The organism is Acetobacterium sp. MES1 (assembly GCF_002237635.1).
In the GTDB taxonomy this organism is placed as follows: domain Bacteria; phylum Bacillota; class Clostridia; order Eubacteriales; family Eubacteriaceae; genus Acetobacterium; species Acetobacterium wieringae.
In genome coordinates this window covers 115344-173014 of sequence record NZ_MJUY01000054.1, presented here as the reverse complement: position 1 = coordinate 173014, position 57671 = coordinate 115344, and the positions used below count along the sequence as shown (strand labels likewise).

Here is a 57671-nt window from a genome sequence, read left to right as displayed (position 1 = left end):
CCTATGTGATGAGAGAATTTAGACAAGTGTTACAACTGGGGTTAATGTTTCAGATACAGTTGTGGAAACTTCAGCTTTGAAGCCACCGAAAGCTGCATCATAGGTTAATGCTGTACCATCATAGGTTACTGCATAAAGTTCTGGTGTGGTAGTGTCAAGAGTTACCAGGACAATTTTCATACCAGGTGTTAATGAGGTGTAGAAAGCTGTTGTTGCAGAAGGCATAACTGGTGCTTCTTTTTTAGTAACAACAGGTGTTAATGTTTCAGATACAGTTGTAGAGATTTCGGCTTTGAATCCACCGAAAGCTGCATCGTAAGTTAAGGCAATGCCATCATAGCTAACTTCATAGTTTTCTGGTGTGGTGGTGTCAAGGGTTACCAGGACAATTTTCATACCAGGTGTTAATGAAGTATAGAAAGATGTTGTTGCTTTTGGCAGGTCACCGCTTGGTCCTAATAATTCTAAAGCAGCATTGATTTTAGCTGTTTCAGCCTGGATCACTGTGACATTGCTGTCGCCAGATAATGCAAGGTTGCATTTTGCGATGGCAGCCAGGAATAATTTGTAATCATCAGCATCATAGGTTGCTTTGTTGCCAAATGCAGTGTTTACATCTTCAACAGCTGCAATGTAACCATTAGTAATCAGTGTATCAAAGTTGAATGGCAGTTTTTTCTGTCCGCCGTTTTTGATCACTTCATTGTCTGCACTTTCCAGGAAGTTGGAAATAGTTACAACAGTTGTGTTGGCATCAGTTAAGGTACCGTTTGGTAATACGATGGTTACAGAATCAACAACGGTATCTTTATCGTCGTAGTTTAAGATATTAGCAACGATTTGAGTTCCGGTTGGTAATAATGAACCATTTAAGGTATAGTTAGCTGTTTTTAATACATTGGCCTGATCGCCAGTTACTTTTACAGGTTTAGTAAACTTAACGTATACAGCATCCTGAGTAGTGGTGTCACGAGCGGTTTGTAATACAGTGAAGCCATCGCTGTAGTTGGTATCAGCAACTGCAAATGCTACTTTGTATTCCAGTTCGACTGGAACATCACCTTGTACGGTAAAGTCTTTAGTAGCAGAAGCGGCTGTGTTTCCAACATCATCAGAGATTGAACGAACAACCAATGTCCATTCGCCAGCTGTTAAAGCTTTGCTTGGTGTTACAACAACTTTGGTGTCAAATTCGTTACCAACGGCAACAACAGTGTTAGCTGGAATGGTTTCGCTGTTATCTTTTTTGATAAATTCAGCAGTTGGTTGTGGAACAGAAGTTTGTGTCTGAGCAAGAGTTGGTAGTCCATCTCCGCCTACAGGCATTTTGATTGGTTCAGACATGGTTACAGTGTAAACCTGTACTGCAGGATCTGCCTGAGTAATTTCGTTGATAACCGGGCTGGTTACGTCAGGAGCTGTGATTGCGCCGTTCAGTGCTAACTGAATGGTAGCATTTTTCAGTCCGTTGGCAACATTGGTTACAGAATCTTTAGCAATGTACAGACGGTAGCTGTCATTGTAGAAGTTTTTGTTTGTTCCGGATGTGTTATAGAACTGTGTCCAGTCCTGAGTTGTTTCAACCTTGAAGGTTGGCAGATCGCCAGCAATTTGTGAAACCTGAACGGTCATGTTGCCAACGCCAGCACCTACTGGTACATTAACCCAAGTAGCGGTTGTTGCGTCATATTTCTGAAGAACCAAAAGATTCTGCAGGTCAGCAGCAGATTCACTGATCTGTCGATCGAAAGAAACGATGTATTGTTCAGGAGACTGAACAGCTACGGTTGCTGTCGGTACATTTTCATCAACTGGGATGTCGAAATCCAATGTTTGGGTATTCATAACGTTGTTACCAACGTCAGTAGAGTTAGCCCAATCACCGATGTTTGCACCCTGAATTGAGTGTGTACCGGATTTGAAGTAGATTTGTTTGCCATCAGCATCTTTTCCAAGAGTAATGGTTACAATATTACGGGTGTCTTCACCTGTTTTAGGTACGAAAGCACCAACAGTTGCTGTTGCAGCTTGAGCTGCGCCATAGTTAATGCTATCCAGTCTGAAACCATCGATTACCCAGTTAGCCAGGTCAGTTGCTGAATCAGCTTCGTTGGTATTTTTGATTGGTTCAGAGAAAGTGATCTTAAGTGTTTTTAATCCTTCTGTTGCTACAGAAAGCATGGCTGGACGACGAGCGTCAGTCAGTTTTGTCATTTTTGTTGATTTGGTTACGGCTGTGCCAGTTAAGTCACTGAAGTCAACTGCAACATTTGCATTGTCAGTTAAGACATCCGCTGTGTCGATGATTGCAAACAGTGCTTTGCTGTTACCTGGTACGGCTTCAAAACCAACAACGTTAACTGCTTTACCACCAGTTGTATCGTTGTTTGCTTCTTCACGAACTACCAGAGTCGCTTTAGCAGGATCTACGTTACCCAATGCATCTGTATATTTGCTGACAGATACATCTTTATTGAAGTATAAAACAACACGATCAGCTTGACCAGCAACAACATCTGTTAAAGTTGCACCAACTTTATCATCTGGAGTAACGTCAATAACTGGTGTCATGGTAACATTTCCAGTTGCTGTTAAGTTGATCAACGCTTTTTGGTTGGATTCAACTACAGTTGCGCGAACCAGTGCAGATTTTTCTGAAGTTAATGATTCAGAAATCAGCATTGCAGTAGCAACACCATTTTGCAGGGTTACACGATCTTCAGCAAAACTACCGAAGGTAGTTGTGAAAGCTACTTCAACATCATCAGCATTTTCAACAACAACGCCATCAGCATCAGTTAAAGTAAAGGTTACTAAACAGCTGTCTGATCCATCTGATTTAAGCACAGAATGACCACCACTGAAGGTGAAGTTGATTGCTGTGTTATACAGTGACTCAGCGTTTGGCATTTTGAAGTTGGCAGTTACAGCATCCTGTAATTGTCCGTCAACCAGTAAGCCAGTTGCTGTTAAGACATAATCTTTACCCAGTTCAGCGCCAGCAACCTGAAGAACAACTTCTGTTTCGTTGTCCTGTAAAGTTGCAGCTGCAACTGTCATGCCTGGAATAGCAAAGTTTTTAGCTTCTGCTGCGTCAATTGCAGCTGAGAAAGTGACTCGCAGTTTTTCAGCGTTAACGGCATTGACAGATACCACTTTAAGAACTGGTACCAGTTCGCCCTGAGCTGCTACGATTGCTGCAGTGGCAGCATCAACTTCAGTCTGGGTGTTATCTTCAGTTACTACATTTGCAGCAACAACTGTCTGATACAGTTCCCAGGAAGCGCTGGTGTAATCAGCTTCTTTAACAGCCGCTAAAGCAGCGTTGTAAGCTGTCAGATCAGCTTTAACAGCGACGATCTTAATTTCGATTCCTTCAAGACGTAAGCCTTTTCCTTCAGAACCGGACATTTCGCCATCAGCGACCCAGCCTTGCGCCCAACCTTCATTTTCAATATGTGTACGATATTGAACTGAGTAGTTGGCAGCTTGTTCGCCGGTCAGTTTGATTTCGATTCCTTCAAGACGTAAGCCTTTTCCTTCAGAACCAGACATTTGTCCGTCTGATACCCAACCTTGTGCCCATCCTTCATTCTGGATGTGGGTACGGTAGGTAATGCCCATTCCTTCAGGCAGTGCGGTACCATCAAGTTTGATCTCGATGCCTTCAAGACGTAAGCCTTTTCCTTCGGAACCTGACATTTCTCCGTCAGATACCCAACCTTGCGCCCATCCTTCATTCTGGATGTGGGTGCGATAGGTTACACCATCAACTTGCGTATCTTCAGCTGTTGTTGCGGCTTTGTTTGCGAATAATCCAACAAATGCTTCCCAGGCTGATTGTTCTTTTTCAGCTGCGAAAACACTTGAGGAAAATACGACTGAAAGCATCAACACAGCTGTAAGAATACGAGCTACATTTTTTTTCATCATAAATCCTCCACATAAATTTTTTGGGGTCTCCCGGAAAGCCAAGCAATTTTCATTCGCCTTGAGTTTCCAGGTATTAATCATGCTCTAATTCTGCCACCCGCCTGAATAACACCTCTCCTTTCTTTTTTATATCCGGGCACTGTAGTTTTAATCATCCGGTCTTTAGAGCCTTCTGTCAACCGATGATCCTGAGACGGCAAAATGAGTAAGAGCGGTCTCATTAGGGATTTTACACCTTCTTAAGGGTATTTGCAATAAATATTGTTGTTTTTTTAGAGAATCTGAAACATCCATGTCACAATTGGTTGATTTTTGGACGTACATTACAGTAACGTTTGAGCGGGGTGTTTTATTGCATGGTTTTATAATTTTTTTATTTTTATTTTAGCGGGCCCCGACATTTGCTACTATCCGTCCGGTCATCAATCAATCAACGCTTCATTCGTAATTGGCACCGGAGTGTCCTGGTCTTTCTTGATCGTCTTAATTACTTGTGGTGTTTCACTGACAACCTCAGTCTGATTATGATCGGTATCTTCTGTCAGGCTGTCTTCTTTTTCTTCGCCAACTGGTGGTGTGATGTTACCACTACTATCCGGTGGCACCATGGTTTCACTTCCTGCTGGTGGTGTAACAATCCCATTGCTGTCGGTATCCGGCTTTTGCTGATCGGTCGGTTCAGTAACCGGGGTCTGTTCCTGATTCTCAGCGTTTTCCTTGGTTGGATTCTCGCTGACCGGTACATCTGGCGTTTTCACCGGGTCTTCGGTAACATTTCCTGATGGTGCCGGGATAACCTCATCATTAGTAACTTCTGAACTCGGGTTGTTGTTTTTATTATCTTTATTTTCGATCTGGGTATCTTTTTGATCTGATTCAATAATGCCCGTCAGATCAATCGATTTTTCTTCGGAGACCTGAATCAGTTGCGCCACTGTCATTGTTGCCAGAACATCCATCGTCAGGGTTTCGTCTGCAGAAGCGATCTCTTTCATAATCTGGATTTTTCCCGTTGAAACATTGTATTGCTCAGCCAGGGTCATCGATTCGGAATCGGAAACCGCTGAGCGCAACACGGTTGGCGTCACATTCTGATTGGAAGCACTGTCTTTGATGACCTGATCCAGTGAACTGGCCAGATCACTGGCACTGCCAATGCTCTGATTCTTAACGGAAACCAGAATGACACCCTGTTTATCATCCAGGTATCCGTTGGCAATCATCGCTGTCACAATGGTATTGACGGATTCTTCCAGGTTATTCTCATTGAAATCCTGCTGATCCAATAAATATTGCGTTTCTTTGTCAAATGCTTTCACTGATAAAATCTGCTTTTGCTTATTGGTGACAATTTGAACACTCTGGTCGGCATCCAGGGCAATGATGCTGTCCGGCGTTTTAAACTGGATAAACCATGTGCCGATACATGCCAGGATAACCATGCACCCGGCAAAGGCCGCCGATAGCTGTCGAAAATACCGGGGCATTTTCAGTGACCTGCTTTTGGGTACTTCTACCTGGCGGGTGATGTAATCATCTTCGCTCATTGGAATGACGGGCATTGCCGCCAGTTTTTTAAAATCCAGTGCTGGCGCCTGATTGATGCTGCGACAGAGGGACTGTTCTATTTCAAATTTATTCATTTTATTCACCTCCTGTCTGTAATGAATTTTTTTAGTTTCTTCAATCCGCGATGATATTTGGATAAAACAGTGGAAAGGGGTATTCCCAGGTTCTCGGCAATTTCACGATGTGCAAAGCCCGATAAGGCGTGCAAAAGGATAATCTCGGTTTCTTCACTGCTGAGTATTTTGAGTGCTGCCTGAAGCATCAGTCGATCTTCACTGTCGCTGACATAGGAAAAATTGAGATCATTTTCCAGGTCACCCACTTCGATGCTGTCATTCTTCTGCCTGAAACGAAGTTTGCTGATCGACAAATTTCTGGCAATGGTAAAGACCCAGGCCATTGGTTTGCCCATCGGTTTGTAGAGATGCGCCGCCGCCCTTATTTTAAGGTAGGTATCCTGAACCACATCCAGGGCATCGTCATGATTTTTGACCGTTGCCAGAACAAAGGCGTAAACGGTTCGCTCGGTAAGCCGGTAAAACGTTTCAAAAGCGGCCATATCATTTGCTGCGATGCGGACGAAAATACTTTCATCAATATTCAGTTTTTTCTGCTTTTCACAGTCAGTGTTTTCCGGTACGACCATACTTAAGAATAAGTTCATCAGGTATAACCCCCAACATTTTATTAACGCTTGAATAACACGTTTTATTGCACATAATTTTAATATTTCGAACACTTTTGATAAAAAACGACACCGATCCGCTTTTTAGATCCTTTACTGCTGATTTTTTATACTTTTTAATAATGCATCTAATCAATTATCATTGATTTCGGATCCTTTGGCAAGATGTGGCACTCTGTGTGCCAGCATTTTTTTATTAACTAACGCTTCTATTAATATATATATAGCATATATAGCACGATATAACAAATGATAAGGCCCGTTTTCCATAAAAACATCATTTATTAACGTTTGTGACGATTGTCGCTTTTAATTGTCAGATTAATTATTATAACATAGTTTATGGGTTTTTTTTGTGAGAATTAACTTTTTTTGTTATTTTATTTGCTTCGGTTCTCCTGCCAGTACTTTTTCGGTTTTAATTTTTTATCATTTGTGATTCTTGTTTTTGCATAATATCATAGATGGTTACTTTTAACCATCTATGATACTTGTTGCATTATTTATCATAAACGATTATACTGTCTTTGAGGTGATAGTATAAATGATCAAACAAATTCAATTATTAAAAATCAAGTCCGGACTAACCGCTGCTCAGTTATCTCAAAAATCGGGGGTGCCGCTCGCTACCGTTCATAAACTCCTGTCAGGTGAAACCACCAACCCCAAATTGGAAACCTTGAATGCTGTTCTTTCTGCCCTTTCCTACCAGCTTGAGATCAGGCCCCTGGATGATAGCAATAATGAGTGCCTATCCGAGCTGGAATGGCAGCTTATTACACTCTATCGGCAATTATCCGGTTCGGCGCAGAACCTTTTTAACGGGTTGCTGCTACAGTTTATGCATTATGAAAAAAAATCGGGTTTTACCCCTGATAACACCCCTCCCCTTGATTAACGCCTTAACTGTATATACGCCACCGCATTAACTGTCAAATTTTATCTATCCGCAGCCAAGGTTTATAGGTGACTTTTTTATAATGACATGATAGAATGTATCTATTATGGGAATATAAGTATTAATACATTTTCTTATGTACACGATATCAGTTTTGCACAAATGATGTCTTAGGGATAATTTTTTATGAAGGAGTTTTAAAATGGAGAAGAAATTAAGCTACACTGTCGATGAGCTCATTGATTTGCACGTTTTGCAGCAGTTTCAGGATAGTTTTGCCAAGGCTTTGGGGATGGCCAGTATTTCTGTTGATAATGTCAAGGGGTCGATTACCGAGCCCAGTAACTTTACCGATTTTTGCATGAAATACACCCGGGGCTCGGCCGAAGGCAACAAACGCTGTATTTCCTGTGATGTCAATGGTGGTAAAAAAGCGGGTACCACTGGTAAACCGGCGGTTTACTCCTGTCATGCCGGTCTGGTGGATTTTGCGGCGCCAATTGTCGTAGATGGGGTGCAGATCGGGGCAATTCTTGGTGGACAGGTGCTTGATGCCCCACCTGATGAGGACAAGTTTCGAAAGATCGCCCGGGAAATCGGGGTCGATGAGGATGAATATATTGCCGCCCTAAGAAAAATAACCATCGTGCCCCGGGATAAGATCAATGCCGCAGCGGATATGCTTTATGTTTTTGCCAACTCCATTTCTAAAATGGGCCATCACAACCGCCTGCTGGTGCATGAAACCGAAAACTTCCAGCATATTTCGGAAAATATGTTTGAAAATATCCGGGCGGTTACCGACGTGGTCAATAACTTCTCGGTTCAGATTGAAGCCTTGATTAAAGCCTCTGACGAACTGCTGGAATCTTCCACCATTTCCAAGAACAAGGTTAAAGAAACCGACTCGATTCTTAAGTTTATCCGGGATGTGGCCACCCAGACCAACCTGTTAGGGCTTAATGCGGCCATTGAAGCCACCCGGGCCGGGGAATTTGGCCGGGGCTTTAATGTGGTGGCCGATGAGGTAAGAAAACTGGCGGTTATGAGTGTGGATTCGGCCAAGAAGATCGAGAGCATTCTCGACAGCATTGTGGTCAGCATGAATTCGGTGGAATCGCAGGCGGCCAAATCGTATAAAATCATCGGCGAGCATCAGGCCGCCATGAGTGAGATCAATGAAAAACTGTCGATGCTCAATGAGATCTCCGACAAACTCAAGGTTGAGATTAATAACTTAAAGAACAGCCTGTACTAAAGCAAAAGACCACTCGTGCGAGTGGTCTTTTTTGTGACTTGGGGACATTTTATTTGCTGCGTGGCTCGGGCATGACAAGGGGACATTTGTTTGTTATCGCTACGGGGGGGGCTCGGGCGTGACAAGGGGACATTTCGCCTTTCATCCCGCTGGGCTGACAGGCGTAACGTCCCCTTTTCACACCCTATCTCGTCCCCTTTTCACGCCCAATCAGTTGATCAGGTTGAGGCCGAAATGGGTGCGCAGATCAGCAATGGCCCGGCGGTGGAGTTTGACCAGGCTGTTGGCACTGACCCCCAGGGCGGCGGCAATTTCCCGGAAGCTGCGGTTTTTGCCATAGTGTTCTTCAATAATCCAACGCTGCCGTTCCCTTAGGCAGGGCAGATACTGCCGTAAGGCCAAGAGGTCTTGTGCCCGGACATAATCGCCTTCAATGTCGGCGGGATCGGGCAGAACCTCCAGCAGCGAAAGACTTTCTTCATCGCCGGGGGAAAAATCCAAAGAGGTGCAATTTTTATGGCTTTTGGCCACATTGACAAAATAATAGAACAACTCCTTCTTTAAATAGCCGGCAAAGGGCACGCCCCGGTCTTCATTATAGGTTTCTACGGCATTGAGCAGAACGATGGCGGCTTCGCTGAGGTAATCGTCAACGGCGTCCGCTTCGTACACATAACGCCTGATCATTGAGAGCATCAAGGGTTTAAAGCTCTCAATTAAAGCCAACTGGCACTGGGCATCCCGCTGCCGGGCACCCTTAACCAAACGAATCATTTCATTATTTTTCATCTTGTCACCTCTTTCAATTATCTGAACATCAGTTCTTTTTTATTATACATGAATCGGTTTGTTATTTCAATGGTTTTGCGAACGAATGTTTTTTATGGGTATGACATGGGGACGTTTCGTTTGTCATCGTTGGGGTATGACATGGGGACGTTTTGTTTGTCATCGTTGCTGCGTGGCTCGGGCAACATGACGGATGCCCGGGCAAGACATGGGGACATTTCGTATTTTACATTTACAGCGGCTCCCGGATATGACAATGGGACATTTCGCCTTTCATCCCGCTGGGCTGACAGACGTAACGTCCCCTTTTCATATCCTATCAATCTCAGGCGGGGTTTCCCCCGCCTTTGGCTATACGGTCATTTCAAAGTCCTGGGTGGTGGTGGAAATCAGTTTACCGCTGACCTTCTTTACCAGGGCAATATTATCCGGGGCAAACACATTTCGGGTCAGGATCTGATCCATTGCTGCATTGATTTCAGCAGGCGTTACCGCTGGATCGGCATCTGATACGGAAATGGTGGCGTTTTTGCCATCGGCACGGGCAAAAACCATGGTTGCTTTAATATCGGCCATATTTTACCTCCTTTCGCTATACTTTTTGTTAGACAATTGCGATAGCACGAACAATCGGTGCTTTGGGTTCAGTTTGCACAAACAATTGTGTTATGTAACAATTGTTTCGTGCAAAACTGGAGTCAAAGCTCATGGCACTTTCGCAACTACCTATATTTTTGGGGGTTACACCCCGGGAATCAGTAGGGTGGTTTCGACTTTGAGTACTTCTTCCATGGTGGGAACCTGCAAACTGGCAAGGGCCTCAGCCACAGCGTAAATATCTTCATCAACGGCGGTTTCTTTGAGGTTGGAATAAGTTTTGGACTTAATCACTTCTTTCCCGTCGACCACCCCGTGGTTCGAACGAACCTGGAGCTTATTGCTGATAAAATCAGTTGTTACTGGCATTTTGTGTACCTCCTTTCATCGGTTATACTTATAAATGGAATGAACTGGAAAAAGGTGCCATCTTTTTTTAAGTATTTGGATAAGAGACATTTTGTTTGTCATCGCTACAGCGTGGCTCGGGCATGACATGGGGACATTTCGCCTTTCATCCCGCTGGGCTGACAGGCGTAACGTCCCCAAGTCATACCCTATCTTTACGGTGGTTAGATTTCCAGATGGCAAAAACCCTCATCTTCGTAAATGATGACACCCAGCCCGGCGGCGATGGCAGCGGCGGCCAAAGCATGAACTGAGAGCCCCGGAGCATAGCAGTCGGCGGCAGCGCCGAAGAGATGCCGGGAATGGGAAATCCCCCCGACTTCTTCATTGCGAACCGGGCAGCGGACCCCGGAGGTGATGATAATCGGGTTATCCAGCATCATCCGGACGGCTTCCAACCGACCTACCAGTTCGCCATTCATCTCCGCCGGGAAGCCATTACAATAACGGCCTTCACAGCAGCATTTAAACTCCTGACGGTTAAAATGGGGGGTTAATTGTTCGTTGTTGATACACATAAATATTCTCCTCTTCGTTTTAATTTTTTTGAGACATGGTGACGTTTTACTTGTCACATTTACAGAGTAGCCCGGGTATGACATGGGGACATTTCGTACGTCATCCCTATCGGGCTGACATCCGTAACGTCCCCATTTCATGCCCTATCACAGGCGTAATGTCCCCTTTTCTCATCCTACCAGTCCCTTGCTCATTCTTCCTCGGACAACTGGGCCAGAACTTTTTTGAGACTGGCGGGAATGGGAAAACCCAGGGCGGCCAGGTTTTCAGTAATGCTGATGCCCTCATTGGCCAGATAGAAAAAAATCATGGCTGTGCGGAGGGTCGCACCGCCGCCCATTAGATTCTGATCTAACAGGTGACCCATGGCCACAATGACAAAGATCAGCATTTTTTTCATAATTCCGTTAAAACCAATTTGGCTGGATACCTGCCGTCGGGCTGCTGCCAGGGCCAGACCGGTGAGATAGTCAATCAGGATAAAGCCCATCAGGGTATACAGATACCCGTCGAAGCCACCTAAAAGAAAACCCAACACCGAACCAATCACCCCACATACCGTGGGCAGGGATTCTAGAATTGTTTTCATTTCATCGCTTGTCCTCCTTTCTTTAAATAGTGGCCACTTGCAAAACTACCGTGAGCTTTGCGCCCAGTTTCGCACGAAACAATTTCTACACTGTACGGCGAACAGGCTATCGCCTGTTCGTCTACACGTTACGAAATTGTTTGTGGAAACTGCTCCCAAAGCAATCATCGTTCGACTTTTTCATTTAGTAATTACCTAAATAGTGGTACACTCCTTAAATGGCAGTTCCCGGGAAAAAATGACATAAAAAAAACCATCCGGAGAAGGATGGTTCGGCATGGGGACGCTTTACTTGTCACATTTACAGCGTGGCCTGGGCATGACATGGGGACATTTCGCCTTTCATCCCGATGGGCTGACAGGCGTAACGTCCCCAAGTCATGCCCTATCACAGACGTAACGTTTTCAAGTCATGTCCTAGCGCTGTTTGAGGTCGGCGGCGATCTGGTTTAGTTTTTTGAGGCGGTGATAGACCCCGGACTTGCCGACGGGGGGGTCCAGGCGTTCACCCAGCTCTTTGATGCTGGCATCGGGGTAGTTAAGCCGCAGTTCGGCAATGTCGTAGAGATTTTTGGGCAGGTTTTTTAAACCAAACTGCTCTTTGATCAGCATAATATCGGCGACCTGATCGTAGGCGGCGGCAATGGTTTTATTGAGATTGGCGGTTTCACAGTTGACCTGACGGTTCACGTCATTGCGCATTTCCTTGACAATCCGGATGTTTTCCATTTCCAGCAGGCCCCGATGGGCCCCGATGACGCTGAGAAAATCGGCCACGCTGCTCCCTTCTTTCAGGTAGAGTACCCAATGGGCTTTGCGATGGATCAGGTTGGACTTGATCTCGTAACCATCAAGAATCGTTTTGATGCTTTGCAGATAGGCGCATTGCTCACTGGCAACCGCTGGACTGCGGTCGGCTTTTTTTGTGATGGTGGTTTTTTTACCCACCAATTCCAGATGATAGGTTTTTTCCGGGTTGGATACGGACCCGCAGCCTAAAAAGACCCCCCGGATATAGGCCTTTGTCTGATTTTGCTGCTTGATAAAGGGCTCCGGTACCTGATTGGCAAAAAAGGCCTGGCCATTGGCATTGTAACTTAAAATCTGACAGTCTTCCAAGATTATTTTTGCCGTCCATGGTTGTTCAACCACCACCCGGTAGGCCCGGTGTTCTTTGAATTTACGGGTTTTTTCAATCTTGATTTTTGGTTTAATCTGATACAGGGATTTAATCAACTGATAGCAGCGGGCCGCCACGGCGGGGTTTTCGGTTTTGATACTGATGGTCATGGCCCCGGATTGCTCGATGTGGATGGTTCCCACGGCGCCAATCATGCCGGACAGTTCGGCCCGCTGACAGGCTTTGGAGCCGTAGGGAAGCTTGGAAAGATCTTTTTTTAAAATGGCTGAAAATGTCATGGCGGCTCCTTTCTTTCGGTGCGAGTTGCGGGCGATCACGGATCGCCCCTACGAGTTGACAAGCGCACAGTGTGACAAGGGGACGTTTCGTTTGTCATTGTGTGACAAGGGGACGTTTCGTTTGTCATTGCAGGCTTCGGCCCGGGCATGACATGGGGACGGAACGTCTTTATGAACGACAACACTGCTCGGATGAGACAATGGGACATTTCGCCTTTCATCCCGATGGGCTGACAGGCGTAACGTCCCCTTTTCTCATCCTACCAGTCCCCATGTCATACCCTATCACAGCTGTACTGTCCCCTTTTCACATCCTACTTCATTTTATATAGGTTTCGAAGATGCGCCGGGCCAGGAGGTCGGCATCGTGGCGGACAAAGCCGTTTTCCATGATGACATAGTCGTCCAGAATATAGGCGTACTGTTCCAGAGGGGAGATGATTTTCACCACCTCGGCGGCGCATTTTTGGTATTTTTCTTCAATGCTTTTGGGCAGACTGCCGGTGTTGGCGACCACATAGTCGAACAGGCGGCCTTCGGTCTGATCGAGGTGGGCTTCAATGGCCCGGATGTGGTCTTCCTGGGTATAACCGTCGGTTTCGCCGGGCTGGGTCATAATGTTACAGATGTAGAAACGTTTGGCCCGACTATCAAATATCGCCCGGGCTACATCTCTTATCAGCAGATTGGGAATAACGCTGGTATAGAGACTGCCAGGTCCAATTACAATCATATCGGCATTTCTGATGGCTTCAATGGTTTCGGGCAGGGGTCTGGTGTCTTCCTGTTTTAAAAAGATCTGGGTGATCGGGCTTTTTTGTTCCAGTGCCGCCCCGGGTATGGCTGATTCCCCTTCAATGACCTGGCCATTTTTCAGGGTTGCCATCAGCACCATCTGGGAGAGGGTAACTGGCAGTACCGCCCCTTTAATCTGCAACACATCGGAGGTCCGCCGGACAGCATCGTAAAAATCGTGGCTGATGCCGTTCATCGCTGCCAGAAACAGATTTCCAAAGCTTTGTCCGGCCATGGGGCCACCGGGAAAACGATAATTAAAGAGTTCCTGCATGACGTTTTCGTCGTCGGCCAAAGCCAGAATGCAGCTGCGGATGTCGCCAGGGGGAAGAATGCCCAGTTCTTCCCGGAGTTTTCCGGAGCCGCCACCATCATCGCCAACCGTGACAATGGCGGTGAGATTATCGGTATATTTTTTTAAACCCCGGAGGATCACCGATAAACCGGTGCCACCACCGATGGCCACAACTTTTGGGTTTCTTACTTTGACAATATCTTTCAAGGTAAACTCCCTTATATATTCTTTCATATCCATGAAATCACATCCTTTTTTGTTTGTCTTTACATCGTTGCTCAGGTATGCGGGCGATCACGGATCGCCCCTACGAGATGGTGCAACTGACATCCGATTCTTCGTCATCGTCCGATTCCCGGATTTGACAATGGGACATTTCTGTCATCCCTTGTGACAAGGGGACGTTTCGTCTGTCATTGCAGGCTTCGGCCCGGGCATGACATGGGGACATTTCGCCTGTCATCCCGCTGGGCTGACAGGCGTAACGTCCCCAAGTCACGCCCTTACATCCGTAACGTCCCCTTTTCTCATCCTACCAGTCCCCAAGTCATGCCCTAACCTAGTGGTCCAGGCGGTTTCTTTTGATGTCCCGGTGTTTGAGGGTCGTTTCATAGCCTTTTTCTTTGAGGGCTTTGTTGAGTAGACAGGCAAAGGTGACCGAGCGATGCTGGCCGCCGGTACAGCCGATGGCAATCTCCACCGTATTTTTGGAAACCTTGGCAAATTGGGGAATGACGAATTCAATCAGATCCCACAATTTCTGATAAAAGACCTCGGCTTCGCGAAAAGACATGACATAGTCTCTGACGGCCTGATCTTCGCCGGTTAGATTTCTAAGTTCCTGTTTATAGAAGGGATTGGGCAGAAAACGGACATCAAAAACAAAATCGGCCCCCATGGGACTGGCATATTTAAAACCGAAGGAATAAATTTTCACCTTTGGTTTGGACTGATCCCGATCAAGTTCAACCAGCTTTATCAGTTGTTCTTTAAGCTCTCTGACCTTAATGTCTGAAGTATCGATAACTTCGTCGGCAATTTCTCTAAAATGCTCCAGGCTTTTTCGTTCCGCCTGAATCGCTTCGATGAGGTTACTGGCAAAATGGGTCAGGGGATGATTACGCCGGGTTTCCTGATACCGGGATACCAGTACCTCGTCCCGGGCATCTAAAAAGATCAGGGTCAGATCCTCCCGGGTGGCCTTGTATTCAGCCAGGGGAGTGTCTTTTCCCTCCAGGAAAACATCTCCCCGGACATCGGTGACCAGGGCGATCTTTTCAATTTCGGTGGCCGATTGCTGACAGAGATTGATGAAAGTCACAATCAGCTGCGGGGGAATGTTATCAACACAGAAATAACCCAGATCCTCGAGGATTTGGATAGCCTGGGATTTTCCGGCGCCAGACATACCGGTGATGATGATGGTTTTCATGGGTTACTCCTTTTTTTGAATTACTGTGACTCCCGGCCATGACATGGGGACATTTCGCCTTTGCAAACTACAGCACTGCCCGGATGTGAAAAGGGGACATTTCGCCTGTCATCCCGCTGGGCTGACAGGTGTAACGTCCCCTTTTCACATCCTACCTAGTCGGTGATGTTGACGATGCGGGTAATGGGGATGCCGGCGGCTTTGACAACCTCCGGGGCGGCCCGCATATCACCCAGCGCAGCGATACTATGGGCGTCGCTATTGATGGCAAAGCTGACTGGGTATTTCATGGCGATTTTTATTTCTTCGGCGTTTAAATGATTATGTCTGGGGTTAATTTCCAGGATCACACCGTGTTCGGCGGCGGCTTTGGCAACCGCTTCGATGTTGATAGGCATTTTATCGCCGGGATGGGTAATCAGCTTGATGTCATAGCGTTCCATCATTTTGATATAGGTTCGGGTGTTCATCTCCACCACCGCTTTTCTTAAAAAAGGCAGCACCCGGGCCGCATAGTTGGGAAGGGCAAAAACAAAGATATCTTTGATACTGGCCGGGAAATAGCCGTAGTGGTAGCCAGCTGAGATCCAGTCGCAATATTTTTTTTCTTCCTCTTTAATATCTATGTCGCCGTTGGCGCCGATGATGTTGGATTCCACCGAAAGGTAGATGTCAATATCGTCGTATTTTTGATTAAGAGCATCGATCTCGGCCCGCATTTTGGCAAAATTCTTTTTTCGCACCCCAAAAACAGGATGGCTGCGGCCATGGTCGGAAATGGTGATGGCCGTAAGGCCAATTTTGCGGGCTTGAGCCACCATTTCGGCAATGGTATTTTTACCATGGCTATAGGTTGTATGGGTGTGCATATCATGGGTTATTTTCATGAGATTTCCTTACATATTATTGAGATAGGTTAATTGCAAAACTGCCGTGAGCTATTCTATTTGTCATCACTACAACGTGGCTCGGTCATGACATGGGGACATTTCGCCTTTCATCCTGCTGGGCTGACAGGCGTAACGTCCCCAAGTCATACCCTATCACAGGCGTCACGTCTCCTTTTCTCATCCTAGCCTAGTCGTTTCCGATGACGATGACTTCGGTCTTCAGGTCGACGTCAAATTTTTCTTTAACGGCTGACTGAATCGTACCGATGAGGTTTAGAATATCAGCAGCAGTGGCACCGCCTTTATTGATAACAAAGCCGCTATGTTTTTCGGAGACCTGGGCCCCGCCGATGGCATAGCCTTTAAAACCGGCATCCTGCACCAGTTTACCGGCATAATAGCCTTCCGGTCGGCGGAAGGTGCTGCCGGCGCTGGGGTATTCCAGCGGTTGCTTGGTCTGTCTTTGGGTGTTTAAGTTAAGCATTTTTGCTTCGATGGCCTGGCAGTCGCCGTGTTTTAGACCCAGCTCGACACGAATCAGAATCCAGCCGTGCTGTTGCAGGATACTGGATCGGTAACCAAACTGGCACTGTTCGGCAGGAATGGTTTTTTCGGTACCATCTTCTTTAATCACCGTAATGCTTTTAATCACTGCCTTCATTTCGCCGTCATAGGCACCGGCATTCATGGTGACGGCACCGCCCAGACTGCCGGGAATGCCGGAAGCAAATTCCAGACCGGTGAGGTTTTCTTTCAGCGCAATATTGGCCAGATCTTTGAGGCTGATCCCCGGTTCGGCAATCAGGGTTGTTCCTATTATTTCAACCTGATTAAGGGCTTTGGTATTGATGATAATGCCACGATAGCCTTTATCCCGGACGATCAGGTTGCTGCCGTTACCCATAATATAGAGGGGTTTTTCGGCTTCTTTGCAGATTTCCAGTACCTGTTGCAGTTCTTTTCGGGTCTGGGGCATTAAAAAAAGGTCTGCCGGACCCCCAACCTTAAAGGAGGTATGGTCTTTCATCGGTTCATTTTCTTTTATATTTTCGATCGCCATGACGGCTTGCAGTTTTTTGATGGTATTCTTCATATAATTATTCCTACCTCTTGATGCTTCGATTTTATCGCACAGGAGGACGGTTCTTTTGTGCACTTTTTATCAAGTAATTAGGAAAGCACAAGAAAAACCGTCCCCCAGTGCTTATCCTACTTTTTTGCTTCTATTAATCCATCATACCATTATTTACGTGGCTTCGCCACAAAAAAAGGCCCTTTGCGGGTCTTTTTAAGAATCTTTTATCTGGGCTACTCGGCAACGGCGCAAAGGGTTGCGATATAAACCTGGGCGGCACCAGCTTCCAGAAGGGTGGCACTGGTTTCTGCCAGGGTCGCCCCGGTCGTGAGGACATCATCCACCAGCAGGATGGTTTTATTCTGGATGGTGTTAATCTGTTCGACAGTGAATGCCCCGGTCAGATTGTGGAGCCGCTCTTCCCGGCCCTGGCCAAGCTGATGAGGCGTATCCCGGCTGCGGATCAGGACTTCCGGGGCCAATTCCGGAGCATTTGAATTTTTTTTAGCTAAACCGTCATAAATACCCCGGGCAATCTTTTCACTCTGGTTATAGCCCCGCTCGGTCAAGCGGTTGGGATGCAGGGGCACCGGAATAATCAGATCCACACGGTTAACCCATTGGGATTGGGCAATAGCAGCCCCCATGTGGGTGCCCATCCAGATACCCAAATGGGGCCGGTCTTTAAATTTAATGGCCTGCACCAATCTTTTAGCGGAGTCCTCATAACTTAGATGGGCATAACCACCGGCAAAAGGCAGATTGAGTTTGGCACAGGGGCTGCACTCCTTTCGCTGGTGACGAAAAATTGGCCGACCACACTGACTGCAGGTCGGATTGCTGATGACCGGAAGATCATCCTCACATTGATGGCACAAAAACCGGTCGGTAATAAAAAGTACCCGGCCGCAGATGGGGCAGGTGCCATTTTTGAGAAAAAGGTTGTTCTCAAGAAAGGTCAGGAGGGTTTGTTTCAGGTTCATGGTTACCTCTTTTCGCATTCATGGGGGTACTTTGCCTTTGATTCTGATTAACAGACTGCCCGGCCCGGGCATGACATGGGGACATTTCGTCTTTCATCCCGATGGGCTGACAGGCGTAACGTCCCCAGGTCACGCCCTATCTCATCGGGTGTCTGATATAGGTGATGATGCGATCCCGGAGGGCAGTCTGGCGATCCTGGGATTCGCCGGATTTGATCATTTGCCGGAAAACGTACTGGTTGCCCATCAAAATCAACAGCTTTTTGGCCCGGGTGACGGCCGTATAGAGCAGTTTGCGATTTAAAAAGAGGGGCGGCCCGCCGACGATCGGCATGACCACCACCGGGAACTCACTGCCCTGACTTTTATGGACGGTCATGGCGTAGGCGTGGGTGATTTCGTCCATCTGGTCAAAGTCATAGGTGACCCGCTTGCCGTCATTAAACAGAATGGCAAAGGATTTTTCCCGGTTACTGATGCTTTCTAAAATCCCGATATCACCATTATAAATCCCTTCGCCCTGTTCCAGCGACAGGGTGTCTTCCCACTTGATCCGGTAGTTGTTCTTGATCTGCATGACCTTATCCCCTTCCCGGTAAATCACCATTCCGAATTCCCGCTGCACCCGGTTCTCCCGGGGTGGATTGAGCACCGCCTGGAGTTCCCGGTTTAAATTGATGACCCCGACCTTACCGTTTTTCATCGGTGAGATCACCTGGATGTCACTGATGCTGTCAAAGCCTTTGGCCATTGGCAATCGATTGGTAACCAGCTCAAGAATATCCCGGAGCAGTTTGTCACTGTCGTTTTTGTTAAGAAATAAAAAATCCGAATCATTGTTGACATCTGGAATCCGGCCATGGTTAATCTCGTAGGCATTGACCGAGATCATACTTTCTTCCGACTGGCGGTAGATCCGGTCAAGGCTTAATACCTTGACCGCCCCGCTTTCAATGATATCTTTTAAAACATTTCCCGGCCCCACCGAGGGCAGCTGGTCGGCATCGCCAACCATGATCAGCCGGGTGCCCGGCTGGATGGCCATCAGCAAACTGTCCATCAGGAGAATATCAATCATCGAGGATTCATCAACGATAATGGCATCGACATCAAGGGGGTTACTTTCATCCTTGCTGAAACTGGGAAAGTCATCATCCTGACTGTATTCATATTCCAGCAGGCGGTGGATGGTTTTGGCTTCGTTACCGGTGGTTTCGGTAATCCGCTTGGCCGCCCGGCCGGTGGGGGCGGCCAGCACGGTTTTAAGACCCAGATCCTTAAAAATCCGGACAATCCCGTTGATAATGGTTGTTTTACCGGTACCAGGTCCGCCAGTAATGACAATAACCCCATTATCCATGGCGGCAGCAATGGCTTCCCGCTGCTTATCATCCAGAGTGATCGACATATCCTGCTCGTAGTTTCTGATTTTGGCCGTAATGTTGACATTCGCTATTTTATAGGTCATCTGACTGATTCTGGCCATGGCCAGGGCTGCATTGTCCTCAGCTTCAAATAGATTCCGGGGATAATAAACCCGCTGGTCGGCGATCTCCTCCTGAATGATGCGCCCCATCAGCACCAGTTCACCTAATTGAGCGTTAATCTCGTCTTCAGCGACACCAAGGATTCGAGAACTGGTCTCTATCAGCTCGGTTTCAGTCATATAGGTGTTGCCCCGGTTGTAGCATTCCCCCAGTGAATAGTTGATGCCGGCCAGAATCCGACCGGGGCTGTTGGCTTCAAAACCGAGGTGGTTGGCAATCTGGTCGGCAATTTTAAAACCAATCCCCCGAATATCATCGATCATCTGGTAGGGGTTATCAAGCAGCACCGAGATGGTGTCAAATTTGTAGGTTTTATAAAGCTTCATCGCCCAGTTGGCCGAGATGCCGTAGTCCTGAATTTGAATCATAATCTGCCGGACTTCCCGTTGTTCGTGGTAGACTTCTTTGATGGCAGCCAGAGTTTTCTTGCCAATGCCTTTTATTTCGGACAACCGCTGGGGATCATTGTCCAAGATCTCCAGGGTTTCTTCACCAAATCGGGCAACAATCGCTTTGGCGGTTTTTTCGCCAATGCCGGGCAGAATACCCGACGACAGATAGCGGGTAATGCCTTCGGTGGAGGTGGGAATTTCCATGGTATAGGTTTCCATAGTAAACTGATCACCGTAATTTTTATGTTCAGTCCAGTAACCAGTGAGTTTTAAGTATTCGCCATGATTCAGTTCGTCAAAATTCCCGACAACGGTGACCAGATCGCCTTCGATATCAAAATGGGCGACGGTATAACCGTTGCTGCTGTTTCTAAAAACGATGTGCTCCACCGTACCCTTAATGCTTTCCATGCTTTGCTCCTGTTTTGTTTTTCCGCACAGGGGGACGGTTCTTTTGTGTCCGATTGTTCTTAATCGAATTGTTGACACAAGAAAAACCGTCCCCCTGTGCTTACTTTTGTTCGATACTCTATTGGTTTATTATAACACAAAAAAAGACCCATTATTGGGCCTTTTTTTCGTTTAAGGAGTTTTTCGTTTATCGAACTGCAATTAAACCAATTTTGGTTTAGCTGAGTATTTTGTATGTAAAATATGGTGCGCTTTGTGGCTGTTTGGCTCTTCCAGGTATTCTTCGTACAGTCGGATGACAGAAGGATTCTGGTGAGATTTTCGGTAGGTTAATACATTGGCATCTTCGTCATACAGAGCTTTTGCTCGTTCAACACGAATGTCGACGTCCATTTTATCTTTAGCAGATACGATGGGTTGTCCACCACCGTTGACACAGCCGCCTGGGCAAGCCATCAGCTCGATGAAGTGGGTATCAGCCAATTTACCAGCTTTAAGCATTTCCATGACCTCACGGATGTTTGATCCACCATGAGCTACTAACAGGTTGACTTTCAGGTCTGGGGTTACATCAACACTGGCTTGTTTGATACCATCGGTACCACGAACAACATGATATTCAATTTCCTGAATGTCTTTTTTGTTCAGTACGTCGGCAACTGTTCTGACAGCCGCTTCCATAACACCACCGGTAGCGCCGAAGATAACAGCAGCCCCTGTGGATTCACCATAGTAATCATCAAAGTCTTCATCTGGTAATTTGTCAAACAGGATGCGAGCTTCTTTGATCATACGTGCCAGTTCCCGAGTGGTGATGGAGATATCAACATCGGCATTACCGTCGGTACATAATTCTTCTCGTTGTACTTCATATTTTTTAGCAGTACAAGGCATGATTGAAACAACAACCATATCTTTAGGATCAATTCCATTAGCTTGCGCATAGTGGTTTTTGAGTAAAGCACCGGTGATATTTTGTGGTGATTTACAGCTGGACAGATGTGGAATCGCTTCTGGATAATAGGTTTCGATAAATTTAATCCAACCTGGTGAACAGGATGTGATCATTGGCAGAACACCACCGTTGGTCACACGACCAATCAGTTCTGTTCCTTCTTCCATGATACATACATCAGCACCGAAATCGGTATCGAATACTTTGTCAAAGCCCAGTCTTCGTAAGGCAGCTGCCATTTTACCGGTTACTGATGTTCCCATTGGGTAGCCAAAGTCTTCACCTAAACCAGCACGAACAGCTGGAGCGGTTTGAACGATAACAGTTTTGGTCGGATCAGCAATGGCATCCCAAACTTGTTGGATATTTGATTTTTCTTTTAATGCGCCAACTGGACAGTTGATGATACATTGTCCACAGTTGATGCAACCAACTTCAGCTAACGATTTGTCAAATACTGGTTGTACCTGTGAGGTAAAGCCTCGACCAACGGTGCCCAGTACGGCAACGCTTTGGACGTTGGTACAAACGGATACACATCGCTTACAAAGAATACATTTGCTTTCGTCACGGACAACAGATGTTGATAAATCGTCGATCAGTTTACCTGATTTTTCGCCTTCGAAAGGAATTTCAGAAACACCCAGGTCGGTTGCCAGTGTCTGCAGTTCACAGTTTTCGCTACGAACACAGGTGGTACATTCACGGTTGTGGTTTGACAGAATTAACTCAAGGTTTACGCGTCGTGCTTTTCGAACGGCTGGGGAGTTGGTAAGTACTTCGATGCCGTTGGCAACTGGATAAACACATGCTGCTTGCAGTGCTCGTGCTCCAGCGATTTCAACCAGACACATACGACAAGCCCCAATTTCGTTAACATCTTTCAGGTAACAAAGTGTTGGGATATCGATATTGCTCATTCTGGCTGCTTCTAAAATGGTTGTTCCTTCGGGAACAGTCATTTCCTGACCGTTTATTTTAAATGTTACATCTTTCATTGTTTTTGTGACCTCCTAAATCAACCCTTGGAAATGGAGCCAAATGGACAGGCTTCAATACAGGCACCACATTTAATACATTTTGCTGTATCGATGGTATATGGTTTTTTCTTTTCACCGGTGATCGCATCGGCTGGACATTTCTTGGCACAGATTCCGCAACCTTTACAGGTATCAGGATTGATTGTGAAGTCTAACAGATGTTTACATACGCCAGCGGGACATTTTTTATCATTGATATGTGCTTCGTATTCATCACGGAAATAACGGATGGTAGACAGAACAGGGTTTGGTGCAGTTTGTCCCAATCCACAAAGTGCTGATGCTTTGATACCGACAGCCAGTTCTTCCAACCGTTCGATATCGCCTTCAATCCCTTTACCATCGCAGATTCGTTCCAGAATTTCAAGCATTCTTTTGGTACCAATACGGCAAGGAGGACACTTACCACAGGATTCGTCCTGAGTAAAGTCAAGGAAGAAACGGGCAACGTCAACCATACAGTTGTCTTCGTCCATTACGATGAGTCCACCAGAACCCATCATGGAGCCGATGGCAATCAGGTTATCATAATCGATTTCTGTATCTAATAAAGAAGCTGGAATACATCCGCCTGATGGTCCACCAGTTTGGGCAGCTTTGAACGCTTTACCATTGGGAATCCCACCACCGATATCAAAGACGATTTCTCGGAGGGTTGTACCCATTGGAATTTCAAGCAGACCGGTGTTGTTGATTTTTCCACCAAGTGCGAATACTTTTGTTCCTTTAGATTTTTCGGTTCCTACTGATGCAAACCATTCTGCGCCTTTTAAGATAATCGCTGGAATATTTGCATAAGTTTCTACGTTATTTAATACGGTTGGTTTACCAAACAAACCTTTGTTAGCTGGGAATGGTGGACGTGGACGCGGTTCACCACGTTTACCTTCGATTGAGTTCATAAGTGCTGTTTCTTCACCACAGACAAATGCGCCGGCGCCTAAACGAATTTCCAGGTCGAAGGAGAAATCGGTATCAAAGATATTTTCTCCCAGCAAACCATATTCTTTGGCCTGATCAATAGCGATCTGCAGACGGTTAACAGCGATTGGATATTCAGCTCGAACATAAACATAACCTTTAGAAGCACCTACAGCAAAACCGGCAATCGCCATGGCTTCGATCAGTGCATGCGGGTCACCTTCAAGTACAGATCGATCCATGAATGCACCAGGGTCTCCTTCATCGGCGTTACATGCTACAAATTTTACGCCATCTTCGGATACAGCATCGTGAGCAAACTGCCATTTAAGACCAGTTGGGAATCCTCCGCCCCCACGACCACGAAGACCGGACGCTTTAACTTCGTTAATTACATCGACTGGTGTCATGGTTAACAACACTTTTTCAAGCGCCAGGTAACCATCAAATGCGATATATTCGTCAATGTTTTCAGGATTGATAACACCACAGTTTGCCAAAGCAATACGTTTTTGGGTTTTGAAGAAGCCCAGTTCATTGATTGACAGTGGGTGATGACCATCACCTTTTTCGGTGTAGATCAAACGATCCAATGGACGACCTTTGACCAGGTGTTCTTCAACCAGTTCAGGAATATCAGCAGCTTCAACTCGGCTGTAGAATGTTCCTTCTGGGTATACAATAACAACTGGTCCCAGTTCACACAAACCAAAACAACCGGTTGCAACAACTTCTACTTCATCCAGGATATCGTGTTTGACTAATTCTTTTTTTAATTCTTTTACTAATGTCATGGATCCTGAGGATGTACATCCTGTACCACCACAAATCAGTACCTGCGAACGTTTATATGCCATCTGCTCTTCTCCTCCTCAATTAACCCTTAACCGTTGGATCAATGACTTTACCATCAACCACAGTCATGGTGTATTCATCGACAACTTTGCCTTGAGCCAAGTGTTCTGCTACAACTTTAGCAACCTTTTCCGGTGTCATATGCACATAGGTTACTTTTTCATTGTTAGCATCGTAAACTTCAACAATTGGTTCTAATCGACATGATCCGATACAACCTGTTTGGGCAACAGTAACATCGACCAAACCTTTTGCATCTACTTCTTCCATCAGTTTAACCATAACGGGTCGAGCGCCTGCTGCGATACCACAGGTTGCCATTCCTACTACGACGCGATATCCATTCTTGCCGTGTCTTAAATTGATTTCGTTCAATTTTTTTTCACGAATCGCTTTTAGTTCTGCTAAGGACTTTGCCATAAATTTATTCCTCCATAATTTCTTCAAGACCTTCTGAAACGAATTCCCGAATCCAGTTTAGTATCGCTGGTTCGTTTAACGATTCTACTTCCAGAGTGTCTTTAATTTCTCGTGTATTAAAAACAAATAGTTGGTTATTGAAGTCGTGTTGATAAATAAGATCTGTCTCTCCAAAAGACATTACCATGGTGAGTACCGTATCGGCCATATTCCCCAGCGGGACACGATCAATATGATCTCGCATGAAGCTTCCCACCACCTTTGTGCCAACACCGAGGGTCGAGCTTATCTCAAAGTATCCGCCGCATGCTTCCGCTGCTGCTTTAAATAGAGATAAACCCAGACCAACCTTTCTGGTTGTTCGGGTCGTTACAAACGGATCTGTGATATTCTCAAGTCGATCAGCCGGTATGCCACACCCATCATCAGTGATGATAATGGTGAGTTCATTATTTGCCGTGGACTCAATAATCAGCAGTTTCACAAGCTTTGCCTGTGCTCTAATGGAATTTTGGGTAATATCCAAAATGTGAAGGGACAACTCTTTCATAACAGCTAATTAAAATTTTTCAAGGATCGCTGGAATTTCATCTACGGTTAAACGTCCAAATACTTCTTCGTTAATCATCATTACTGGAGCCAAACCACAGGCACCAACACATCGGGTTGCGTCAACTGACCATTTTCCATCTTCAGTTGTATCACCAACCTGTGTTCCTAAAATGCTGTTAACCTTGTCAATAATTGGTTGTGCGCCTCTTACATAGCAAGCGGTTCCTAAGCAGATACCAATTTTGAATTTTCCTTTTGGTTTAAGTGTAAATTGTGAATAAAATGTTGCCACACCGTAGACTTCAGTCAGAGGAATTCCTAACTCATCTGCGATGGTTCCCTGTAGTTCAAGTGGTAAGTAGCCGTATTTTTCCTGGGTTTCCTGCAGAATCTGCATTAAACAACCTGGTACTTCTCTGTGCTCGGCGACTATTGCCTTTACTACGTCCAAATTTTCAACTGGTATTAATTCAGCCAATTTTCAAACCTCCTAATTAAATCATGCAAACCTTTACGCTTGTGATTGCATATTTTCTAACGAAGTCATTATAACACAGAACGAAATATTTCGTTATATTTATAACAGATAAATTTTTCACTCTTTTTGGCCCGGATTTTTATGAAAACCTTTAACTTTTTTGTTTTTTGAAGTAAAAATTCTACCCATTTATTTTTTTTTCAAAATAAGTGTAATAATTTTGCACAAAAAAACAGGCGCTTCGAAAAACACCTGTAAAGTTCACAGCTAACTACCGTATAAACCACTTATTCATCTGTTGTTCGCTCCGATACGCAGAGTCTGACCGCTCGGTCAGGCATGATCGAACCCGTATCATACGACTTAATCAATTGATCCCAGATAATTGATCAGCGTCTGCCTTTGCATATCCGGTAGTTCCAGAAAATATTCCCGCTCGGCAATGTCTTCCAATTGATGGGCATCAGAACCGTGAATGAACTGATAGTCTTTAAAAAAACGGAAGTTTTTCCGGACATTTTCGAAGGTTTCTTTTTTTGACACTTCGCAGGTCTTTACTGCCAATTCCAGGGGAATAAATCCCAGCGATGAAATTAAACTATAGGATTTTCGGTCGATGTGGGCTGGTACCAGCACCCCGCCCAGGTCCGTAACAAGATCCCAGAGCTGATTGACCCCAATATCAGTTGCTGAAATCAACAATTTATCGACTTCGCCAATAATATTATCCTCAGCATCCATGATCGTTTGGGGGCCGAACAGCGCTTTTTCATTTTTCACATCCGGAAGATGGTCATAAACAATGGCATCCAGTTTCATGGCCGCCTCCAAGGTTGGCAGATAGGCCAGAACATGGGCTTCTTCTTTGGTTGTCACTTCAATACCCGGCAGAATGCAAAGGCCTGTTCCGGTTTCTTTGGCCAGTTCTTTGGCAACTGCCATGATGGCAGGTAAATTTTTGGCGGTGTTGTGATCCGTGACGGCAATAAAATCCAGTTCTTTAATCAGGGCCATATTGACAATGTTGTTGGGGGTCATCTCCGCTTCACCACAGGGGGATAATGCCGAGTGGATGTGCAGATCAATGGCTACCTTTTCCATTTTATATGCCAGCGTTTCCTAAAATTTTACAGACTTCAAAAGCATTAAGACCGGTAATAATAATCGGGATATCCTCGATGATGGCCCGTTCCAGGGTACTTTCTTCAACTTCAGCCCCTTCGGGAATAATCACGCAACTCATCTCCAGCAGCGATGCCACGGCAATAATATTGACATGCGTCTGGATGGTTACCCAGGCACAGCCATGACCGGCATTGGCCATAACCCAACTGAGCAGGTCACCGACATAGCCACTTTTAATGACCCCCTCAATCCCTACCTGAGGATTAAGACACTTGAATTCTTTGTTTTCTAATAACGCACTAACCTTCATTCCTTTTCTCCTTTAATCTGACTAAATTGGGGAACTGCAATACTGCCGTGAGCTTTGAGCCCAGTTTGCAATGCCTTTATCGCTACATTTCTTCTTTTTTGATCAATGGTTTTTCGGTGGGATGTTCGACCTGCAACAGTTCATTGGTTAAAACTGAGAGATCCCGGACCCGATCTTTTAAGACAAATACACAATCGATTTCTTTGGCTTTTCCAGCGACAATATCTTCTGCCAGAGCCCGACAGCCCGGAGCGCCACAGGAACCACAGTCCAGACCGGGGAGTTTACTTTCGAGTATTTCGATTTGCTTCATTTTTTCGATGGCGCGATTGATATCCTGATCCAGAGGTTCCGGACTTCTCGGCAGAATTCGCTCTTTGATGTGCATCATCCCGGAATTATAAACACTTCGCACGTATTCATCGGACATGTGGATAATGGAGGTTTGTTTCATGGTTTTGGCCCGATCCTGAATGTACATTTTAGCCACATAATTATTTTCCACCGTCAAACAACCGCCAACGCAGCCGCCGATACAGGCTAGTCCTTCAAAAAACTCGATGGTATCGAGTTTACCGCATTCAATTTCTTCCAGAACATTAATAACATTTTGAATTCCATCGACATGGAGAACATTTTTATTTTTAAGGTAGTCACTTTCACCACCAGACAAAGCCCAGGTACAGGATTCTGGGGTGGTATTATGCAGGCCTTCCTGATGCGGGCACTTGCCGATAAGCCGGGCGATATCACTATAAATGTCCTTAATGGCAATGGCACCATCGATTAGGTCATATTTATCGTACTCACTGGCCGCCGGGTTATTGACCATGGTGGCTTTGGCAGCGCAGGGGGTAATAAAAAAAACGCCGACGTCGCTATTTTTATGGATGCCTTCTTCCCTGATTCGCTTTCTGATCAGTCTGGCGGTTATCGCCATGGGAGACTTCAAGCGGCAGATATTGTCAGTGAGTTCAGGAAAGCGCACCTGAATCAGCTTGACAACCGCCGGACAGGCTGAAGAAATCAGCGGTCTGGGATATCGTTTGGCATGATACTCATACTTCAGGGCCTGGCCGACAATTTCAGCACCATAAGCCACTTCCACCACCTCATCAAAGCCCAGGGCTTTTACGGCCGAAAGAATCTGGCTAATGGAATATTTCGGTTTAAACTGACCAATGATGGCGGGCGCCACCATCGCCACGGTATATTGATAATTATCTTTTTTTGAAAGCGGATCGGTTTTGGCCAGCTTGGCATGATGCGGACAAATCCGAATACACTCACCACAGTCAATGCATTTGGACTCATTGATGGTCGCCTTCCCCCCCCGAACCCGGATGGCTCCAGTGGGACAGCTTCTCAGACAGGTCGTGCAACCCAGACATTTTTCCTCATCAAGGTATACTGAATGCAGTAATTTTTCCATATGTCCCCCCTTCTTCCTGATTAGACAAAAAATTTCATGACAATTTTTGTCCCCTCTCCAATCCTGGAGGAGATTTCAAAACTGTCGGCATTATTTTTCATATTGGGCAAACCCATTCCGGCGCCAAAACCCATTTGCCGGACTTCATCGCCAGCAGTTGACCAACCCGCCGTCATCGCCAGGTCAATATTGGCAATCCCCGGTCCGACATCCTCGATCGTCAGAACCAGTTCCTCTTCACCTACCTGCAAAACAATTCTTCCGCCCGATGAATGGATCGCCAGATTCATTTCCCCTTCATAGCCAGCAATGGACACCTTGCGGATCACCTTGTTGGCAACCCCTAATTGCTGGAGGGTTCGTTTAATTTTCCGGGAGGCTTCGCCGGCGGTGTCAAAATCTCCCCGTTTCACATCAAAGACGAGTTCGTAGCTCATCTAAGATGGGCTCCCTTGAGACCGTTTGAGTAGAGAATGCCACAAGATTCAAAAAGAATATATTTTGTGGACATAACCAGGAGATTCCGTTCTCTGGCCATGTCAATCATTTCCTGACTGGGCATTTTGTCCCGCACAAAAATAATGCTGTTCATATTTGCCATATCAGCCGTATTCAGCACCTGTTTGTTGACCAGACCAGTGAGCAGAATAGCATCCTCTCTGGCAAAACACAGCACATCACTCATCAGATCACAGCCAAAACCAGAGTGAACTTCTTCCTCCAGATGACTCTCTCCAGATAAAACAACAGCATCGAGGAGGTCTCTTACCTGACTTAATTTCATCGAATGTTCTCCTTTTTTAGTTATTACTAGTATTGTAAAGGATTTCTTATTCATTTAGCAAGGTCTTTCCTGTTTTTTTTAATATTTATCGGGAAATGATGCTTGCTCGGCAACTTCTACTTATTTATCACCCGTGCGGCTTCGTAAAACAGGAAGAACCGCTGATCGCCCCTGTTTCAAGAGACGATCTTCCCAAAAGTGTAGCGGCCATCCCGCACTTATAACACAATTTTATGGTAGCTTGCGCCTAAAGATCGGAGCAGGTTTTCTTCAACCTCGTCACAGGTAAAGAGGATCACCTGACGGCTACTGCTGAGTTCTGCAAGTAGCTTGAGCGCCTCGGTTTTTCGCTGTTTATCATACCGCACAAACGGTTCATCCAGAATAAAAGGCATTTCATGACTGATCAGCTCGCTAATTCCATAGCGAAAGGCAAAATGAACCTGATCCATGGTTCCGGCACTTAATTGGTCAACATCCCTGAAGTCACCACCTTTGGGATCAATCACTTTGAGCTTCATGGCATCATCAATTTTCACCCCTTTATAATGCTGGGTGAGGGTATCGAGAATATCGCCAATATTCTTATTCAACTCCGGAGCCGAGTCCTGATGACAATCTTTCTGGATTGTCGAAATAATCTCAAGCGCTGCATTACAGGCGCTGATTTCCGTATCGAAGGCCTGAATCTGGCTATCCAGCGTTTTAATGGTCTCTTTTATTTCCACCGGCAGACCAATCCCATCGGTAAGGGCACTGTTTTCACCTTCCAGTCTGGCAATTTCCTTGCCCAGACTTAAGAGTTCTTCCGATTTTGGGGAGGCTTTATGCCAAACCGCCTGTCCGTCCTCTGTTTTTCCGCCATTGACGGTTTCCAGCAGATTCTCCAGTAGTTCCAGGTTCCCGTTAAAACGGATTTTGAGTTCTTCCAATTGCTGCGCTTTTTCACAGCGCTCAGCATATTCAGCAATGTTTTTAACCTGATATTCAGCCAGCTTCCGATCCAGATCCCGGATGATTCCCCGTCGCTGTTCAAAGAGCACTTCATAACCGGCCTGATGACGGGAGTGCTGAATAATAATCAATTCGCCTTCATTTTGCAGCTGCTCCAGTTCTTTCTGATTTCTGACTACTTTTTTATAGTAACTGTCAAAACTGGGTCCATCTTTTAACTGGTATTTGGCCAGTATTTCTTCCTGAATCGGGATTATTTGTTTTTCCTTTAAAATCCGTCGCTTTTTAAGGGTTGCCGAAATGCCGTAGCTTAGGCCGACAACACCGACAATTGCCATGGTTACCCCAACGGTTAAGGACAGATTTTCGATTCCCTGACTGGTTCCCATCATCCCCATATTGGCCAATCCCACCAGTCCCATTCCTAAAAGCGTCACTAGGGTGGCAATGATGTTGATGACCACATTGGTTTTTTTATCCACCTCGGCCACTTCGGTTTCTTCTTTTTTAAACAGTTCGTAGTCTTCGGTGATGCCTTCTAAGGTATGCCCGGCCAGCGAGCTGCGTTTTGCCGCTTCTTTTTGCCGGATCGTTTTTAGATGTTCCGAGGCATCCGCCATTTCTTTTTCAATGTAATCCATCTGATCGCTGAGGCGCTCAGCCTGGTTGGAAATGGCTTTTAAGCCCTCGAGAGTCTTATAGTTATAGCCTTCATAAATCTGGTCTTCTTTGATTATTTTTGATAAACGGTTGTTTTCCTTTTCCAGCTTGTTAATTCGTTCATAGGAGGCCAACAATTCCTTTTTTCGTTTCACCACCGATTCCTGACTGAGAAAGTCGTTTTCGGCTTCGATCCGCTTCATTTTCATCTGATTCCGGGTGATTTTTTCCTGATTTTCGGCAACCTTGGCGTAGGCGGCTTCCGCCTCTTTTAACAGTTCCCGGAGCTCATCCCGCTCCCGAATGGCAGCCCCAATTCTTGACTTGCTTTGACCCGAACGGCCAATTGCGTTTTTCTTTTCTTCCAATCGTCTGGCAATCCCTTTGAAATTAATCTCGATGCCGCTAGAATTTTGCATCTCGATGTAGGAATCCCGGACTTCATCCTGGCTGCCTGCTTCGTTATCGTGGGCCGTTTGACGCATATTGACGGTATTATTATAAATAACGGCAGTCATCCCCTGGTTTCCCAGCGGCAGGTGCTGTCTTATTACCCCATCGTACTTGAACTGGTCGTTGATAATTTTCCCGGTGGTATTATCATAAATGAATAAGGAATCTTTGGATCGCAGAAAATTCCGTTCCAGCCGAATTTCCCGGCCATCCACCTCATAAACCAGGGAACCACTGTAATCGAATTGATTCCAGGGCATATACTTTTCATATTCTTCGCTATAGGTTTTCTTTTTTCGGTAGGGTTTATAAAACCCGAAAAACATCCCCTGGATAAAGGTTTGAACCGTTGTTTTGCCAGCCTCATTGCGACCGTAAACCAGATTCAGTCCCGGTTTGAAGTCAATGGTCTGATCTTTGAATTTTCCAAAAGCTTTGATGGTCAGGGTTTTTATTCTCATTTCAAAACCCCCTCGCTAATCATCGCTTCGATGCTATAAATAATCGCTTTTTTACGGACTTCCGGTTCGGCTATTTTACCCAATTCAGTAAGAAGCTGTCCGATCGGGTTGTTCAGATTTTCTTTGATCAGCAGTTCCAGATCAATATCCGGTTCCAGTTTAACCATGTCTGTTTCGACGTAATAAAAAGCGTCTTCCAGATCATCGTTGATCCAATCCATTTGAATCTCGGGATTGATGTAACCGGTAAATCGAATCCGATAATAGTTTTGCTGGCGGTTACTCTCGCTGTCACAACTGACTGCTTTGTTGATAATATCCTGATAGGAATCTTCCGGAACAATCTGAATGTCAATGGTTTCGTATTTTCGCGATTCAATGGGATTAAAGCCGCTACTGGTAATAAAACTCTGGTTTTCATAATCCGTTTTTACCTGCGAAATAATAAAGCCCCGTTCCCCTGTTTCCCCAAAATTCAGGGGTACCGGTGACCCGCAATAAGCAACGCCACCAGGGGTCAAGCCGGGTTTGTGAATATGTCCCAGGGCAATATAATCAAAACCTTTTTTCTCGATCATTCTTAAATCAATGGGTAGATAAAGGCTTTGATTGGTCACTTCGCCATGAGCCATCAGGATGTTATAGCGGGTATCGTTGAGTTTAATGCTGTTAAAGGAGCGTTCAGGAAAGGCCCGGTACTCGTTTTTCACCCAAGACATCCCATAAATTTCGGTATTTAATTCTTTGATATAAACCGAACGGAAAACATCTTCTTTAAAAATGTAGACATTTCTGGGCCACTCAACTTTTTTGTAGGGTGAGCTGTCACCGTGGTAATCGTGGTTACCGGTGATAATCACCACCCAGGTTTTCTCAAGACTGGCCAATCCTTCGGCTGCTCTTTTTATATCCATGGTCAGAACATTGACACTATCAAATAAATCTCCGGCAATCAGCAAAAGGGGCACTGCTTCTTCTTTAACGTATGCAATCATCTCATCAAAAGCTTTCCAGAGTTCTTTTCTTTTGTTTTTTCCGTAATAATTTCCCTGTTGTAAAAAGGTAAAGGGGCGACCTAAATGAAAATCACCGGTATGAACAAAGGTTGTCAGCATCCGCTTTGCCTCCTCATCTATCAAATTTCCAGGTGTTTGCGAAAATGTTGTACATTAATTTCGCAATGACCAGAGAGAGTTTTCAGATTGTCAAAATGATAACCCAGTACCGACAATTGTTACATCATGTTGTGACCTAGGGGTCAGACCCTACGCATCGGAGCGGACACGGCATCGCCTGTCCGATTCCGCAGCGAACAACAGATTAACAATTGGTCGGTACGGTAGTTTTTCGACAACCTCAAGAGTTTTGTTATTATTTTCTAACTGATTTTTTATTATATCATCTTTTGACCGATCTTACATTTAAATTTTATTAAAATTAATGCGTTTCTCTGTTTCAAGGAGTTTAAACAGGGTAGGGGTTAAGGAAAATGCCTGCATGGCGTTTTCCACCTCCCTTAGCGCCTGCGCTTTTCTTTTTTCACTGACTTTGGCTTTTTGAGCCCGGATCAGGATGTTTTTGGGGGTGTGAGCCAGATCGACGAATTCCATCAGTTGAACTTTGTAGCCGCAGGCTTCAAGCAGGTTCCCCCGAATGGCATCGGTTAACAGTGCGGCGGTTCGTTCTTTTATGATGCCATATTTTGTCAACAGGCTCAGTTCCCCGGTTTCCATTTGACCATTGAGTTCGTGCTGACAGCAGGGCACTGAAAAAATCAGCCGGGCCTCCCATTTGATGGCATTGTAGAGGGCAAAATCGGTGGCGGTATCGCAGGCATGCAGGGTAATGATCATATCCACCGGGAAGCTTGCCTGATAGTCATGGATATCCCCCCGTTCAAATGATAGCTGGTTGTAGCCATATTTCCGGGCACTGGCATTGCAGTGGTCAATCACATCGCTTTTTAAATCCAGACCAATCATTTGCACCTTGATGTTCTTTATCTCCGTCAGGTAATAATAGAGAATAAAGGTCAGATAGGATTTACCGCAACCAAAGTCAATCACATTGAGCTCGGTGCCAGGGGGCAGTTTTTTTACTTCATCATCGACAATCTCCACAAAGCGGTTGATCTGGCGGAATTTATCAGTCATTGTCTTGACGACCTTGCCCTCTTTCGTAAAGACCCCCATATCCACCAGCGGCTGAATAAGGGTACCTTCCTGCAGAATGTAGTTTTTTTTGCGGTTGTGGCTGATAACTTTGGCTGGCGCTTTCGTAACTGCTTTACGTGTTATTGATGGCTTGCCTTTTTTGCTGACCTGGATGATATACTCAAATTGATCATCCCAGGCGTTATACTGCTGATAGTCTGTGTGCAGTGCCTGGCCAAGAAATTCAATCAGTTGATCTGCCGCCAGATTTTCATTAAAGACCTGGGTGGCCGTGAATTTTTCCAGATGATAGGATTCTCCGATTTGACTGATGACGATTTTCTGATAGTCATTGCTTTTTATTCGGGGTTTACTCAGGATGATTTTATATATCTGGGGATTAAAACCAGCTTCAAGAGCTGTTATTAACTGCATCATTTTTTACCTCATGTTTTTTCTTTGTTGCTCTATCCTATCATGGTTTTGCTTAAAATTACAGGGGCTTTGACTTTTTTGCCAAAAAAATACCGGAGCTATCCATCTGGATAACTCCGGCAAGGTTGTTGATAAGCCACTGTATCGACTCATAATTATTTGTTGGTTTATGCGCCTAAGAACATCGCCATGTCAGCATCAACTGAGTCAATTCCGCCGATCCCAAAGGTATCGATCAGGACATTTGCCACATTTGCCGATAAGAAGGCTGGCAAGGTTGGTCCCAGATGGATGTTTTTGACACCCAGGTGGAGCAGGGCCAGTAAAACAATGACCGCCTTTTGTTCATACCAGGCAATATTATAGGCAATCGGCAGTTCGTTGATGTCATTAAGTTCAAACACTTCTTTTAACTTTAAGGCAATGAGTGCCAGGGAATACGAATCGTTACACTGTCCCGCATCCAACAGTCGGGGAATCCCACCGATATCACCGAGATCCAGCTTATTGTAACGGTATTTTGCGCAACCGGCTGTTAGGATGACTGTATCCTGTGGCAGTTTTTGGGCAAATTCGGTATAGTAGTCCCGGGATTTCATACGACCATCACAACCTGCCATAACAAAGAACTTTTTAATCGCACCGGATTTTACCGCATCGACAACCTTATCCGCCAGGGCAAAAACCTGCTCGTGGGCAAAGCCGCCAACAATTTTTCCGGTTTCAATTTCGGTGGGAGCTTTTAAGCGTTTAGCCATTTCGATGACTTTTGAAAAGTCTTTTTTACCACTTCCATCCGCTTCAATATGGGTACAGCCGGGATGTCCCGAAGCCCCAGTGGTGAAAATCCGACCCCGGACTTCGTCACTTTTGGGGGGCACAATACAATTGGTGGTAAACAGAATCGGGCCGTTGAACGATTCAAATTCTTCCAGCTGTTTCCACCAGGCATTGCCATAGTTACCGACAAAGTTATCATATTTTTTAAAGGCCGGGTAATAATGGGCGGGCAACATTTCACTATGGGTATATACATCCACACCAGTGCCTTTGGTTTGCTCTAGAAGCTGTTCCAGATCGGTCAGGTCATGGCCGGAAATTAAGATGGCGGGATTCTTTTTAACCCCAATATTGACTTCCGTGATTTCCGGATTGCCGTATTTCCCGGTGTTGGCACCATCCAACAGCGCCATGGCAGTGACGCCAAACTGACCGGTTTTTAAAGTCAACGCTACCAGATCATCAGCAGACAGCGCATCATCCAGGGTTGCCGCCATGGCCTCGTAGATAAAACCATATAGACTTAAGTCCTCTTTGCCAAGGTTAAGGGCATGCTCGGCATAGGCGGCCAGCCCTTTGACGCCGTAGGTAATCAGTTCCCGCAGCGAACGGACATCTTCATTTTTGGTAGCCAGGATTCCGACATTTGCAGCTTTTTTAAGCATCTCCGCTTTTGTGGCGGTTTCAAAACGGGCGGCGTCATGAAGTGCTGATACATTTATTTTTTTGCCCGTTTGTTCTTTCTTTAAGCCCAGCAATTTCTGGAAGAAACCGGGGTTATTCTTTTTATTGGCGGCATCCACCATATCCCGCAGCTGATTTCTCAGCACGGTCATTTTCTTTATTTCTTTAACAAAGGCATCTCCATCAAAATTCGCATTGGTGATGGTCATAAAGAGACTTCTTAATACCTCATGATTGACTTCGCCCAACTCTTTGGCTTCCAATTCGCCTTTTACGACAATTTCGGAAATCCCCTTAACTGTATAAATCAATAGATCCTGGAGTTTAGCAACTTCTTCACTTTTACCACAAACCCCTTTAACGCTACAGCCTTTTCCTTTGGCCGCTTCCTGACACTGATAACAAAACATACTCATACGATTATCCTCCTGAAAATTCTATTTCATCATAACATTTAGTTTTAACAATTTTGATGTCGCTACCTCATTGGTATGTTGCTATTATATCCGGGGGTACGTGATTATGCCGTTGCATTTGCAACGGCTGCGAATGTTTTTCAAAAAATATAAAAAAAACACCTTTCGGTGTTTTTATTCGCTTTTTTTATCATCTGTCTGGATATTCTTATTTTTATAGAAAATGCAGCCGGTCTCTTTATATGGATTCTTTAAGACATCCATGTCCGGACAACGTCCATTGACATTAAAACCGCAGTTTAAATAAGAACACGCATTTTTTTCTGTTGATTCCATTTGACTCTCCTCACAAATCTTAATTGCGTGTAATTATAACAGTTTGCTGAGTAATACTCAAGCGCCCGTTACGCTTTAATTATTGCCGATATGTACTTAAACCATCAATTAAAACAACTCCGCTTTTTTTCAATCCCCATATTTGGGTCGCCATTCCAACCGCCACTTAATAGCCATAACGCACCGTAAATTACAAGTATTACAAATTAGACGTAAAAAAACAGAGCCCTCAAACGGCTCTGTTATGCGCTATTATTGGTGCTCCCTCAGAGACTCGAACTCTGGACACCCTGATTAAGAGTCAGGTGCTCTAGCCAACTGAGCTAAGGGAGCAAAAGTGGTGCCGAAGGCGGGACTCGAACCCGCACGTGATCACTCACAACGGATTTTGAGTCCGTCACGTCTGCCAATTCCATCACTTCGGCGAAAAAAATAGTTTATTTGGTTGTAAGGATGTACCCCTAATGCGATAGAGATAACTAAGCGATTCACACCAAATCAAAGATTCAGCGCATCTTATTAGCGCCCCACAGGACACTGTCATAAATGATAACACAGCTTAAAAAGAATTTCAATCATTTTTTTTCGTTTTAAATTATTTTCTTAAAATGAAAATACGACAAAATATTATCTTGTTTTTTTTCATTTATGGGTTACTATAAGTTTAGTAAAGGATTGGTTATTAACAAAGAATTTAATTGCCCATCCGATAATCTTATTTCCAGAAAGTCAGGTGAAGTGATGAGCATGTTTGAAAATCATAAAACAATCGCTTATAAGGAATTTCGAGAATTTGTAAACGAGTCTGTCCTTGAGTTGATTAAAAAAACAAAGGATAAAAAATGCAATGGCTGTATTGATTTTGTCTTTGATGAAGAAACCTCCACGGGGCATTGCGAGGCACTGGAAACCACCTGGCCTGTCAAAAACCCCGATGCGGTTCAACGACTGACGGATTGCTATATTTGCGATCTGAAAGCCATGAAGTAACGAAGCATAACACCGATCAGTTGATCGGTGTATTTTTTTGTCTCGTTTTCTTCCTGATTCGTTCAGTAAACTATTTTGCCCGATGATCGTTAAAGGCTTCTTTTATTTTCTGACAGCATCCCTCGGCAGTCCAGGTTTCGGTTGATATTTTAAAATCACAAACATCGTAATACTCCTGACGTTCGGCCAGCAGTTGACGGATTCGCACCAGCGGATCTTCACTCTTTAGCAAAGGGCGGGTATCATCGCCCTTAATTCGGCAATAGATGGTTTCCGGCTGAGCTGACAAACTGACTACAAAGGCCTTTTCAGCCAACAATTTTCGATTTCTTTTAAACAGAATGATTCCCCCGCCGGTGGACAAAACAATATTCTCCATCGTTAAGGCCTTTTTTAACGCCTCATGTTCGGCGTCCCGGAAGGCATCTTCCCCCAGCTGGGCAAAAATATCGGTTATCTTCATCCCCAGCTCCGCTTCCACTAAGGCATCGGTATCGACAAAATCATATTCCAGTTCCCGGGCCAACAAGGAACCGATGGTGGTTTTACCTGTTGCCATAAAGCCAATCAATGCTACACACTTTTTTTCAGTTTTCATTTATCCCTTCCTCCAGTAATTTTTTGCCCAAAACCGGATCCGGAAAAACTCCGGTCCATAATTCAAAGGCTAATAGTCCCTGGTACAACAGCATTTCCAGCCCATTTTCAGTTTGTGCCCCGATTTCCCGGGCATCTTTCATGAACTGGGTCACCGCCGGGCTGTAGATCATATCATATACCAGCAATTCTTTTTTCAGGAGCGTTTTGTCAAGCGGCGTTTGCCAGGCGGTATCGGCCATTCCTAAACTGGTTCCGTTGACCACTACCGCAGCTTCATTAACGGCTGCTTTTAAGGACTCTGCATTCATGTCAATGGCCTGGGCTTTTCCCGGCCAACTCTCATTAATTTGACTGGCCAGCTCTTTTGCTTTAGCCACTGTACGATTGGCAATGATGACCTTTTGGATGCCCCAATCTGCCAAAGCCATCGCCACCGACTTAACCGCACCCCCACAACCGAGAATCAGAATGGTCAATTCCGATCTGGGAATCTTACCAATTTTTGTTTCAATTGATTTAATAAAGCCATTCCCATCCGTATTGTAGCCGATCATTTTTTTATCACGGCAAACCACCGTATTCACCGCCCCGATTTTCTCTGCCAAAGGATCTAGTTGGTCGATATATTTCATGATTTCCATTTTATGGGGCTTGGTGATGTTAAATCCGCCCACATTCATTAGCCGAAAACCATCCACCAGCTTTCCTAAATCTTCAGACTTAACAGCAATCGGCAGGTATAAAGCGTCCACCCCGATTGCTTTAAACAGTCCATTATGCAATTGGGGCGATAAACTTTGCACAATGGGATCGCCGATGACGGCATATATTTTGGTATCAACTGAAATTCGCATTCTAGGACTCCTTCATTTTTTAGCTTTAGCTGCATTGTATCACAGGTTGGCAAGCGGGTAAATATTCCCAACTGGCCGGTAACTGGATTTTTTTATTATTATTCATTTAATTGTATAAAGTCTTTGCTCTGCTTCATTCCTGTGTTATAATCTCAAAGGAAAATGAAAAGAACGGAGGAAACGTTTTGGACAATCGAAGAATTATACAAGTGGAGGAAAAGGTGCCATTGAATATGTTGGTGCCACTGAGCCTGCAACATATGTTTGCCATGTTTGGCGCATCAGTTCTGGTTCCCTTCCTCTTTGGAATCAACCCGGCCATCGTACTCTTTATGAATGGTGTGGGTACCCTGTTGTTTATGGTGATCACCAAGGGTAAGGCCCCGGCTTACCTGGGTTCCAGTTTTGCCTTTCTGGCGCCAGCCGGTATTGTTATTGCCACCTGGGGGTATTCTTATGCCCTCGGCGGTTTTGTGGTAGTCGGTTTATGCGGCTGTATCCTGGCTGGGATTATTTATAAGTTCGGCATTGAATGGATCAATGTGGTACTGCCTCCAGCGGCCATGGGCCCGGTAGTAGCGCTGATTGGTCTGGAGCTGGCTGGGACCGCTGCCAGCACGGCTGGAGTCGTCAGTAGCACCAGCTACGTTTTGGACGAAGCTTCCGGTCTTTATGAACAAGTGGTAACCGCCATTGTTCCTGAAAATGTCATTGTTTTTCTGGTGACCCTGGCCTTCGCCGTTTTTGGATCGGTGATGTTCCGTAAATTTCTGGCAGTTATCCCCATCCTGATTGCGATTGTGGCTGGCTACATCACGGCTCTGATCACCGGTGTGGTTGGCCCGGCTACCTATGAGGCCGTCGCAGAGGCCCCCTGGTTTTCGCTGCCAAACTTCCAGTTCCCACAATTTAATTTAGAAGCAATTATTATCATTTTGCCAGTACTGCTGGTTATTGCCTCTGAACACATTGGTCACCAGATTGTCACCAGCAAGGTAGTGGGACGAGATCTGCTAAAAGATCCCGGTTTGCACCGCTCCCTGTTTGCCGATAATTTTTCGACCATGTTGTCGGGTTTAATTGGTTCGGTACCAACCACTACCTACGGCGAGAACATTGGCGTAATGGCGGTCACCAAAGTCTACTCGGTCCAGGTCATCGCTGGTGCGGCAATTATTTCGATTGTCTGCTCGTTTGTTGGTAAACTGTCGATGCTGATTTCCACCATTCCCGGTCCGGTTATCGGTGGGATTTCGTTCCTTTTATATGGAATGATCGGCGCCGCCGGGATCCGAATTCTGGTTGATGCCCAGGTTGACTATGGCAAATCCCGTAATCTGGCCCTGACTTCAGTCGTGTTTGTGGTGGGCTTATCCGGCATTGCGGTTACCTTTGGCAGTATCCAGCTCAAAGGGATGGTTCTGGCCGCCGTGGTTGGGATGATTTTAAGTTTGATCTTCTTTGTGCTGGACAAACTGAATCTGACCAATGACCGGGAAGAAGAGCATCTTTACGACCAGCCCTGATTCACTGCCGCTTGGGGCAAGGGTCTGAGCCCCTGGTCATCACGGATGTCTCGGCATAAATTTAGTTGCGGGCGATCACGGATCGCCCCTACAAACTGTCAAAAAAAGCTAACCCAGTACCGACAATTGTTAGATCATGTTGTGTGCCTCAAGGCGAACAGTTGCGCTGAAACGCCTATAATTAGCCGAATCTTTAATAGCAACTGTACGAATTGTGCGCATACAACAGATTAACAATTGGTCGGTACGGTAGTTTATCGACAACCTCAACTGATCAGAATTGATCAGTTATTTTTTTGTGGCGGCGGTCGGTTGTAAAAAAGCGTGATTTCTATTATACTGAGACTAACAAAGTGATCGAAACCAACGAAATAGAAAAGGTGACCCATGAAAAATGATATGAAAATTGCCGTCTTAATTGACGCCGATAATGTTTCGGATAAATATATCAAATATATCTTCGATGAAATTTCCAACCTTGGGATGGCAACGTTTAAACGCATCTACGGTGACTGGACCAAACCCCAGCTGGGATCCTGGAAAACGGTATTACTTAACTATTCCATTACCCCGATTCAGCAGTACAGTTACACCACCGGAAAGAATGCCACCGATGCCGCCTTAATTATTGACGCCATGGATATTCTTTATTCCAATAATGTGGATGGATTCTGTATCGTCTCCAGTGACAGCGACTTCACCCGTCTGGCGACCCGGCTCCGGGAAGCCGGAATGTATGTGGTGGGGATGGGTGAAAAGAAAACCCCCACCCCCTTTATCTCGGCCTGTGAAAAATTTAAATATCTGGAAGTTCTGGCAGCTGACCCGGATTCTTCTCAACCGGAAGAAATATTAAACCAAAAGCAGTCTTCTGCCAAAGAAGGAATGGCCTCCAAAAAACAACTGATCCAATCGATTAAAACAATTATCAACGATAACTCGGATGAAGAAGGCTGGGCCGATCTGGGTCTGGTTGGCTCCCGCCTCAACAACCGCTATCCAGATTTTGACAGCCGCAATTATGGTTATTCCAAACTGCGCTCGCTGCTTTCCTCACTGGATAAATTTGAACTGACAACCCGCCGAACCGCCAATTCTCAAAATGTCAAATATGTGATCCGCAACATCACTTCTGAAAAAAACGGTTCATCGCAAAAAGATATTCAACTCAAAAAAGAGCTGATCCAATCCTTTCAGTTAATCGTTTCAGAAAATGCTGACCCATCCGGTTGGGCCAATCTGGGCCTGGTTGGTTCCCAAATCGCCCAGAAGCACCCCACCTTTAAAAGTAAAAATTACGGCTATGCCAAACTGCGCTCACTGCTGGAAGCCCTCAACCTCTTTGATATCGAAGTCCATAAAACAGCGAATTCCAAGAACCCGGAAGCACTGATCCGCAATAAACCCCAGCTGAAGGTTAAAAATGCTGGCTTATAAACTGACGGCAGGTCAACTAACAGCTGTTTCCCCCTCACAGTCTTTTGCCAGCTCTGACCAGAAGCACCTGTGTATCCTCGATTTTAGTGAGCTCGTAGCGGTAAGTGCCCAATTGGATATCGGATCACGACTGGTTGAAGAATGCATCAGCGGTAACTCCTGTAAGTTTGAAAGTCACGATGGTTTTGATTTCATTACCCTGTCAATTCCGGACGCCATTTCCGGTACAGTCAAACCAAAACGGATCGGAATTTATTTCCGTGCCAACCTGCTTGTTTTCGCCTCGGATCGGATTACCTATTTCGCTGACCTGGTTGACACCATCAAGACGGCCGATATCCAGATATCCGATCTAAGCAAATTTTTTCACCTCTTTTTTGACAAGCTGACCTACGATGATCGGGATGTATTGATTGCGATTGAGGAAGAAATCTCCGGGCTGGAAGAAGAATTTATTGTCGCCATTAAAAATGACCTGGTCGACTATCTGATCACGTTTCGCAAGCGTCTATTAAGTCTGAAACAATATTATGAACAACTTTTTGAAATTTCTGAGGCCATTGAAGAAAATGAAAATAATCTGATCGATAAAAAAGATCTCCGCTATTTTAAAATTCTCACCAATCGCATCAACCGACTTTTTACCAATGTGCTGAACCTCCGGGATTACGGCACTCAGGTGCGGGAGGCCTACCAGGCGCAGCTCGATATTAACCTGAATAATGTCATGAAAATTTTCACTGTCGTCACATCTATTTTTCTGCCCCTGACCCTGATTGTCGGCTGGTACGGCATGAACATCATGATGCCGGAATTTCATTGGGAGTACGGCTACCCGTTTGTGATTGTCTTATGCATTGTCGTGGTTACTGGCACCCTGCTGTATTTCAAAAAAAACAAGTGGTTTTAGCGCTGCTTGTTTCAGATTATCACCCCGTACCGACCAATTATTAATCTGTTGTTTGCTGCGCCATGCGAAATCCGCTACGCTCCTTTCGCATTGGTCGCGGGCAGTCGCCAACTACAAGCAAGCTTGTGATTGGCTCATTGCCTTCGCGCAGGATCGGACAGGTTTATCAACCTGTTCGCCCCGATGCAAACAACATGATGTAACAATTGTCGGTACTACTTTGCCCCATATTAAAAGTTATAAACAAGTGATTTTAGACTGCTTGTTTTTTTTATTTCTTAAACCAATTCCATTCTCTAAATAAACGCTTGCATTATTATCCTACATCATGTATCATACCCACATGGTGGCATCGTCAAGAGCTGCACATGATTAACGCATAAAAACAGAAATAAATTTAAAAACCTGCTCTAATCCCTGGTGATAGAGACTGAATAAAACCATCCATTTTTGCATTTTTATAATGTAATGATCGGTCTTTTTGCAGTTGTTTATTTTCAGTGCAGAGGACCTTTTTTCTTTGCCTAAAATTAAACAGCCGCCTTCCGGTTTTGTCGAATCCCCCATACTGACAATTGGTCGTAGCTTGACATTTGTCAGTATGGGGGATTCGACAACCCGAATTTTTGACAACCTCAGGTTTGCGTGATCTGTGTTTCTCTGCTCTTTGCGGTCATAACCAAATACTACAAACAGGTGAAACGCATGAAAATCGGATTTATTGGCGCTGGCAAAGTCGGCACCGCCCTGGGCATTTTTTTCAAACACCATCGTCTGACCCTATCCGGTTACCTCAGCCGCAGCGAGATTTCGTCGCAATGTGCTGCCAAGGTAACGGACTCCGCTGTTTTCTATGACCTTCCCAGCTTTGCTGCTGCAAGTGAGGTGATTTTTATCACCACTGGGGATGATCAAATTTCTGCAGTTATCAACCAACTCCTCCAAACCGCCTGCTTAACGAAGCATCATACCCTGATCCATACCAGCGGCGCCCTGTCAACCGATCTTTTTGACCCGCTGCTAACTTCCGGGTGTGGTTTGTGTTCACTCCATCCGATCATGAGTTTTTCGGATCCCTTGACTGCGTCAAAAAATTTAAAGCAAACCGTTTTTACCCTGGAAGGCAATCAACAGGGGCGAATTGCTGCGCAAAAAATCCTGGCGATCACTGACAATCCCTATTCGGTAATTGATAAGAATGATAAGGTACTTTATCATGCCGCCGCCTGTATCCTTTCCAACTATCTGGTAACCCTGATTGATTCCGGTTTTGAACTACTAAAGACCACTGGCATTGCTGATGATGAAATAATCAGGGCATTTATGCCACTGATCACCGCCACCTTGGGCAATATCGAAAAATCCGGAACTGTCAACGCCCTTACTGGTCCGCTGGTTCGGGGGGATGAAAACACCATCGGCAAACACATAAAAGCCCTAAAAACCCAGGCCCCGGAATTTCTGCCACTCTACCAAACCCTGGGCTTAACCACCATTGAGATGATCAAAGACAAACGGATTGCTACTGAAAAGTATCTTCAATTGCAAAAAATCCTTAGTTAAATACTCCCATCAAACCTTAGTACCGACTGCTTATCTCTCATTTTAGATCGATTAAAATTTAAATTAAAGGAAGAAACCAATGAAAAACAAATTTACTGTCAGTTCTTTTTTACAAGCCAAAGCAAACAAGGAAAAAATCACCATGCTAACGGCCTATGATTATTCAATGGCCAAAATCGTCAATGATGCCGGTATCGATTCCATTCTGGTGGGCGATTCGCTCGGCATGGTGGTCCAGGGTTATGAATCCACTCTGGAAGTGACCATGGACGACATGGTCTACCACTGCCGCGCCGTTGCCCGGGGCGCTGAAAACGCCCTGATCGTCGGTGACATGCCCTTTTTATCCTATCACATTTCGGTGGAAGAGGCTGTTCGCAATGCCGGCCGGTTGATTCAGGAAGGGAAGGCCCACGCCGTCAAGCTTGAAGGCGGCGTGGATCAGGTTGATACTGTTACTGCCATTGTCAAAGCCCAGATTCCCGTCATGGGCCATATCGGTCTGACGCCCCAATCGGTTAACCTGTTCGGTGGATTTAAGGTTCAGGGCAAGGACACTGCTCAGGCTCAGAAAGTCATTGATGATGCCCTGGCCCTGGAAGCAGCGGGCGTTTTTGCCATTGTTCTGGAGGGGATTCCCGAAAAACTGGCGCAATTAATCACGGCAAAGATCTCGGTGCCGACCATCGGTATTGGCGCCGGTCGCTACTGCGACGGTCAGGTGCTGGTCATCCATGATCTACTGGGCATGTATTCAGGTCAATCACCCAAGTTTTCCAAGCGCTATGCGGCCTTGAATGAAACCATTAAGGATTCTGTGACAACCTATATCACCGAGGTGAAGTCGGTGAAGTTTCCGGAAGAAAAACATACCTTTTCCATTGATGATGCGGTGATCGCCGCGCTAAAACAATAAGACTATGAAGATCATAAAAACAATCTCAGAACTTAAGATCGCTCTTGAAGAAATTGGCCGGGATAAAAGCATCGGCTTTGTTCCGACCATGGGCTATCTTCACGACGGTCATCTGTCGTTGATTAATGAAGCCCGAAGTCAGAATGATTTCACGGTCGTGAGTATCTTTGTCAATCCCACTCAGTTTGCCCCGGGCGAGGATCTGGATGCCTACCCCCGGGATTTTGACCGGGATTCACGACTTGCCGCAGCTGCCGGAACCGATCTGCTGTTCTTTCCTGATCCGGGCGAAATCTATCCGGCCGGTGCTTCCACCTTTGTGGAAGTGGCAGGCGAGATCACAAAAAAACTCTGCGGTCAGTCCCGGCCGACTCATTTTAAAGGCGTGACCACAGTAGTCAATATATTGTTTAACCTGATCCAGCCAAACCGTGCCTATTTTGGACAGAAAGATGCCCAACAGGTGGCGGTGATAAAAAAAATGGTTCGGGATTTACATCTGCCGGTTCAGCTGACAGTCTGCCCGATTGTCCGGGAAGCCGATGGCTTAGCCATGAGCTCCCGCAATGTGTTTTTAACGCCGGAAGAGCGTAACCAGGCCCTGGTGCTTAGCCAGTCGCTGACGGCTGCCAAAGCCCTTCATAAATCTGGCGTCGTCCAGGTTAAAACCCTAAAAGATCAGATTATCGGCCAGATCAGTACCATGCCGTTGGCGGTTATTGATTACGTTGATATCCTTGATTTTGAAACCCTGGCCGATATCGAAACCATCACAGCACCGGCCCTGGCGGCAGTAGCCGTTCGCTTTGGCAGCACCCGGCTGATTGATAATATTATTTTAGATTAAGAGGTAAATTATGTATATCACCCTATTTAAGTCAAAGCTCCATCGGGCAACTGTCACCGAGGCTGACCTCAATTATGTGGGCAGTATCACCATTGACGAAGCGCTGCTGGATCAGGCGGATATTCTTCCCGGTGAAAAGGTTCAGGTGGTGGATATAAATAACGGCCAACGCTTTGAAACCTATACGATTGTGGGCGAACGGGACAGTGGCGTGATCTGTGTCAATGGTGCCGCAGCCCGGCTGGTGCAAAAAGGTGATCAGGTGATCATTATCGCCTATGCCATGATGGACCGGCAGGAAGCCCTGGCTTTTAAGCCCCGGGTGCTGATTCTCGATGATAACAATCAGGTAACAAAGCTTACGGATCATGAGGTCCACGGCCAGAGTCATTAGTTTTTTCGTTTTTATCTAAATTCAAACAAACAGGCTGCCACTTTTTAATTCCGATCCAAAAGTGGCAGCCTGTTTTATTTTTTGATACCGTTTTTTCTAACCATCGTTATCGCATTAAATGGATGGCGTGACCATCGACGGCATGGGCGGCTTCCATCAGTGCTTCGCCGACAGTGGGATGGGCGTGGATGGTAGCCATCAGCTCGGCCACGGTGGCTTCCAGGCGGATGGCCAGGGCGCCTTCAACAATCAGATCGGTAGCCCGGGGACCGGCCATGTGCAGTCCCAGAATTTCGCCAGTAGCGGCATCGGTTACGTATTTGACGACCCCGGTTGTTTCACCCATGATCATTGCTTTACCATTGACGGCCATGGGAAAAATGCCGACTTTTACGTCATAGCCCGCTTCTCGGGCCTGGGCTTCGGTCAGCCCGACACTGGCCAATTCCGGTTTGGTATAAACGCAATAGGGAATGGTTTTAAAATCAATTTGTGATCTTTTCCCCATGATCGTTTCCACCGCCAAAATTCCTTCAGCTGAGGCCACATGGGCCAGCATTACCCCGCCATTGCAATCGCCAATGGCATAGATATGCGGGACATTGGTCTGCATTTTTTGATTGACAACAATCGCCCCACGGGCGGTTTTTATACCAGCCAGATCCAAGTTAAGGGTACTAAGCTCCGGTTTTCGGCCCACTGACAAGAGCACTTTTTTGGCGGTAATGGTTTTTTCACCGGTCTGCGAGCTGGTTGTAACGGTTAAACCGCCAGCACTTTCCTGAATTGACTCGACTCTGGTGCTGGTAAAAATATCGACCCCATCTTTTAGCAGTTTTTCTTTGAGCGGCTTGACAATATCACGGTCCATGTTGGCAACAATTTCCGGTAGCATCTCGATGATTGTTACCTTACAGCCAAAGGCATTGTAGATACTGGCAAATTCACAGCCAATGACGCCGCCGCCAATAATGCCCAGGCTTTCCGGCACAGCATCCAATGACAGAGCCGTGTCACTGGTGATCACATCCGGATGATTGCTCCCCGGTATCGGTGGTATCACTGGTTTTGAGCCGGTGGCAATGATGGCAAAATCAAAATCGATGACAGTTGCTGCGTTGTTTATTTCGTCCTGATTGTCACTGATGACCTTAATTTGATGCGCATTCACAAAAACAGCGGTGCCCATTATTTTGGTAATCCCATTGTTCTTTAATAATCCGTTGACCCCACCGACCAGTTTTTTGATGATTTTTGTTTTTCTTTTCTGCAGCTTTGGCCAGTCACCGTGATAGTCTGAAAGTGTGATGCCAAGTTCCTTGGCATCATGTTTAAGAACGTCCAGCAGTTCGGTGGTGTGGAGGAGCACCTTGGTGGGAATACAACCGACATTAAGACAAGTGCCGCCCAGATATTTGTTTTCAATCAGGGTTACCGCAGCACCTAACTGGGCCGCCCGAATCGCTGCCACACCCCCCCCCGGGCCACCGCCAATTATAACAATCTTCATGATTCCACCTCCATTACAAGAGCAGAAGTCCCGGTTTTTCAATGAGCTCCTTGAGACGGGCAACAAACTGCGCCGCCACCGAGCCATCAACCACCCGGTGATCAGCTGTTAAACTCAGGTTCATCATTGGTTTAATAACCACCTGGCCATCCACCACCATCGGGGTGTCGATTATGGTATTAATCCCTAATATGGCCACCTCAGGCTGATTAATAATCGGCGTGAAGGATTCCATGCCATACATCCCAATATTGGTGATGGTAAAAGTGCCCCCGGTAATTTCATCGCTTTCCAGTTCATTGTTTCGGGCTTTTTCGGCCAGGGCCTTGATTTCCCGGGAAATCTCGCCCAGATCTAATTTATTGGCGAATTTGACCACCGGCACTATCAATCCATCCGGCAGGGCAACCGCCACCCCAATATTGACATAATTGCGGGTGACAATGTCAGTGCCGACTATCGAGCTGTTTAAAAGCGGAAACTCCAACAGCACCCGGGCTAAAATCTTGACCAGAATATCGGTATAGGTAATTTTGGCAGAGCTTTTTAATTCTTCCCTTAGCTGTTTCATGGCGGTGGTATCCACCCGCTGGTTGTAATTAACTGTAGCAGCCGTTTCCTGGCTGGCTGACATCCGGCTGGCAATAATTTTTCGCATCGCCGACATCGGTTTGCTACTCTCCTGTGGATCGGCAAATCGTAGTAAATCAGCTTTTTGTTTAAAAGCCAGCACATCGGCCTTCATAATCCGGCCGTCCTTGCTAATCTGTCCCGGATCGATGCCTAAACCATCAGCAATCACCCCGGCCGTCGGCGATATTTTGGGGGCTGCTGTTTTTGCTCTTAACGCAAACTCATTAACATCTTTTTCCGTAATGGCCCCCTGGGGGCCCGTCCCGGCTACCTGGGCAAGATCGATATTTTGCTCAGCCGCAATTTTTTTGGTTCGGGCTGATGCTTTGATGCGGCCCCCAGCGACCGGTTGCGATGATGTAGCAACCACCGAATCCGGTTCTGCTGCGGTGGATTTAACTTCGCTGGCTGGGCTGTCAGTCAAATTTTCGGCCTCGGCCAGCAATGCAGTTATATCTTCTTCAGCTGTTCCCAGAATGGCAATCGGTTTTAGCACTGCCACGGTGCCCTCTTCGACCAGTATCTTTCTGATGATGCCAGCCCCCGGAGATTCAAATTCCTTGGTTATTTTATCGGTTTCCACATCAAAGATGATTTCGCCCATCGCAACGCTGTCGCCTTCTGCTTTTCGCCAGTTGGCAATATTGCCTTCAGTCATCGTCAATCCCAGCTTGGGCATCACTAAAAACTTGGCCATAATGCATTCCTCCTGTAATTCTGAATCATCTAATAACTTATGAAAATAAAAGAATCGAACACTGATTGCTTTACGATCAGTTTCCACAACCATAAGAAATCGCAAAGCGAATTTCTCATGGTTCGCGGACAGTCGCCAACTACAAGCAAGCTTATGATTGGCTCGTTGCCTTCACGAAAACAATTGTGTAACGTGTAGGCGAACAGTTCATAGAACTGTACGCCGTACAGTGTAGCAATTGTTTCGTGCGAAACTGATCGTAAAGCTCACGGCACTATATTAATTTCATCAAACCTTGAAAAATCCGTTTTGCTGTCCCACTTCGATGGCTTTTTTCACATCCACATGCCAGGGCCCATTACGGCTTAGTTTAAAGGTAAAGGTCTGATTCTGATGAAATTCAATTTCCCGCTCCCCATCCAGGGCAATGGTGCCCCGACAATAGGTGGTAAAGGTATAGACTTCGCCAAACGTTAAAAACACCGGCTCACTGGTACCAATTGGCAACACAATCCCCGCTGCCATGGGAATCTTAATTTTGGGGGCATTTTTATCAATGCTGACATAAGCACCAAAATTGTCCGCTTCGGTGATAATGGTTTTTCCCCCCACCACCGCCGAAAAACCAATTGAGGCCGGATGACTCCGGGCCACAAATATTTTCTCAATATCCTCAACTTTCCAGATCGCCCGGGAACCCACGAAGATATCCCGGGAAATCACCGCATCGATCAGGGCAATATCCTTAAGTTGCCCCGCTGTCTCAATCTCAATAATCTTATCTCTATTTGAATAAGCCGCTTTATCAAATTGTTGGGAAGCGACCACGGCCGCTGCGATGCCAGCAATGGTTCCTTCAATCATATCCGGATAGACATTATTCGTCCCTGTGGAGATGGAAATCAGCGGGATTTCCTTAATATCCTTAGCCACCGCCCGATTGGTGCCGTCACCTCCCAACGTGACAATGCAGCCGACGTTTTTCTCATTCATCATTTGCACCGCTTTATAGGTATCTTCCACGGTGTCTTCCTTATAAAAATCAAACACTTCGATCTCACATTTAAGCTCGCCGGAGGTTTTAAGCTTATCCTCCACCCGATAGCCCATATTATAGGGATCTGGCATCATGTATACTTTTTTGACGCCATTTTGCTGGGCTCCCAGTATAATCCGTTCAACAATATTGATCTTTTCGTTATTATCAATCACCGTAGCATGGGAAACCAGCCGCCTGATATCTTTCCCGGATGCCGGATTGGCAATGATTCCAATTGAATTCATATGTCCACCACCTTTTTCTGTCTTTTGTTTAAAAAAAGTTCTGGAAATAAGATCATCGCTGTGCACTCCACTATTTCCAGAACCCTGGCCCGTCTGGCCGATTCAATTACCCACCTTAGAATAACGATTTAACCGCCTCAACCACATCGTCGGCATTGGGCAACACATAGGCTTCCAGATTGCCAGAAAACGGAATCGGGGTGTTCAATGCGCAAACCCGCTTAATCGGAGCATCACATTCATAGAAACACTCATCGGCAATAATCGCAGCCAGTTCACCGGCATAACTGCCCCGTTTAGCTTCTTCGGAGACAATGACCACCTTATGGGTTTTCTTGACCGATTTAAAGATCGCTTCTTTATCCAGCGGATAGAGGGAACGTAAATCGATGACTTCAGCATCAATGCCATCTTTTTCTAGCAGCTCAGCTGCTTTGAGGGAGTCGTATACCTGTTTGCCATAGGTAATGATGGTGACATCACTCCCTTCCCGCTTGATATTGGCTTTACCCAGTGGAATTGGTTTGACTTCATCTTCAACCTGACCGGTCACCGCATAGAGGGTTTTATTTTCCAGATAAATTACCGGGTTATCATCATCGATGGCTGTCAGCATCAATCCGATGGCATCCTGGGCATTCGAGGGATAAACGACCTTTAAACCCGGCACATGGGTAAACCAGGCTTCCAGTGATTGGGAGTGCTGGGCTGCCGCTGCCACCCCACCACCGGACGGTAGTCGTACTACCATTGGCAGTTTTAATTTACCACCAAACATATAACGCATTTTAGCAGCCTGGTTAACCAGCTGATCCATCCCGACAGTGGAAAAGTCAACAAACATCAGCTCGGGAATCGGTCGCAAGCCAACCGCTGCCGCACCAACGGCAGCACCGATAATGGCCCCTTCCGAGATTGGGGTATCACGCACCCGTTTTTCGCCGAATTCTTCAAATAAGCCGGAGGTGACACCAAAACAGCCCCCGAATAGACCAACATCTTCGCCAAAAATGAAGACATCCGGATTTTCCAGCATTTTTATACGCATACCTTCTTTGATTCCTTGACCATACGTAAGCTCTCTCATCTTGTTCGTCCCTCCTCTACTATATCGGTATAAACATCTAAAACAGCGGATGCAACATCAGGGAATTTACTGGCCAGGGCAAAATCAACGGCTTCTTCAACCTCAGCATCAATTTTTTTATTAAGCTGATCCATTTCCGCCTGAGTCATCACCTGATTATCAAGGATATATTTTTCGGCTCTGGGAATGGGGTCTTTTTTCTTCCATTGTTCCAGCTCACCTTCGGGACGGTACACCGTCGGATCCCCTTCAAAATGTCCCCGCCAGCGATAGGTCTTGCATTCAATCAGGGTTGGTCCCTGACCTTTACGGGCTCTGGCAACGGCCTCCTGAACCGCTTCAAAAACCGCAAAAACATCATTGCCGTCCACCGTAATCCCCGGAATATTATAAGACACTGCCCGTTGGGAAATATCGGTGATATTCTGATGACGGGCCTGGCTCACAGATATTCCGTAGCCATTGTTTTCGCAGATAAAGATAACCGGCAGCTTCCAGGTACTGGCCAGGTTCAGTCCTTCATGGAAGGTACTCTGATTGGTGGAGGCATCCCCAAAGAAACAGGCACAAACCTGATCTGTTCCTTTATATTGTGCTGCCAGTCCGGCACCTACCGCAATATTATGGCCAGCCCCGACAATCCCATTGGCCCCAAGAATTCCTTTGGTGGCATCGGCGATATGCATCGAGCCGCCCTTGCCTTTACAGTATCCGGTTTCTTTGCCAAAAAGCTCGGCCATCATGTATTTCATATCGCCGCCTTTGGCTAAAATATGTCCATGGCCCCGATGGGTACTGGTGATGTAGTCATCGTCCCGTAGACTTGCGCAAACGCCTGTTGCCACTGCTTCTTCACCAATATAAAGGTGAACGAATCCGCCAACCTGACCTTCAGCAAAAAGATTCATGGCTCTATTTTCAAACTTCCTGATCTTTACCATTTTTTCATACATTTCAATGATAGTTTCGTTTGAGATTTTCAAAATATTTCCTCCTTTGTATCTGCTTTGCTAAGTTTTTTTTAAACGATGATGCGCTTTGTCTGTTGTTACGTCGATAACACCACACATTATCAGGTTTTTTGTAGGTTTGCAACCTACCTTCCGCTACACACTCACCGTTACGCACACAATGGCGGCTTCGATGGTATCGTCGGTATCGCCAAAACCGGGAAAGAATAAACCGGCTGTTGTTAATCCTCCTTTCCTGGCTTGAATGGTTACCTTTCCCACCGGGAATAGTTTTTTTAACATCTCAATGTTTAAATCTTCAGGCCGGGACACCCCAATAATTGCCTCGATCATCATTTTTTCATTGAGACTTTCTTCCGTTAAACCATGGATCTGATTCAAACCAATCAGACAACTTCGGGAAATGGCGTCTTTAATCGCTTTTCCCGCCGCCTTATTAACATCCTGACCATGAAAGTCCATCCCCATGCCAAATTCAATGATAAATTTTTTAATAAGAAACACCTCCTGACGTGAATTGCTGTGGTCATGCTGTTAAAAAAGATCATCCCCGCTTTTATTATCCAAACCGGGGTGAATATCAAAACGCACGACCCCCACGGCGGCTTTTCCTTTGACGGCTTCACTGACCATGGCCGTCCCCCGATTTCCAAAGCCACCACAGAGCTCGAAAGCGACCACCCCTTCATCAACCAACTGCCCCGCTGCTGCAACTGCTGCTTCGTAGGACGATACCCCAACAGCGATCAGGGTGACCTGTTCCGTTTCAACCGCCGACCGGTGAATGGCCGGATCTGCATTGGGAGCAATAAAAATAAATGCTGCTTTTAACGCCATATTCTAACCTCCTTGATTTCATGTTGTCTATATGTTAAGCAATATTCATGCCATAACCGATGAATCGGCTAGTTGTTTAAACGTTTACGTAAACGGTGCTGCTTTCTGCTTCCGAGCGCCTTTACCCAACCGATCCTGGAACAATTCTTTCTCATTATGAGAATTGGCGTCTCAAAATGAGAAAAGCAGTCTCAAAAATGAGACTGCTACGGTAGTTTATTAACAAGTTGATGTGCTTCTATTCACAATAATTATCCGGTTTTCAGGGCGAGCATTGCTCGCCTGGAGATTTACAGACATTTTAGAATGTCACTACGCAGCTGACGCAATGCTTCTGCGGTCATCATTTCCTCGGGACTGGCGTGTTTAATCGGCACCACCATTTCGCTAACGATCTGGGCCGGTGATCCGTTAATGATGTAGATCCGGTCTGATAAGAAAATGGCCTCATCAATATCGTGGGTAATAAACAAGACCGACCCTTTAATTTTATTGAGTATCTCAAGCAGATATGCCTGCATCTTCATCCGGGTAATGGCATCCAGTCCGCCAAAGGGTTCGTCCAGCAGCATGATCTCCTGTGAAAACATGGTGGTTCGCAACAGTGACACCCGCTGTTTCATCCCACCGGACAATTGAATGGGATATTTTTTCCCATCGTCTGCCAGTTGAAAAATCGACAGCATCGCTTTGACCGTCTCCCGGGCTTCCTTTTTCGGAATGCCCCGAATTTCAAGTGGTAAAATGGCATTGTCAATGACGTTGCGCCAGGGCAGCAGCAGATCCTTCTGATACATATAGCTGACCTTTCCGGTTTCCCCGGTTACCTCCTTCTCATTTACAAAAACCTGGCCATCTTCCGGGGGCAACAGTCCGGCAATCACATTAAAGAGCGTGCTTTTACCGCAGCCACTGGGGCCCAGAATCGAGACAAACTCACCCTGATTCAGATGAATATTAATGTTCTGTATAATATTTTTATGATTATACTCTTTGGTAACCCCCAAAACCTTGAGTACACATTTATTCTGGCAGGTATTCATTGGTAAAGGCCTCGTCGGCATTTAACTGGTTCTCCAGCAAGCCCTGGTTATACATCCAGTTGCCATAGTTTTCCCAGATATCTAAACGCATCAAACCCCATTTTTCGGCATCGCTCTGATATTCAGCGGCCAGATATTTTTGCGAGGCCACCGCCAGGTCGCGATCAATTTCGGGGTTGTCAACCAGTAACAGATCCGCAGCGGCTTCCGGGTTTTCAATGGCGTACTGATAGCCTTTGGTGACAGCCCGCAGAAATTTTTTAGCCGTTTCCGGATGCTTGGCCAGATAGTCTTCGTTGGCAATAATGACTGGGGTATAGTAATCCAGGTTCTTATCGACATCCTGAAGTTTAATAAAATTCAGCGGTTCGTTTTTAAGCTCGGCGGCAACTCCATCCCAGCCATAAAAGATCCAGGTGAAATCGACATGATCTTTAACAGCGGTAAAATAATCCATCGCTCCCACATCGACGATTTCCAGCTTGCTAAAATCAGCCTTTGCCCCTTCCATCAGGGCTTTTAAGGTGGCAACTTCCATAGGCGAACCCCAGCCGCCGTATTTTTTCCCTTCAAAATCTTTGGGACTGACAATGTTGCGATCCACCGGCGAAGCAAAGCCCGATGTGTTATGCTGGATAATCGCAGCAATGGCCTTAATTGGCAGGGGATTTGCAGCGGTTCTGGCGTAGGTCACCTGTTCCTGATAGCTGACTCCGAACTCTCCCTGACCGGCCGCAATCAGATCCGCTGAGCCGCCTTCGCTGGGTTGAATAATCTCCACCTGAAGCCCTTCGGCCTCAAAATAGCCAAGCTCCTTCGCCGCATAAAGACCGGTGTGATTGGTATTGGGAACCCAATCCAGAACCACCGTTATTTTCTCGCTTTCTTTTGTTGTACACCCGGTTAATGCAATCAGTAGAATTCCCAGTGTTAATAAGATGATTTTCTTTTTCATTCCTCTTCCTCCTTTAATTTTTCCCAGGGCATCATGACCCTCTGAATCCCGGCAATGCCGTAAAAAAGTCCAATTGATAAAACCACAATCACCAGAATCGAGGCAAAAACCAGATCCAACGCAAAGGCATGGCGGGCTCTTAACATGTAAACGCCCAGTCCGGCCTTTCCACCCAGCCATTCCCCGATAACTGCCCCCATAATACTATAGGTAGCCGCAATTTTAAGGCCCGAAAAAAAATAGGGCAGGGCACTGGGAAACTTGATTTTTGTAAAGATCTGACGCTTCTTTGCCCCCATCGATCGCACCAGATTAATCAGTTCCCCATCAACACTCTGAAGCCCTTCAATCAGACTGACCGTGATGGGAAAAAAACAAACCAGCACCACCACAAAAATTTTGGGGGCAATCCCAAAACCAAACCACATCGCCAGCAGGGGTGCGATCACAATAATCGGCACGGTTTGCGACATCACCAGTACCGGGTAAATGGCTTTTTTCACCACTGGAAACAAATCCATCACAATTGCCATAATCAGTGATAAACATACGGCTACCAGCAGTCCTGTCATTCCTTCAAAAAAAGTTGTTCCGGCGTGCATCATCAAATCCGAACCATTGGCAATCAGCGCCGCGATGATGTCAGTGGGCGATGGCAAAACGTATCGCTCCACAACCCCCAGGTTAACAGCGGCCTCCCAGAGAATCAGAATGGTCAGCAGAAATACGATCGGAATCACCTTGTCACTGGTATTTTGATACTTTCTCATAAATTGTGACGCCTTCTTCCTTGTAATCAATTTTTACGATTGAAACCACCCGCTCGGCTCCATGCTCTGTGCAGATGGATTGGGCCCGTTTAACAATGTCCAGCAGTTCATCCAGTTCGCCTTCGATGGATGTTTCAAAAGGACCCACCACATATTTGAGGCCCGTCTGATGGATCATCTCAATAACCTGATCGACTACATAGTATATTTCTCTGTCCGGTACTACCGGTAAAACCTGCAAGCTTAGATTTACTTTTGCCAAAACGCTCACCTCCCTATTCTTTTCATTTTTCCTATTCTTTCCAAAACTAATTGTAGCATGTTTCATGCCAAAAAAAGACCCTTCGAAAAAATTTTTAAAATTTTCTTCAAAGGGCTGCTGTTTACGTTTCGCTTCATTTATAAACTGGTCACGTGAATATCATAGGCTTTTATTTTCCGATAGATGGTCGCCCGACTGATGCAAAGATCTTCTGCGGCCTTTACCGCATTGCCCTTATTGAGAAAAAGAGCCTGTTCGATGCTGTTTTTTTCCAAATCTCTCAAAGTTTCACCATCACTGTCACGGACTGGCAAAATGACATTCTGCTCTTTTGTCGGTGCCTCAATGCAATCAATAAAAACACCGGCTGACAAATAGTAGCCACGCTCCACCATATTTTTGAGTTCTCTGACATTGCCCTTCCATTCATTGGCCAGCAATTTTTCTTCGAAAGCCTTACTGAAGTATTTTTTGACGTCACTGTTTTCGCAATTGAGCTGCTCCAGAAAATATCGGCCCAGAACCAGAATATCTTCTGGCCGCCTTTTAAGCGGCAGCAGCCGTAAATTGATGACATTGAGTCGAAAGTAGAGATCCTGACGAAAAGCCGATTTTGACATCTCATTGAGCAGATTGCGATTGGTGGCTGCAACAATCCGGACATCCAAGTCCCTGGCAAAACTGCCGCCAATCCGCATTACCTTGTTTTCATCCAACACCCGCAGCAGCTTGGGTTGCATTTCCAGCGGAATTTCGCCAATTTCATCAAGAAACAGGGTGCCGCCATTGGCCAACTCAAATTTTCCCGGCATGCCACCTTTGATGGCTCCGGTAAACGAGCCAGTTTCGTAACCAAAAAACTCACTCTCCACCAACTCTTTAGGGATGGCGGCACAG

At 45.8% G+C, this 57671-nt stretch carries 55 protein-coding genes, 2 tRNA genes and 1 pseudogene (1 of these 58 only partly in view); 11 read left to right on the top strand and 47 right to left on the bottom strand.

The genetic code is table 11. From position 1 onward, the window contains the following. Nucleotides 1–18: 18 nt before the first annotated feature. From BI182_RS15400 to BI182_RS15390, 3 genes are all read right to left on the bottom strand, one after another. A complete protein-coding gene (locus BI182_RS15400; RefSeq protein ID WP_286809162.1) occupies nt 19–3933 on the bottom strand; it encodes a hypothetical protein in 3915 nt (1304 codons plus the stop codon). Nucleotides 3934–4355: 422 nt separating this feature from the next. Beyond that, nucleotides 4356–5576, bottom strand: coding sequence for an anti-sigma-I factor RsgI family protein (locus BI182_RS15395; RefSeq protein ID WP_286809160.1), 1221 nt, complete (start codon nt 5574–5576; stop codon nt 4356–4358). A 5-nt stretch (nt 5577–5581) separates the two neighbouring features. Next, nucleotides 5582–6166, bottom strand: a complete 585-nt coding sequence (locus tag BI182_RS15390) for an RNA polymerase sigma factor (RefSeq protein ID WP_286809158.1) — start codon at nt 6164–6166, stop codon at nt 5582–5584. 565 nt (nt 6167–6731) lie between these two features. Between BI182_RS15390 and BI182_RS15385 the strand changes: the two genes are divergently transcribed. Next, complete coding sequence (locus BI182_RS15385; protein WP_286809156.1) at nt 6732–7085, top strand: helix-turn-helix domain-containing protein; 354 nt, start codon at nt 6732–6734, stop codon at nt 7083–7085. A gap of 202 nt (nt 7086–7287) precedes the next feature. Next, on the top strand, nt 7288–8343 hold the full coding sequence (locus BI182_RS15380; protein ID WP_228881541.1) for a PocR ligand-binding domain-containing protein: 1056 nt from the start codon (nt 7288–7290) through the stop codon (nt 8341–8343). 210 nt (nt 8344–8553) lie between these two features. Here BI182_RS15380 and BI182_RS15375 read toward each other — a convergent pair whose 3' ends face one another. The 30 genes from BI182_RS15375 to BI182_RS15230 form a co-directional block, all read right to left on the bottom strand. Then, nucleotides 8554–9132 carry an RNA polymerase sigma factor gene (locus BI182_RS15375; protein ID WP_286809155.1) on the bottom strand — a complete coding sequence of 193 codons (579 nt, stop codon included), beginning with the start codon at nt 9130–9132 and terminating at the stop codon, nt 8554–8556. 351 nt (nt 9133–9483) lie between these two features. Beyond that, nucleotides 9484–9708 (bottom strand): DUF2922 domain-containing protein, encoded by a 225-nt coding sequence (locus BI182_RS15370; RefSeq protein ID WP_084633895.1) that lies wholly within the window; start codon nt 9706–9708, stop codon nt 9484–9486. 165 nt (nt 9709–9873) lie between these two features. After that, on the bottom strand, nt 9874–10098 hold the full coding sequence (locus BI182_RS15365; RefSeq protein WP_286809153.1) for a DUF1659 domain-containing protein: 225 nt from the start codon (nt 10096–10098) through the stop codon (nt 9874–9876). Between the two features lie 203 nt (nt 10099–10301). Beyond that, the gene (locus tag BI182_RS15360) at nt 10302–10655 is read right to left on the bottom strand and encodes a D-Ala-D-Ala carboxypeptidase family metallohydrolase (RefSeq protein WP_228881536.1); all 354 of its coding nucleotides are present in this window, start codon (nt 10653–10655) and stop codon (nt 10302–10304) included. Nucleotides 10656–10846: 191 nt separating this feature from the next. After that, complete coding sequence (locus BI182_RS15355; RefSeq protein WP_286809151.1) at nt 10847–11245, bottom strand: phage holin family protein; 399 nt, start codon at nt 11243–11245, stop codon at nt 10847–10849. A gap of 417 nt (nt 11246–11662) precedes the next feature. Continuing rightward, nucleotides 11663–12664 carry a DNA-binding protein WhiA gene (gene whiA / locus BI182_RS15350; protein ID WP_148637368.1) on the bottom strand — a complete coding sequence of 334 codons (1002 nt, stop codon included), beginning with the start codon at nt 12662–12664 and terminating at the stop codon, nt 11663–11665. Nucleotides 12665–12983: 319 nt separating this feature from the next. Then, on the bottom strand, nt 12984–13994 hold the full coding sequence (locus BI182_RS15345) for a gluconeogenesis factor YvcK family protein (protein WP_286809149.1): 1011 nt from the start codon (nt 13992–13994) through the stop codon (nt 12984–12986). A gap of 67 nt (nt 13995–14061) precedes the next feature. Beyond that, nucleotides 14062–14253, bottom strand: a complete 192-nt coding sequence (locus BI182_RS15340) for a hypothetical protein (RefSeq protein WP_286809147.1) — start codon at nt 14251–14253, stop codon at nt 14062–14064. Between the two features lie 60 nt (nt 14254–14313). Beyond that, complete coding sequence (gene rapZ / locus BI182_RS15335; protein ID WP_228881529.1) at nt 14314–15186, bottom strand: RNase adapter RapZ; 873 nt, start codon at nt 15184–15186, stop codon at nt 14314–14316. Between the two features lie 155 nt (nt 15187–15341). Further along, nucleotides 15342–16073 (bottom strand): PHP domain-containing protein, encoded by a 732-nt coding sequence (locus BI182_RS15330; RefSeq protein ID WP_228881527.1) that lies wholly within the window; start codon nt 16071–16073, stop codon nt 15342–15344. Between the two features lie 190 nt (nt 16074–16263). Further along, nucleotides 16264–17169 carry a UDP-N-acetylmuramate dehydrogenase gene (murB, locus tag BI182_RS15325; protein WP_286809144.1) on the bottom strand — a complete coding sequence of 302 codons (906 nt, stop codon included), beginning with the start codon at nt 17167–17169 and terminating at the stop codon, nt 16264–16266. Between the two features lie 215 nt (nt 17170–17384). Next, nucleotides 17385–18134 carry a ComFC family protein gene (locus tag BI182_RS15320; protein WP_286809142.1) on the bottom strand — a complete coding sequence of 250 codons (750 nt, stop codon included), beginning with the start codon at nt 18132–18134 and terminating at the stop codon, nt 17385–17387. 136 nt (nt 18135–18270) lie between these two features. Further along, entirely contained in the window at nt 18271–20484 is a 2214-nt protein-coding gene (gene recD2, locus BI182_RS15315; RefSeq protein WP_286809140.1) for an SF1B family DNA helicase RecD2, read from the bottom strand. 201 nt (nt 20485–20685) lie between these two features. Beyond that, nucleotides 20686–22437 carry an NADH-dependent [FeFe] hydrogenase, group A6 gene (locus BI182_RS15310; RefSeq protein ID WP_070370043.1) on the bottom strand — a complete coding sequence of 584 codons (1752 nt, stop codon included), beginning with the start codon at nt 22435–22437 and terminating at the stop codon, nt 20686–20688. Nucleotides 22438–22457: 20 nt separating this feature from the next. Continuing rightward, nucleotides 22458–24257, bottom strand: coding sequence for an NADH-quinone oxidoreductase subunit NuoF (gene nuoF / locus BI182_RS15305; protein WP_070370042.1), 1800 nt, complete (start codon nt 24255–24257; stop codon nt 22458–22460). A 19-nt stretch (nt 24258–24276) separates the two neighbouring features. After that, entirely contained in the window at nt 24277–24675 is a 399-nt protein-coding gene (locus tag BI182_RS15300; protein ID WP_070370041.1) for a (2Fe-2S) ferredoxin domain-containing protein, read from the bottom strand. 4 nt (nt 24676–24679) lie between these two features. Further along, nucleotides 24680–25225 (bottom strand): ATP-binding protein, encoded by a 546-nt coding sequence (locus BI182_RS15295; protein WP_286809136.1) that lies wholly within the window; start codon nt 25223–25225, stop codon nt 24680–24682. Nucleotides 25226–25234: 9 nt separating this feature from the next. Then, the gene (locus BI182_RS15290) at nt 25235–25705 is read right to left on the bottom strand and encodes an NADH-quinone oxidoreductase subunit NuoE family protein (protein ID WP_070370039.1); all 471 of its coding nucleotides are present in this window, start codon (nt 25703–25705) and stop codon (nt 25235–25237) included. 363 nt (nt 25706–26068) lie between these two features. Next, complete coding sequence (locus BI182_RS15285; protein WP_286809135.1) at nt 26069–26806, bottom strand: PHP domain-containing protein; 738 nt, start codon at nt 26804–26806, stop codon at nt 26069–26071. 1 nt (nt 26807) lies between these two features. Then, on the bottom strand, nt 26808–27140 hold the full coding sequence (locus BI182_RS15280) for an AraC family transcriptional regulator (RefSeq protein WP_070370037.1): 333 nt from the start codon (nt 27138–27140) through the stop codon (nt 26808–26810). A gap of 82 nt (nt 27141–27222) precedes the next feature. Beyond that, a complete protein-coding gene (locus BI182_RS15275; RefSeq protein ID WP_070370036.1) occupies nt 27223–28572 on the bottom strand; it encodes a [Fe-Fe] hydrogenase large subunit C-terminal domain-containing protein in 1350 nt (449 codons plus the stop codon). 20 nt (nt 28573–28592) lie between these two features. Then, a complete protein-coding gene (locus BI182_RS15270) occupies nt 28593–29009 on the bottom strand; it encodes an ATP-binding protein (RefSeq protein ID WP_148637357.1) in 417 nt (138 codons plus the stop codon). Beyond that, nucleotides 29006–29356, bottom strand: coding sequence for a hypothetical protein (locus BI182_RS15265; RefSeq protein WP_286809133.1), 351 nt, complete (start codon nt 29354–29356; stop codon nt 29006–29008). The genes BI182_RS15270 and BI182_RS15265 overlap by 4 nt, the downstream gene beginning before the upstream one ends. 218 nt (nt 29357–29574) lie before the next feature. Further along, on the bottom strand, nt 29575–31884 hold the full coding sequence (locus tag BI182_RS15260; RefSeq protein WP_286809132.1) for an ATP-binding protein: 2310 nt from the start codon (nt 31882–31884) through the stop codon (nt 29575–29577). Continuing rightward, complete coding sequence (locus BI182_RS15255; RefSeq protein WP_286809130.1) at nt 31881–32999, bottom strand: metallophosphoesterase family protein; 1119 nt, start codon at nt 32997–32999, stop codon at nt 31881–31883. The genes BI182_RS15260 and BI182_RS15255 overlap by 4 nt, the downstream gene beginning before the upstream one ends. A gap of 306 nt (nt 33000–33305) precedes the next feature. After that, a complete protein-coding gene (locus BI182_RS15250; protein WP_070370031.1) occupies nt 33306–34475 on the bottom strand; it encodes a class I SAM-dependent methyltransferase in 1170 nt (389 codons plus the stop codon). A 164-nt stretch (nt 34476–34639) separates the two neighbouring features. After that, the gene (gene hcp, locus BI182_RS15245; RefSeq protein ID WP_070370030.1) at nt 34640–36352 is read right to left on the bottom strand and encodes a hydroxylamine reductase; all 1713 of its coding nucleotides are present in this window, start codon (nt 36350–36352) and stop codon (nt 34640–34642) included. Nucleotides 36353–36526: 174 nt separating this feature from the next. Continuing rightward, nucleotides 36527–36688, bottom strand: coding sequence for a hypothetical protein (locus BI182_RS15240; RefSeq protein WP_175440888.1), 162 nt, complete (start codon nt 36686–36688; stop codon nt 36527–36529). 256 nt (nt 36689–36944) lie between these two features. After that, a tRNA-Lys gene (locus tag BI182_RS15235) sits at nt 36945–37021 on the bottom strand. Nucleotides 37022–37026: 5 nt separating this feature from the next. Then, a tRNA-Leu gene (locus BI182_RS15230) sits at nt 37027–37113 on the bottom strand. A gap of 316 nt (nt 37114–37429) precedes the next feature. Here BI182_RS15230 and BI182_RS15225 point away from each other — a divergent pair. Beyond that, nucleotides 37430–37678 carry a hypothetical protein gene (locus tag BI182_RS15225; RefSeq protein WP_070370029.1) on the top strand — a complete coding sequence of 83 codons (249 nt, stop codon included), beginning with the start codon at nt 37430–37432 and terminating at the stop codon, nt 37676–37678. A gap of 70 nt (nt 37679–37748) precedes the next feature. On the opposite strand, the gene BI182_RS15220 is transcribed toward BI182_RS15225, so the two are convergent. Then, nucleotides 37749–38276, bottom strand: a complete 528-nt coding sequence (locus BI182_RS15220; protein WP_070370028.1) for a shikimate kinase — start codon at nt 38274–38276, stop codon at nt 37749–37751. Beyond that, complete coding sequence (locus tag BI182_RS15215) at nt 38266–39132, bottom strand: shikimate dehydrogenase (protein WP_228881486.1); 867 nt, start codon at nt 39130–39132, stop codon at nt 38266–38268. Before BI182_RS15215 ends, BI182_RS15220 begins: the two co-directional genes overlap by 11 nt. Before the next feature lie 233 nt (nt 39133–39365). Between BI182_RS15215 and uraA the strand changes: the two genes are divergently transcribed. The 8 genes and pseudogenes from uraA (at nt 39366) to panD (ending at nt 46725) form a co-directional block, all read left to right on the top strand. Next, nucleotides 39366–40658, top strand: coding sequence for a uracil permease (uraA, locus tag BI182_RS15210; RefSeq protein ID WP_458795893.1), 1293 nt, complete (start codon nt 39366–39368; stop codon nt 40656–40658). 387 nt (nt 40659–41045) lie between these two features. Beyond that, a pseudogene (locus BI182_RS15205) lies at nt 41046–41789 on the top strand (NYN domain-containing protein); the annotation flags it as partial. Next, nucleotides 41772–42095 (top strand): OST-HTH/LOTUS domain-containing protein, encoded by a 324-nt coding sequence (locus tag BI182_RS15200; RefSeq protein ID WP_228881556.1) that lies wholly within the window; start codon nt 41772–41774, stop codon nt 42093–42095. The pseudogene BI182_RS15205 and the gene BI182_RS15200, both read left to right, overlap by 18 nt. After that, on the top strand, nt 42082–43005 hold the full coding sequence (locus BI182_RS15195; RefSeq protein ID WP_286809124.1) for a magnesium transporter CorA family protein: 924 nt from the start codon (nt 42082–42084) through the stop codon (nt 43003–43005). The genes BI182_RS15200 and BI182_RS15195 overlap by 14 nt, the downstream gene beginning before the upstream one ends. Nucleotides 43006–43710: 705 nt before the next feature. After that, nucleotides 43711–44568, top strand: a complete 858-nt coding sequence (locus BI182_RS15190) for a Rossmann-like and DUF2520 domain-containing protein (protein ID WP_070370024.1) — start codon at nt 43711–43713, stop codon at nt 44566–44568. A 79-nt stretch (nt 44569–44647) separates the two neighbouring features. Further along, entirely contained in the window at nt 44648–45484 is an 837-nt protein-coding gene (panB, locus tag BI182_RS15185; protein ID WP_286809122.1) for a 3-methyl-2-oxobutanoate hydroxymethyltransferase, read from the top strand. A 4-nt stretch (nt 45485–45488) separates the two neighbouring features. After that, the gene (panC, locus tag BI182_RS15180) at nt 45489–46331 is read left to right on the top strand and encodes a pantoate--beta-alanine ligase (RefSeq protein ID WP_070370022.1); all 843 of its coding nucleotides are present in this window, start codon (nt 45489–45491) and stop codon (nt 46329–46331) included. A 10-nt stretch (nt 46332–46341) separates the two neighbouring features. Next, on the top strand, nt 46342–46725 hold the full coding sequence (gene panD, locus BI182_RS15175; RefSeq protein ID WP_263992952.1) for an aspartate 1-decarboxylase: 384 nt from the start codon (nt 46342–46344) through the stop codon (nt 46723–46725). A 106-nt stretch (nt 46726–46831) separates the two neighbouring features. On the opposite strand, the gene lpdA is transcribed toward panD, so the two are convergent. The 12 genes from lpdA to BI182_RS15115 form a co-directional block, all read right to left on the bottom strand. Next, nucleotides 46832–48235 carry a dihydrolipoyl dehydrogenase gene (lpdA, locus tag BI182_RS15170; RefSeq protein ID WP_286809118.1) on the bottom strand — a complete coding sequence of 468 codons (1404 nt, stop codon included), beginning with the start codon at nt 48233–48235 and terminating at the stop codon, nt 46832–46834. 13 nt (nt 48236–48248) lie between these two features. Continuing rightward, nucleotides 48249–49565: a dihydrolipoamide acetyltransferase family protein gene (locus tag BI182_RS15165; RefSeq protein WP_286809116.1), complete on the bottom strand. Its 1317-nt coding sequence runs from the start codon at nt 49563–49565 to the stop codon at nt 48249–48251. Between the two features lie 288 nt (nt 49566–49853). Then, complete coding sequence (locus tag BI182_RS15160; RefSeq protein ID WP_070370018.1) at nt 49854–50849, bottom strand: ATP-NAD kinase family protein; 996 nt, start codon at nt 50847–50849, stop codon at nt 49854–49856. A gap of 115 nt (nt 50850–50964) precedes the next feature. Next, complete coding sequence (locus BI182_RS15155) at nt 50965–51936, bottom strand: alpha-ketoacid dehydrogenase subunit beta (RefSeq protein ID WP_286809115.1); 972 nt, start codon at nt 51934–51936, stop codon at nt 50965–50967. Next, the gene (locus BI182_RS15150; protein ID WP_070370061.1) at nt 51933–52889 is read right to left on the bottom strand and encodes a thiamine pyrophosphate-dependent dehydrogenase E1 component subunit alpha; all 957 of its coding nucleotides are present in this window, start codon (nt 52887–52889) and stop codon (nt 51933–51935) included. Before BI182_RS15150 ends, BI182_RS15155 begins: the two co-directional genes overlap by 4 nt. A gap of 153 nt (nt 52890–53042) precedes the next feature. Next, nucleotides 53043–53411: a Lin0512 family protein gene (locus tag BI182_RS15145; RefSeq protein WP_228881468.1), complete on the bottom strand. Its 369-nt coding sequence runs from the start codon at nt 53409–53411 to the stop codon at nt 53043–53045. Nucleotides 53412–53441: 30 nt separating this feature from the next. Further along, nucleotides 53442–53744 (bottom strand): DUF6506 family protein, encoded by a 303-nt coding sequence (locus BI182_RS15140; protein ID WP_070370016.1) that lies wholly within the window; start codon nt 53742–53744, stop codon nt 53442–53444. A 290-nt stretch (nt 53745–54034) separates the two neighbouring features. Continuing rightward, complete coding sequence (locus BI182_RS15135; RefSeq protein WP_070370015.1) at nt 54035–54787, bottom strand: ABC transporter ATP-binding protein; 753 nt, start codon at nt 54785–54787, stop codon at nt 54035–54037. Further along, on the bottom strand, nt 54768–55742 hold the full coding sequence (locus tag BI182_RS15130; protein WP_250934661.1) for an ABC transporter substrate-binding protein: 975 nt from the start codon (nt 55740–55742) through the stop codon (nt 54768–54770). The genes BI182_RS15135 and BI182_RS15130 overlap by 20 nt, the downstream gene beginning before the upstream one ends. Next, the gene (locus tag BI182_RS15125; protein ID WP_286809111.1) at nt 55739–56512 is read right to left on the bottom strand and encodes an ABC transporter permease; all 774 of its coding nucleotides are present in this window, start codon (nt 56510–56512) and stop codon (nt 55739–55741) included. Before BI182_RS15125 ends, BI182_RS15130 begins: the two co-directional genes overlap by 4 nt. Next, on the bottom strand, nt 56487–56774 hold the full coding sequence (locus BI182_RS15120; RefSeq protein WP_286809110.1) for a thiamine-binding protein: 288 nt from the start codon (nt 56772–56774) through the stop codon (nt 56487–56489). The genes BI182_RS15125 and BI182_RS15120 overlap by 26 nt, the downstream gene beginning before the upstream one ends. Nucleotides 56775–56911: 137 nt before the next feature. Continuing rightward, nucleotides 56912–57671: the 3' portion of a sigma-54 interaction domain-containing protein gene (locus tag BI182_RS15115; RefSeq protein WP_228881460.1), read on the bottom strand. It continues 632 nt past the right edge of the window; only the last 760 of its 1392 coding nucleotides appear in the window; its start codon lies off the right edge, out of view; the stop codon is at nt 56912–56914.

Coding starts and splice junctions, on each gene's coding strand:
- BI182_RS15255 (WP_286809130.1), bottom strand. CDS start 32,999: ATGCTGACAACCTTTGTTCATACCGGTGATTTTCATTTAGGTCGCCCC.
- BI182_RS15240 (WP_175440888.1), bottom strand. CDS start 36,688: ATGGAATCAACAGAAAAAAATGCGTGTTCTTATTTAAACTGCGGTTTT.
- lpdA (WP_286809118.1), bottom strand. CDS start 48,235: ATGAAGATTGTTATAATTGGCGGTGGCCCGGGGGGGGGTGTGGCAGCG.
- rapZ (WP_228881529.1), bottom strand. CDS start 15,186: ATGAAAACCATCATCATCACCGGTATGTCTGGCGCCGGAAAATCCCAG.
- BI182_RS15265 (WP_286809133.1), bottom strand. CDS start 29,356: ATGAAATTAAGTCAGGTAAGAGACCTCCTCGATGCTGTTGTTTTATCT.
- BI182_RS15275 (WP_070370036.1), bottom strand. CDS start 28,572: ATGGAAAAATTACTGCATTCAGTATACCTTGATGAGGAAAAATGTCTG.
- panB (WP_286809122.1), top strand. CDS start 44,648: ATGAAAAACAAATTTACTGTCAGTTCTTTTTTACAAGCCAAAGCAAAC.
- BI182_RS15295 (WP_286809136.1), bottom strand. CDS start 25,225: ATGAAAGAGTTGTCCCTTCACATTTTGGATATTACCCAAAATTCCATT.
- BI182_RS15300 (WP_070370041.1), bottom strand. CDS start 24,675: ATGGCAAAGTCCTTAGCAGAACTAAAAGCGATTCGTGAAAAAAAATTG.
- BI182_RS15135 (WP_070370015.1), bottom strand. CDS start 54,787: ATGAATACCTGCCAGAATAAATGTGTACTCAAGGTTTTGGGGGTTACC.
- BI182_RS15280 (WP_070370037.1), bottom strand. CDS start 27,140: ATGAAGGTTAGTGCGTTATTAGAAAACAAAGAATTCAAGTGTCTTAAT.
- BI182_RS15355 (WP_286809151.1), bottom strand. CDS start 11,245: ATGAAAACAATTCTAGAATCCCTGCCCACGGTATGTGGGGTGATTGGT.
- BI182_RS15155 (WP_286809115.1), bottom strand. CDS start 51,936: ATGAGAGAGCTTACGTATGGTCAAGGAATCAAAGAAGGTATGCGTATA.
- whiA (WP_148637368.1), bottom strand. CDS start 12,664: ATGACATTTTCAGCCATTTTAAAAAAAGATCTTTCCAAGCTTCCCTAC.
- BI182_RS15160 (WP_070370018.1), bottom strand. CDS start 50,849: ATGAATTCAATTGGAATCATTGCCAATCCGGCATCCGGGAAAGATATC.
- BI182_RS15320 (WP_286809142.1), bottom strand. CDS start 18,134: ATGAACCTGAAACAAACCCTCCTGACCTTTCTTGAGAACAACCTTTTT.
- panD (WP_263992952.1), top strand. CDS start 46,342: ATGTATATCACCCTATTTAAGTCAAAGCTCCATCGGGCAACTGTCACC.
- BI182_RS15365 (WP_286809153.1), bottom strand. CDS start 10,098: ATGCCAGTAACAACTGATTTTATCAGCAATAAGCTCCAGGTTCGTTCG.
- murB (WP_286809144.1), bottom strand. CDS start 17,169: ATGAAGAATACCATCAAAAAACTGCAAGCCGTCATGGCGATCGAAAAT.
- BI182_RS15380 (WP_228881541.1), top strand. CDS start 7,288: ATGGAGAAGAAATTAAGCTACACTGTCGATGAGCTCATTGATTTGCAC.
- uraA (WP_458795893.1), top strand. CDS start 39,366: ATGTTGGTGCCACTGAGCCTGCAACATATGTTTGCCATGTTTGGCGCA.
- BI182_RS15165 (WP_286809116.1), bottom strand. CDS start 49,565: ATGGCCAAGTTTTTAGTGATGCCCAAGCTGGGATTGACGATGACTGAA.
- BI182_RS15370 (WP_084633895.1), bottom strand. CDS start 9,708: ATGGCCGATATTAAAGCAACCATGGTTTTTGCCCGTGCCGATGGCAAA.
- nuoF (WP_070370042.1), bottom strand. CDS start 24,257: ATGGCATATAAACGTTCGCAGGTACTGATTTGTGGTGGTACAGGATGT.
- BI182_RS15220 (WP_070370028.1), bottom strand. CDS start 38,276: ATGAAAACTGAAAAAAAGTGTGTAGCATTGATTGGCTTTATGGCAACA.
- BI182_RS15195 (WP_286809124.1), top strand. CDS start 42,082: ATGCTGGCTTATAAACTGACGGCAGGTCAACTAACAGCTGTTTCCCCC.
- BI182_RS15385 (WP_286809156.1), top strand. CDS start 6,732: ATGATCAAACAAATTCAATTATTAAAAATCAAGTCCGGACTAACCGCT.
- BI182_RS15330 (WP_228881527.1), bottom strand. CDS start 16,073: ATGAAAATAACCCATGATATGCACACCCATACAACCTATAGCCATGGT.
- BI182_RS15400 (WP_286809162.1), bottom strand. CDS start 3,933: ATGATGAAAAAAAATGTAGCTCGTATTCTTACAGCTGTGTTGATGCTT.
- BI182_RS15345 (WP_286809149.1), bottom strand. CDS start 13,994: ATGGATATGAAAGAATATATAAGGGAGTTTACCTTGAAAGATATTGTC.
- BI182_RS15225 (WP_070370029.1), top strand. CDS start 37,430: ATGAGCATGTTTGAAAATCATAAAACAATCGCTTATAAGGAATTTCGA.
- BI182_RS15390 (WP_286809158.1), bottom strand. CDS start 6,166: ATGAACTTATTCTTAAGTATGGTCGTACCGGAAAACACTGACTGTGAA.
- BI182_RS15190 (WP_070370024.1), top strand. CDS start 43,711: ATGAAAATCGGATTTATTGGCGCTGGCAAAGTCGGCACCGCCCTGGGC.
- BI182_RS15395 (WP_286809160.1), bottom strand. CDS start 5,576: ATGAATAAATTTGAAATAGAACAGTCCCTCTGTCGCAGCATCAATCAG.
- BI182_RS15375 (WP_286809155.1), bottom strand. CDS start 9,132: ATGAAAAATAATGAAATGATTCGTTTGGTTAAGGGTGCCCGGCAGCGG.
- BI182_RS15285 (WP_286809135.1), bottom strand. CDS start 26,806: ATGGAAAAGGTAGCCATTGATCTGCACATCCACTCGGCATTATCCCCC.
- BI182_RS15250 (WP_070370031.1), bottom strand. CDS start 34,475: ATGATGCAGTTAATAACAGCTCTTGAAGCTGGTTTTAATCCCCAGATA.
- BI182_RS15310 (WP_070370043.1), bottom strand. CDS start 22,437: ATGAAAGATGTAACATTTAAAATAAACGGTCAGGAAATGACTGTTCCC.
- BI182_RS15260 (WP_286809132.1), bottom strand. CDS start 31,884: ATGAGAATAAAAACCCTGACCATCAAAGCTTTTGGAAAATTCAAAGAT.
- BI182_RS15215 (WP_228881486.1), bottom strand. CDS start 39,132: ATGCGAATTTCAGTTGATACCAAAATATATGCCGTCATCGGCGATCCC.
- BI182_RS15130 (WP_250934661.1), bottom strand. CDS start 55,742: ATGAAAAAGAAAATCATCTTATTAACACTGGGAATTCTACTGATTGCA.
- recD2 (WP_286809140.1), bottom strand. CDS start 20,484: ATGGAAAGCATTAAGGGTACGGTGGAGCACATCGTTTTTAGAAACAGC.
- BI182_RS15270 (WP_148637357.1), bottom strand. CDS start 29,009: ATGAGCTACGAACTCGTCTTTGATGTGAAACGGGGAGATTTTGACACC.
- hcp (WP_070370030.1), bottom strand. CDS start 36,352: ATGAGTATGTTTTGTTATCAGTGTCAGGAAGCGGCCAAAGGAAAAGGC.
- BI182_RS15360 (WP_228881536.1), bottom strand. CDS start 10,655: ATGTGTATCAACAACGAACAATTAACCCCCCATTTTAACCGTCAGGAG.
- BI182_RS15140 (WP_070370016.1), bottom strand. CDS start 53,744: ATGGCGTTAAAAGCAGCATTTATTTTTATTGCTCCCAATGCAGATCCG.
- BI182_RS15150 (WP_070370061.1), bottom strand. CDS start 52,889: ATGTATGAAAAAATGGTAAAGATCAGGAAGTTTGAAAATAGAGCCATG.
- BI182_RS15125 (WP_286809111.1), bottom strand. CDS start 56,512: ATGAGAAAGTATCAAAATACCAGTGACAAGGTGATTCCGATCGTATTT.
- panC (WP_070370022.1), top strand. CDS start 45,489: ATGAAGATCATAAAAACAATCTCAGAACTTAAGATCGCTCTTGAAGAA.